This is a genomic window from Methylovorus mays, from assembly GCF_020531915.1.
GTDB classification, from domain to species: domain Bacteria; phylum Pseudomonadota; class Gammaproteobacteria; order Burkholderiales; family Methylophilaceae; genus Methylovorus; species Methylovorus mays.
In genome coordinates this window covers 632078-689748 of sequence record NZ_JAJAVG010000004.1, presented here as the reverse complement: position 1 = coordinate 689748, position 57671 = coordinate 632078, and the positions used below count along the sequence as shown (strand labels likewise).

Genomic DNA, 57671 nt, shown 5'->3' with positions numbered 1-57671 from the left:
CTGGCAAATGCGGCCGGGATGATGGCGAAATACTTGGCGATATCGTTGGCAATGCTGAAGGTGGTAAGCGAGCCGCGTGTCATCAGCATCTGCTTGCCGATCTCCACGATCTCAATCAGCTTGGTCGGGTTGGAGTCCAGATCCACCATATTGCCGGCTTCCTTGGCGGCCTGGGTGCCGGTGTTCATGGCGACCGCAACATCGGCCTGCGCCAGTGCGGGGGCATCATTGGTGCCGTCGCCAGTCATGGCCACCAGCTTGCCCGCCGATTGATGCTCGCGTATCAGCTTGAGCTTGGCTTCCGGCGTGGCTTCGGCCAGAAAGTCATCCACACCCGCTTCGGCGGCAATGGCGGCGGCCGTGAGGCGGTTATCGCCGGTGATCATCACGGTTTTGATGCCCATGTTGCGCAGCTCGGCAAAGCGTTCCTTGATGCCGCCTTTCACCACATCTTTCAGCTCAACCACCCCCATCACGCGACCGTCGTCGGCCACCACCAGCGGAGTGCTGCCGCGGCGGGCGATATCGTCCACCATCTGGTTGACCTCATGGGCAAATTTTCCGCCCTGCGATTCCACCCAGCTACGAATCGCCGAGGCAGCGCCTTTACGAATCTGTCTTGCGCCCAGGTTGACGCCGCTCATGCGGGTTTGTGCCGAGAATGGCACGAACTCGGCTTGCAGGCCCTGCAGATCGCGTTCGCGCAAGGCGAAACGGTTTTTCGCCAGCACGACGATGCTGCGGCCTTCTGGCGTTTCGTCGGCCAGCGAGGCCAGCTGCGCGCTATCGGCCAATTGTTGCTCGCTGATGCCGGGTGCAGGCAGAAACATGGATGCCTGCCGGTTGCCCAGTGTGATGGTGCCGGTCTTGTCCAGCAGCAGCACATCCACATCACCGGCGGCCTCCACTGCGCGGCCCGAGGTGGCAATGACATTGGCCTGCATCATGCGGCTCATGCCCGCCACGCCAATCGCCGAGAGCAAACCGGCAATGGTGGTGGGAATCAGGCATACCACCAGTGCGACCAGCACGGTAATGCTGGCAGGGGCGCCTGCCCCGGCTGCATGCACGCTAAAGAGGGAGAAAGGCAGCAGGGTGACGGTTGCCAGCAGAAAGACAATGGTCAGCGCTACCAGCAGTATGGTCAGCGCGATTTCATTGGGGGTTTTCTGGCGTTTGGCGCCTTCCACCATGGCGATCATGCGATCCAGAAAAGCTTCGCCGGGATTGACGCTGATGCGCACCACCAGCCAGTCCGACAACACCTGGGTGCCACCGGTGACAGCGCTGAAATCGCCGCCGGATTCGCGGATCACCGGGGCCGATTCACCCGTGATGGCCGCTTCATTCACCGAGGCAATGCCTTCCAGCACCTCGCCATCGGCCGGGATCATGTCCCCGGCTTCTACCAGCACAATGTCGCCTTTGCGCAGGCTTTGACTATCGGTGATGCTGATGGCCGCCTGGCGTGAGGCGCTGGCCAGTTTTTTGGCGGGGACATTCTGCTTGGCGCTGCGCAGAGCCGCTGCCTGGGCTTTGCTGCGGCCTTCTGCCAGGGCTTCGGAAAAGTTGGCAAACAGCACGGTAAACCACAGCCAGATGCTGATCGCCAGGATGAAGCCTGCCGGGGCTTCGCCATGGCTGCCATGCGATTCAAGCACCAGCGCCTGGATGAACATGAGCGTGGTGAGCATGCTGCCCAGGTAAACGACGAACATGACCGGGTTGCGCCATTGCACCTGCGGCGCCAGTTTTTTGAAGGAAAGTGCGATGGCAGGCAGTATCAGCTGCGTATCGAACATGGAAAGGCCTTTGGGGGAATGCATGCGGAAAGACTCCTGAGTAGGGTAGGAAGGCACCACGATTAGTGGCCAGCCACCATTTGCAGATGTTCGATGACCGGCCCCAGCGCCAGCGCGGGTACATAGGTCAGGGCACCGACCAGCACCACCGTGCCAATCAGCAGGGCAATGAACAGCGGGCCATGTGTAGGCAGGGTGCCGAGGCCGGGGGTGATGCGTTTTTTAGCTGCCAGCGCCCCGGCAATCGCCAGGATGGGGATGATGATGCCGAAGCGTCCCACCGCCATCGCCACTGCCAGCAACAGGTTGTAAAACGGGGTATTGGCAGACAGGCCGGCAAATGCGCTGCCATTGTTATTGGCTGCGGACGACAAGGCATAAAGGATCTCGGTGAAACCATGCGCGCCGGGGTTGGCAATGCCGGCGAGTCCGGCCGACAGCATCACGGTGATCGCAGTGCCTGCCAGCACCAGAATGGGCGTGACCAGCAGGATGACGGCCGACATTTTCATTTCAAAGATTTCAATCTTCTTGCCCAGGTATTCCGGTGTGCGGCCTATCATCAGCCCGGCCACAAACACCGCAATCACGGCATAGATCAGCATGGTGTAGAGCCCGGAGCCCACGCCGCCAAATACCACCTCGCCGAGCTGCATCAGCCACAGCGGTACCAGGCCGCCCAGGGGGGTCAGCGAATCATGCATGGTATTGACCGCACCACAGGAGGCGGCAGTGGTGATAGTGGCAAACAGGGCCGAGGTGGTGATGCCAAAGCGGGTTTCCTTGCCTTCCATATTGCCGCCGGATTGCAGCGCGCTGCTGGTCTGGTCTACGCCCAGGCTTGCCAGTACAGGATTGCCATCCTGTTCAGCCCACAGGCTGACGGCGGTCATGGTTACAAAGAGCAGTGCCATCGCCGTCCAGATTGCCCAGCCCTGGCGACGGTCGCCCACCATCAGGCCAAAGGCGTAGCAGAGCCCGGCTGGTATCAGGAAAATCGCCAGCATTTCCAGGAAATTGCTGAACGGTGTCGGGTTCTCAAACGGATGCGCCGAATTGGCATTGAAAAAGCCACCACCATTGGTGCCCAGCATCTTGATCGCTTCCTGCGAGGCGACCGGGCCCATGGCCAGCGTCTGGGTGTGGCTGGTGATGGTTTCCTGCGCTGGCTTGCCATCGCCATCCAGCGTGGGCTGGCCCTGGGCATCCAGCGCGGGCTGGCTGTAGGTGACGCTTTCCAGGGTATTTACCTGCTGGTAGGGGTTGAAATTCTGGATCACGCCCTGGCCCATCAGCAGCACCGCGAGCAAGACGGACAACGGCAGCAAGACATACAGCGTGCTGCGTGTCATATCCACCCAGAAGTTACCAATGGTGGCGACCGAGTGACGGGCAAAGCCGCGAATCAGCGCGATCACCACGGCAATGCCGGTGGCGGCGGAGAGGAAGTTTTGCACCGCCAGCGCCAGCATCTGGGTGAGATAACTCATGGTGCTTTCACCGGCATAGCCTTGCCAGTTGGTATTGGTGACAAAACTCACGGCGGTGTTGAAGGCCGAGTCCAGGCTGATCTCGCCCATGCCCGCCGGGTTCAGCGGCAGGCTGCCTTGCCAGCGTTGCAGCAAAAATACTGCCAGCACGCCAATCGCATTGAACAGCAGCAGGGCGAAGGTATAGGATTTCCAGCCCATCTCCTGTTGCGGGTTTACCCCGGAGACGCGATACAGCAGCCGCTCCAGCGGGCCCAGCAGTTTTCCCAGTACCGGCAGGCGGCCTTCCATGGCGCGGTGCAGATACAGGCCCATGGGTTTGGTCAGCAGCAACAGCGCTGCCAGATAGATCGCCACTTGTAGCAAGGCGTTCGTACTCATCAGAATTTCTCCGGTTTGCATAAGGCGTATAACAGATAAGCAAGCAGCAGCAGGGCAAGTACGCCGCTCAGTACATAAAGCCATTTCATGGTTTCGCTCCCAGGTAGATGCAGTACGCGGCCACCAGATAACTGGTCAGCAGGTACAGCAGAATCAGCAAGGTGTTGAGAATGTCCATCGGAGTCATCAGCCTGATCCAGTGAATGGCGTGAGCTTACTGAGGCCGATGTAAAGATGGCGTAATGAAGCGGGAGAGGGGTGTAAAAATGCTGTAAAAACGTAGCGTTCAGGCACCAGCAGGGCGCCAGTGCCTGAGCGTTTGCGGTCACCGCCCGCAGGCGGTGCTTAGAGCGGAGTGCTAGGCGGGATCAGCCGCGGCGCATGCTGAATAGCGTAAGCAGGCAACCGGCAATGGCGACCACGGCGGCGGCCAAAGGCACCGCTTGCAGGCCCAGGCCGAAATGAATCACGGCGCCACCGAGAAATGCGCCGACGGCATTGCCCAGGTTAAACGCACTCTGGTTGACGGTGGAAGCCATGAGTGGCGCCTCGCCTGCTTGCCGCATGGCATTGGTCTGCAAGCCCGGCCCGACGGCAAAGGCAATCATGCCCCAGATAAACGCCGTAGCGACGGATAGCAAGGTAAATTGCATGCTCCAGGCAAACAGCAGGCTGAGCAGCGCCATGCCCAGCAGCGAGCCGGCAATGGTCGGCAGCAGCCAGCGGTCCGCCATCTTGCCGCCGATATTGAGCCCGAGCGTGGCGGCGATACCCAGCAACACCAGCACCAGGCTGACGGCGTGCGGACTCAGGCCGGACTGGTCTTCGAGAATGGGGGTGATGTAGGTGAAAATGGTAAAGACGCCGGCAAAGCCCACTGCGGTAATCGCCATCGCCAGCAGGGTTTGTGGGTGCAGCAAGGCTTTCATTTCATCGCGGATGTTCGCGCGCGGCATGGCGGTGATGTCGGGGATAAAGCGCCACACGGCGGCCATGGCAACCAGGCCGCAGGCGGCCACGGTCCAGAACGGCAGGCGCCAGCTGGTGAGCTGGCCCAGCAGGGTGCCCAAGGGCACGCCGAGCACATTGGCCAGCGTCAGGCCGCTGAACATCAGCGCCAGTGCGCGCGAGCTTTGCCCCGGTGGCGCCAGGTAAATGGCCACCACGGCGCCTATGCCAAAAAATGAACCATGACTCAATGCGCTGAAAATCCGGGCGAAGGCCAGCAATTCATAGTTCGGGGCCAGCGCACACAGCGCATTACCCAGAGTAAATATGCCCATCAGCCCGATCAAGGTCGCCTTGCGCGGCCAGCGCATGGTGAGCGCCACCACCAGCGGCCCGCCCACGACGACGCCCATGGCATACACGGTGACCAGATTACCGGCCGCCGGAATCGATACCTGCAAATCGCGGGCGATATCCGGCAATAGCCCCATGGGCAGAAATTCGGTCATGCCTATACAAAATGCACCGGCGGCCAGCGCCAGCATCCAAAGACCCATGGGGTGGTTTCCTGAAGTTAAATCATGATTAAGAGAGCAGTCGTCTGTGGACGCTGAACTCCGCAATGGCCGGGCTTTCTCCAACCTGTTCAAGCCTTTGCCAGGCCTGAATTTCTGCCCGGGGCTTGGCTATTCCTTGGCCTGGGCCAGCATGGCACGGATTTGTGCCATGCGTTCGCGGCCATTTTCCTTGGCAGCGGCCGGGTCACTGGCTGGCATGCCGAAATGCTTGACGTCATCGTGCGGCAACTCGGCAATGAAACGGCTGGGTTCGCAGCTCTCGGTTTCGCCGGCGCGCTTGCGCTTGCGGCACCAGGAAATATTCAGCGACTTCTGCGCGCGGGTAATCCCCACATACATCAGGCGGCGCTCTTCCTCAATGCGGTCGGTGTCTATGCTCTCGCGGTGCGGCAATATGCCTTCCTCACAGCCGATCAGGAACACATGGCCGAATTCCAGGCCCTTGGCTGCATGCAGCGTCGATAGTTTGACCGCGTCCGGCTCGCCGTTTTCGCGGCCTTCCAGCATGCTCATGAGTGAAATCATCTGCGTCAGTTCCAGCAGGTTTTTCTCGTCCTCATTGCCTTTTTTGGTGAGCCAGCCGGTAAAGTCCAGCACGTTTTTCCATTTGCTTTCGGCGGCGCGTGGCTCCTCACTGTCGTAAAGAAAGGCTTCGTACTGGATGGCATTCAGCATGTCGTTCAGCATCTCGCCTGCCGGATCGCGCGTGGCACGCTCCTGCACGCGGTTGATGTACTGGCAGAAGGTCAGCAAATCTTCCAGCTGGCGGGCGCCCAGCTCGCGTTGAAAGTCGCCCTCAAATGCGGCGGCAAATAGCGAAAGGTGATGGTCGCGGGCATATTCACCCAGGCGTTCCAGCGTGGTGTTGCCTATGCCTTTTTTCGGGGTGGTGGCGGCGCGGATAAACGCCGGATCATCGTCTTCATTGGCGATCAACCGCAGATAGGCCACCAGATCCTTGATCTCGGCCTTGTCGAAGAACGACTGGCCGCCAGAGACGGTGTAAGGCACCTTGTGGTTGCGCAATTGCTGCTCGAAAATGCGCGCCTGATGATTGCCGCGATACAGAATCGCGTAATCGGAAAACTGCGTACGGTGCTCGAATTTGTGCGCCATCAGCTTCATGACCACGGACTCTGCCTCGTGGTCTTCATCGCGCGCAGCGCTAACCTGAATGAGGTCACCCGTGCCCAGCTCACTCCACAGTTTCTTGTCAAACAGCTTGGGGTTGTTGGCGATCACCTGGTTGGCCGCCCGCAGGATGCGCACGGTGGAGCGGTAGTTCTGCTCCAGCTTGATCACCTTGAGCCGCGAGAAATCTTCGGTCAGCTGTCGCAGGTTTTCCACATCGGCGCCACGCCAGCCATAAATCGCCTGGTCATCGTCACCCACGGCGGTAAAGCGGCCTTCGACGCCTGTCAGCAGCTTGACCAGCTTGTACTGGCAGGCATTGGTATCCTGGTATTCATCAATCAGCAGGTACTTGAGCTTGCGCTGCCATTTTTCCAGCGCCTCGCGGTGCTGTTCAAACAGCTCCACCGGCAGCTTGATCAGGTCATCAAAGTCCACCGCCTGGTAGGCCTTGAGGGTTTGCTGGTAAAGCTGATACACCTTGGCGGCGGCGTGCGTCAGTTCTTCGTCGGCCTGGGCCTTGGCCTGGTCCGGGTTGATGAAGGCATTCTTCCACTGTGAAATCTGCGATTGCGTGCGGCGCAGCAGCTGCTTGTCGGTGGTGGCCAGCACGTCGGCCAGTATCTTGTAGCTGTCGGAAGAGTCCAGAATGGAAAACTGCGGCTTGTAGCCGAGCAGGGCAGCTTCCTGCCGCAGCATCTGCAAGCCCAGCGAGTGGAAGGTGGCAATGGTCAGGCCCTTGGCCGACTTGCCTTCCAGCAGATGCCCCACCCGTTCCTGCATCTCACGTGCCGCTTTGTTGGTAAACGTGATGGCCGCGATTTCGCGTGGCTGATAGCCGCATTGCTCGATCAGATAGGCGATTTTCTGCGTGATGACGCGGGTCTTGCCGCTGCCCGCACCGGCGAGCACCAGCAAAGGGCCGTCCAGATATTTGACCGCTTCACGTTGCGGGGAATTGAGTTTGCTTAACATGCACCAGGTGGATTCGGTTCAGGAGGAATGAGGATGCCGTTGATGACAGGCCGCGCGTACTTCCAAAGATGCATAAGTTTAGCTTTAACCGGGTTTTGATGCCAGCCAGCATTGCTTGTGGCATAGTGTCATGTATATAAAAAAATTATTAAAGGACACTGAATCCGTAATGTTAGGCTTGGATTTCAAGACCATGGTTGTCATGGCTACCTTGCTGACATTCTGCATGTCGGCACTACTTATATTCATGCGTTTTCATGGTATTCGTGGTCCGGAGTATTGGGCCACCGGAAATCTCTTCATCAGTTTTTCCATGCTGTTTGTGGTGTTCCATTATGACGATGTTGAGCATTGGGTTTCGCTGATCCTGTCGCTGATGGTGTTCGGGCAATCCGTGCGGCTGCTGGGGATACGGCGCTACGTTGGACACAAAGTCCGCTATTATTTTCCGTTTCTGATGGTCGGCGGCCTCTTGTTGCTGAATGTGTTTACGCTGGCTATTCTCAACAATCAGCCGCTCACCGTGTTTGTCAATTCCATGGGCATCGCCTGTTTGCATATTGGCTCGGCATGGCTGCTGAACCAGTTTTCAATCAAACCTGAGCGTGCTCCGGCCGAGCGTACGGCATGCCAGGTCACGGCGTTCATTTTCTCCAGCATGGCGCTCTTGATGATCTATCGCGCCATTACCGCCCTTTTTGCCGAAGGGGCCATCCTCGATCATCCCATGAGCTGGTATCCCAATGTGCTCACCTTGCTGATCGGCAGTATGTTGCAGATGTTTGTGACCTTTGGCCTGGTCATGATGGTGAGTTACCGCAAATCCGCCGAGCTTGAGCAGTACGCGCATTACGATGTGCTCACGGGGATACTGAACCGGCGCGGACTGGAGGAGGCCGCCCGTCGCCTCTCCAGTTTTGGACGGCGTAACGATAGTGGCCTGGTCATGCTGCTGCTGGATATTGATCTCTTCAAGCATATCAATGATCGCTGGGGCCATCCGGTAGGGGACGAAGTATTGCGCCAGCTCACACAGCAAATCAAGGCTCTGACCCGGCAGGAGGACATTCTTGCTCGCTATGGTGGCGAAGAGTTTTGCCTGCTATTGCCGGCAACGACTGAAAAAGAAGGCATACAATGTGCCGAACGCATCAGGAAGGCGGTAGAGGCGCTAAGCATTCCTCAGGGAGATGCTACCCTGCGGTTCACGGTAAGTGTGGGTATTACCTGTGCCAGACTCGCGGGATACGATTTCCGCAGTCTGCTGGCATCCGCCGATGCTGCCTTGTATGCCGCCAAAAAAGCCGGGCGTAACCAGGGAGTGTCGTACTCCAGTTTGTCCGGACTCAATTTTCAGGCAGCCTGACCGGATGTCTGCTTTTGCGGCTACCCCCTTTATTCTTGCGCAGAGCCGCTTGCTGTGTGCCAGTTACCAGCAGTTGACGGGCAAAGCGCTGATGAATGCGGCGCCGGCACTGCAGATGGATGACATGCGATTGGCTGAATCACTATATCGTGCAGAGGTGGCAGTACTGTCGCACGATACGGCAGCAGATCCGGTATTCAATTATGCCAATCTGCAGGCCCAGGCCTTGTTTGGTTATGACTGGGACAGCTTTGTCCGTCTGGCCTCAAGGTTATCGGCCGAGCCCATGTTGCGGGATGAACGTGCAGCCCTGTTGCAGCGCGTTGCGCGCGATGGGTTTGTTGATGATTACGCCGGGATTCGTATTGCCCGTGATGGCCAACGTTTCATGATCAGCCGTGCCACCGTTTGGAATCTGCATGACGAGGCAGGGGTGTATCGGGGGCAGGCGGCCTGCATCCATGACTGGCAGCCACTTTAGGATGTCCATCGGCATCAAGTTTATAGGGGATGCAGCCGATATTAATGCAGCATCTGATCATCACATATTCCACCTTGTGATCTGAATGTCATTTCCCGCGGAGTCGTCGACCGTGACACACAACAGAGCAACCCTTAACGGCAGACCTATTCAACGTGCTCGATTATAAAAAACAGATTATCCGGCCCTTTATCCTGGCGTCACTGCTGCTTAGTGCAGCGCTGGCCGCCTTGCTGTTTGCCGCTATTCATCTGGTGCATATTTCGCGGCTCGCCGAGCAGACGGATGTGTTGCGTATCGAGGCGATCAAACTGCACAAGGCGATTGTGCAAGTAGAGACGGGGCAGCGGGGCTACCTGTTGACGCAAAACGGGCGTTTTCTCGAGCATTACCGTAAGGGTAAGGCGGATATCAAGCGCATCACCAATACACTGAATCAGCAAATGGCCGGACTTCCCGATATCCAGCGCCGCTTTGATGAGGTCAGCCGAATGGTCGAGATCAAGCTCCGGGTGACGGAAGCGTCTATTCAGACGGAAATCAATGAAGGAGCGTATGCACCTCACCTCAACTCGTCCAAGATCGGCATCAACATCATGGAAAGAATCGATGCCCAGCTTGAGGATGTGGATGTCCTGTTGCAGCAACGTAAAGCCGAGTTGAGTGATGCGTCCCGACGCGCGCTCAAGCAGACCATGGGCGGTGCAGCCTTGTTGTTGCTGATTGTGATTGGCCTGTTTACCGGGGCCTATTACAAGACGGTCAAGCTGTTTGAAATTGCTGCCACCTCTCAAACCACTGCGGAAGAGATGAGCCACGATGCCTATCATGATTCACTGACAGGCTTGCCCAACCGCCGCTATTTTGAAAGCTATTTCCGGCGTCAGATTTTTCTTTCCAAACGCAGTGGCCAGCCATTTTCGCTGTTTTACCTGGATCTTGATGGCTTCAAGGAAATCAACGACAAGCATGGGCATGATGGTGGAGACTTGGCTTTGAAATTTGCCACCGAGCGCTTCAAAAATGCCCTGCGCGAGTCTGATTTTATTGCGCGGTTGGGTGGCGATGAGTTTGTCGTACTGGTGCACAACTACCGCTCGGTCAGTGAAATCGGTGGCCTGGGCAATCGCATTATTCGCTACATCAACCAGCCATTCACGATTGATGGCCAGCACCAGCTGCTGGGCGTCAGCATTGGTATCAGCTGTTATCCCATGGATGGTCAAGAGGCGGATGAATTACTGGATGCGGCTGATCGCGCGATGTATCAGGCCAAGAAAAACGGCAAGAACCGGTTGGTGTTTGCGCAGGGCTGAGTACGAAACTCACCTTTTGCCTGAATTTCAGGGGTCAGGGTTCCTGGCTGTTGTCTTCTTCGGAGAGCCCGTCTTGTTGCAAACGACGGGCCTTGGCTTCTGCGGCTTCTGTGGCAGCATCTTCTAGCGCTTGCCTTGCCGCCTGCATCATCTGCTGGCGCGTGTCTGGCGTTTCCAGGCTGATACGGCCGAGAGCGCCTGAGCGGTAGTCCACCAGAAAGGCCATGGCGGTTTTTTCCATGTCAAATTCACCGCCTTTAAGCCGGTAAGCCCGGCGCTTTGCCACGGCTTCCAGCACATCCACCGCATCCATGCCGCTGACGTCAATTTTGTAGCGGGCGTTGAGCAGGGCGGGGTAGCGCTCCAGCAACAATCCAGCCAAAAACACTGCGACATCCTCATCAATCACTGCATTACGGCCGATGGCATGGCTGGCAGCCAGCATATAGCCATCCGACTCATACTGAATCTTGGGCCACATCATGCCGGGGGTGTCGGTGATGCTCATCTGGTCGTTCAGGTCAAAGCGCTGCTGGCTTTTGGTCACGGCGGGCTCGTCACCGACCTTGGCAATGCGGCGATTCAGCAGCGCATTCATCAGCGTGGATTTGCCGACGTTGGGGATGCCCATGATCATCATGCGCAAGGGCTTGAGGTTGGTACCGCGGTGCGGCGCAAGGGCTTTGCATAGTCCCGGAATCTTGCCGGCGTCACCCGGTTTTTTACAGGAGAGCGCCACGGCTTTGACGCCAGGCTGCTTGTTGAAGTAATTCAGCCAGGCCTGGGTGACGGCGGGGTCGGCCAGGTCAGCCTTGTTCAGAATCTTGAGATTGGGCCGCTGCCGGAACAGGCGCAGCTCTTCAATCATGGGGTTATGGCTGGCTTCCGGCACCCGTGCATCCAGCACCTCGATGACGATATCGATATGCTCCATGGTCTCGGCTGCTTTTTTCTTTGCCGAGGTCATATGTCCGGGAAACCACTGTATTGCCATTATTCAGAACCGCCAATGATGATGCGCACGCCAGGCAGCGTGCGGTTTTAAGGATGTGTTGTATGAAGGCTGGCTAGTATTTTTTGCCAACAATGTGCAAGTATGCCGCCAAAACCGAAATTAGACCAATGATCCAGTGCCCGAGGCTGAATGTATTGTGCCATTGATCATCAATAAGGTAATACAGCAGATAGCCGCTGATGATCAGCCAAACCCACACTGCCAGCAAAGGCAGGCCTGTCCACCAGCGCTTGCGATGCTTGAGATACGTCTTGATGTGATGCTCCAGCAACATGCCCAGGCAGAGCAGGCCAAACAGGGCAAAAAAACCATGCAAGCGCAGCGACCAGATTTCAAGCGGGTGCTTTTCCGGGCCGAACTCGCCCTGGATTTCCATAAAATAATGCCCGATCAGCCAGGTGATGCCAGAAACCGCGATCAGGAGCAGGGATGGATACAGTATTTTTTTGGTAAATCGGGAAGGACGCATCAGCTTGCACAATCAGTGGATGAGGCGGGCATGATAGCGCTCCAGCATGGGGGGATTCAATGCATTTAACCATGCCAGTTTGGTCAGGGCATCGGCTACCATCGCGGTATTGGCCACTATGCTGATCGGGTGCATGAGTGCTGGGAGGCATTCCCGGGTCTTGGGGTCGACAATCGGCAGCTTGTCCGGTGCGCTGTCACGATTGCTCGGCTGCCCGGAGGTGGCCAGCGCCTGATTATGCAGATGGCCCAGCGGTACATACATCTCATCCTGGCGGCGGTGTATCGGCGCCTCTATCGGACCATAAATTCGCATATCCCCGCCAGCATTGACCAGCGCGGAAGGAGCGCCACTCGCCTCCAATGCCGTGATCGCCAAGTCTATCGCATAGCCTTTGGCGATGCCGCCCAGATCAATCAGGGTATCGGCCTGCTTCCTGAGACTGGCAGTACCGTTTTCATTCGTTGTTATTTCAAGGGTTTGTCGGCGTGAAATGGAAGATGGTGCATGAGGGTGGCCCCATTCTTCAGGCAGATAACCTTCGCGCGCCAGCACATCGCCAATGCATACATCAAACATGCCATCGCTGAGTTGCCAGAGGGATTCTGCAAATTCCAGTACCTGGCAGGTATGGGCATCAATGGTCACTTGCTGACCAGCCGCTGCCAGACGGTAGCGACCGAGGTCGCTATGGTCGTCATGCACGCTCATCAATGCATGCACTTGCCGGATGGCTTGATAAGCCGTCTGGAAAAAGGGGGCGGGATCGCTGCCGGGGGCAAGCCAGAGGCTGACCTCTACTAGCGTGCCCAGCGCGATGGTGGCCCGTTTATGTTTTTCTAATGGCGACGTCATAGAGCGTGAGCATGCGGCGTATGCCTTCGGTAATGTGCTTGCAGGATAAGGTGGCGCCGGCAATATTCTGTATGTCGCCGTTGAGTTTGACGCTATCGCTTTTCTTTTTGCCGGTGAACTGCGCGCGCCATTTCTCATTACGGATCTGCTGACCGTAGCTTTCCAGATATTCCATCACCTCTATGCCCTGTACCTCGCCTGCCAGATTGATGGCAACCGCATAGGTAATGAACTCATGCCGCCCCAACACCTTGTCGATGACCAGGTAACCCACATGCTTGTCTCCCTCAAATACCTCAAAAAGATGATTGGGGATGGGCGTGCTGGTGGGAGAGCTGTCTTCCACTTTCTTGATCTGCTCGGGCGTCAGACTCAGGTGTTTTGTTTCAAAGCGGGAGGCGTGTGGGTAGAGCGCTTTTTGTACGGTCTCAGTCGTGAAAAATACCTCGGCATACGAAGATTGCGAGGCAACCAGGCAAACGCCAAAAAGGGCCAATGGCAGGCGATTGGAAGACATGATGGATGTCCCTGAACAGGTTAATGGGCGGGCTGACCCGCATGCGCATGCAGGTCAGCCCCTTATCCCATGAGAAAATTAAAGGGGAATGCCGAATTTGAACATGAATTCGTCGCGGCCATGATCATCATTTACATAGCCACTGGAGCATTCAAATTCGCCAGCGTTCATGCATGAGCCCGACTTGAGCTGGTGGCGCCAGGCCACGGTGGCCCACCATTTCTGCGTTCCGTAATGCAGGTTGGGGCCGATGAAATGGCCATGCTGGGTGACATCCTGATAGAAGTAACCCGCGTAGTCGTTGTGATAGCGATACTCCAGGCCACCAGACCATTTGGGGGCAAAGCGATAACTGGCACCCATCAGCAAATCGGCGTGCGAGGCTTTTTCCGGGGTCGAATTGGAGGCAACCTCATCGCGTTCTGTTTCAAAGACCAGATTACTGGCCAGAATGAGTTTGTCATCCATGAGATTTTTCTGCAGCAGCAGACGATACTCAAAGGACTTGTTGTCGTAGCCCAGTGTGGGTTCGAAGTAAAGGCCGATGCCAATCCAGTCAGTGTACGGATTGGTGATGCGCCAGATCAGTTCGGTCGATACGCTCTCGTAGCGGAATTTGCTGTAACTGCTCGAGGTGTCGATGCTCTCTGGAATGCGTGAGCCTGCGGTCTCACCAAAGCGGTCATTCTGGTTGGCATTGACGTAGTTGGTATTGACGTAACCGGCAATCTGCACATTGTCCGACAAGCCATATTCGATTTCACTGCGCATGTCGAAGTTCTCGTAACGACCACCTTCCTGACGATGGTTCCACTGCATGCGCTGCTCAAATTCATAGCTGCCCTTGGGCTGCAAATCCAGCGTATAAATCCAGCCGAAATTGCCTTCACCTGCCTGTACTGCAGGGCTCATGGCGAAGAGGGCGCCCAATGTAAATAAAACAACCCGATTGATCTTCATTAATTTTTCCTGACGATTGATGATGAGGCGGCATGTGTTGCATACCATTATTGTGTGTATTAACACTCTTTTATTTATGGTTATTATTATATTTGAGAATAGTTCTTGTTTTCAAGATTGGGAAAATGACATTTACATTCTATTTACAAAGTGGTGGACGACTGTGTCGCAAGCAAACAACGGGGACTAAAGTTGCGATGACAGAAAGTCGCGACAAGAGAATGATAAAATGCCGCCATGACGCTCATCCCCGAAATCCACCCCCATCAATCCATCGCCTTGCTCAAGGAGTTGCATATCCTGACGCGCGACGGCAAGCTCAACCAGGACACACGCCGCAAGCTGAAGCAGGTGTATCACCTCTACCAGTTCATTGAGCCTTTGCTGCAGGAAGTCATGCAGGGCAATCCCTCGCCCATGCTGGTGGATCACGGAGCAGGCAAATCCTACCTGGGGTTTATTCTTTACGACCTTTTCATGAAACAGCAGGCGGACGGGCAGGTAGTGGGCGTGGAAACGCGTGCCGAGCTGGTGGAAAAATCCCGTCAGCTGGCATCGGAGCTGGGATTTGATCGCATGCAGTTTCACCATTTGTCGGTGGAAGAAGCCATGCGGTCGACGGCCTTGCCGCCGAAAGTGGAGATTGTGACCGCCTTGCATGCCTGCAATACCGCCACGGATGATGCGATACAGTTTGGCCTGCAAAAGCAGGCGCAATTCATGGTGCTGGTGCCGTGCTGTCAGGCCGAAGTGGCCGAGGTGCTGCGCAAGCGCAAGAATGAGTCCTTTGGCAAAACGCCGCTATCGGAAATCTGGCGTCACCCGATTCATACCCGCGAATTTGGCAGTCAGATCACCAATGTGCTGCGCTGCCTGCAGCTTGAGGCGCATGGCTATCAGGTGACGGTGACCGAACTGGTCGGCTGGGAGCATTCCATGAAAAACGAGCTGATCATTGCCCGTTACAAGAACAATCCGCGGCGCAATGCGCGTGAGCGGCTGGCGCAGATACTGCAGGAGCTCAATCTGGAGGATTTGCGCTCCCGCTTCATGCCGGCTGAGGTTTAGAGCTGGTCGTTTTGCTCTTTCAGACTGCCGTAAGTGAGGGCAAATTGCCGGGTGACCTCGGCGCCGAAAAAGAAAATCTGCGCGGAGTAATAAATCCACAGTAACAGCGCGATCAGCGAGCCCGCCGCGCCAAAACTGGATGAAATGCCGCTGCGGCTCAAATACATGCCGATCAGCAATTTACCCAGGCCAAATAGCAAGGCCGTCAGCACGGCGCCTACCACCACATCCGACCACGACAGCCGCACATCCGGCAGCATCTTGTAGACGACGGCAAACATGGCGGTAATTACCGCAAACGACAGCAGGGTCGAAATGTATTTGAAAATCGCCATGTGCTTCAGCAGGAAATCCAGATAGCCCCCCAGGAAATAATTGGCGTAATGCTCGATCAGGCCAAGCCCGGCGCTTGCCAGCAATGAGCTCATCAACAAGGCGGAGAGGATGATGATCAGGCCGAACGAGGTCAGGCGCGTGATCAGCAGTTGCTTGAATGCATGTTTATTGCTGACGACGGCTTTCTCCACTTCCCAGATTTCATCCAGGCTGGCCTTCAGTTCGGCAAATACCGTGGTAGCCCCGATGAAAATCAGCAATGCCGCGACCACCGAGGCAATCATGCCCGACGTATGGTTGCTGGAGGCTGCCAGCAGCGAACTGATCACGCGTGCACCGCTTTCGCCGACTAGCATGGACAACTCGTCAATCACATGGCCCTGGGCGGCTTGCTCGCCCAGAAAATAACCGGTTACCGCAATCACCAGCACCAGAATAGGCGTCAGCGAAAAAATCGTATAAAACGCCAGGGCCGCGCCCTTGCTGGTGGCGCGGTGGGCAAACCAGGCGACGATGGCACTGGTGAAGAGCTGGCGCATGCAATTGAGATAGCGCAATGCCGAGCTAAAAGGTTTGAAAACAGAATGCAAAGAGGACTCCCATGGTGGTAACAGAGGGTGGCTACAGATTATTCATGCAGGTAGCGGTATGATAATTCGATAATGCACCAGCCAGTGAGTTCCGCTGTGTTCACTGCGCCTGGATCTGGCCAAGTGGCCATGCAGGTTCATCGTCATTTTTCAAAAAAGGGGAAGGTATGTCGCGTTTTTCATTGGCTAGTCTCATGCTTCTGGTTTCCATTGCATTGCCGCTGCAGGCCCAGGCCAAGGCTCCGGCAGGCAAATTCACCGGCGAGGATTTCAGCGGGGTATACCAATGCACAGGCGATGATGCACACGAGGGAGCTTATACCGGTACCGTCACCATGACGCTCAAGCCCGAACATAGCCGCGGCAGCTATGCCAGCTATGATTTCAAGCTGGAAGTGCCTGACTACGGTACCTACCTTGGTCACGCCGCTGCCAACGGCCGCCATGTTGCCATGCACTTTGGCCTGCAGGACCCGACCACGCATGATTACGGCACGGGGATTGCCGTCATGAAGAAGACCAAAGTGGGCAAATGGCGCTTTCACAAATTCTATTTCGAGCCCGAATTCAAGGGCGGCAACACCGGGCTTGAAGACTGCGTGATCAAGTAAGCGCTGGATATCGGGGCGCCCGTCTTAATATCACACAGAATTCACCACCACCCTGGACAATAAGCCCTTGCTTGTTGTCGTTATCTATTCGTCAGGAGAGCCTTGCTCATGCTGAAAATTTCCTCCATGTTTGTCCTGCTTAGTGGACTGCTGATGCACGGTCTGGCCTCAGCCGCGGTTGAGGTGCGTGATTTTTCACCGCAGGGCGAGGTGCGCAAGGTGAACCAGGCCACCGCGATTTTCAATGTGGACATGGTGAAAATGGGCGATGCGGAAGCGGCCGTCCCCTTCGATATTGACTGCCCAGTGTCAGGGGAAGGGCGCTGGCAGGATAGCCGTACCTGGGTTTATCGCCTTAGCGGCAAGCTGGACGCCGGTGCGCAGTGCCAGTTCACTCCGCGCCGCGATCTCAAGTCGCTGGATGGCGAGGCATACACCGGGACGGCACCGTTCCGCTTCTTCATGGCTGGCCCGTGGCTGAAGCATGTGCTGCCGGAGTCGTACAACCCGATTGAAGAAGACCAGGTGTTCATCGTCGAGACACCGTTTGCCATCAAGCCGCAAAGCGTGGAGCAGCATGCCTGGTGCGCTCCCGAGGGCGTGAGCGAGCGCATTCCCGTGCGCACATTGTCGGCGGCCCAGCTGAAGACCGCGCTACAAACCTTGCAACTGGACGTGTCGTCAAACGCGCTGGGCCTGCGTTGCCAGCGCCCCCTGGCACCGGGTAGTCGCATGCAGCTGGTGTGGGATGCCGGCATCGAAAGTATGTCGGGCGGTAAGTCCACCCAGCGCGAGTCGGTGACCTACCAGGTGCGGCCGGTGTTTCGCGCCGAGCTGAGTTGCACGCGCGAAAAGCCGAACGCGCCATGCTCCCCGTTATCGGATATCGAGCTGCGTTTCAGTGAATCGGTCAGTCTGGCACAGCTGGAGCAGATACGGCTGGTTGGCGCGGGCAAATCCCAGGCGCCCGTGGAGATCAGCCCGGCGCGTGCCAAGGCACTCAATGCCCAGCACCCCGGCGCGGCGTCTTCCTACCGGGTGGCAGAGCAGGATCAGCTTATCAGCGTGCTGTTCAAGGGCCCGTTCAAGCCAGATGCGGCCTATGAGCTGACTCTGCCCAGGAATCTGCGCGATGCCAGCGGCCGCACGCTCAGCAATGTCAGCAGCTTTCCGCTCAAGCTGCGCACGGCGCTGTTGCCGCCACTGGCCAAATTTGCTGCCAATTTTGGCGTGCTGGAGCTGAAGGAAGGCGGTGTTCTGCCGGTCACCATCCGCAATATGGAAAGCCGCATCGGCATGCGCGTGCTGCGCCAGCAGGATCCGGAAGTGGCCTTGCAGGTGATGGCGGATCTGCGGCGCTTTGAAAGCCAGACTCGTGAAGTCAACAAACCCTCGCCCCGCATGAAACAGCGCACGCTCGATGGCGATACGGTCGAAGAATTCAGGCCTTACACGGATATGTTGTATCCGCGTGAGCTGTCTTTCCTGGAAGGCCGTTACGATACTGCGCCGGAACGTGCCATGCCCAGACCGGCCAATGGCAAGGCGTTTGAAGTCGTGGGTATTCCGCTGCAAAAGCCCGGCTTTTACGTGGTGGAAATTCGCAGCCAGGTGTTGGGCAATGCACTGCTCAGCGAGGCCAAGCCCATGTATGTGCGCAGTCAGGCGCTGGTGACCGACATGGCAGTGCACCTCAAGACCGGCCGCGACAACAGTCTGGTCTGGGTGACCTCGCTCTCCAGCGGCAAGCCGGTTCCAGGCGCTGACGTTGCCTTGCTGGATTGCCAGGGCCACCGCTTCTGGCAGGGCAAAACCGATGCCCAGGGCATTGCGGGCTACCCTGAGGCCCTGCCGGAGCATCACAAGTGCCCCGGCGCCTGGGTGTACTTTGCCACTGCAAAACTGGGCGAGGATTTTTCCTTTGTGCAGTCCGACTGGGATCGTGGCATAGAGCCATGGCGCTTTAATGTGCGCACCTGGGCCCCGCAGCAAGGCCTCAAGATGCAGACCATCCTCGACCGCACCATGCTGCGTGCGGGCGAAACCGTGTCCATGAAGCATATCGCGCGGATGGAGGATTTCCGTGGCTTCCGTTACCCCCAAGAGTCCTTGCCGGACAGTGTGACGCTGGAGCTGATCGGCGGCGATTACTCGGTGGAGATACCGCTGGAATGGGATGCACGTGGCGATGCCATCACGCAATGGCAGATTCCAGAGGATGCCCCCATCGGCAGTTATGGCATCAAGATGGCCGGGCAGTGGGATTATGTCGGCCAGTTTCGGGTGTCCGAATTCCGCCTGCCCGCTTACAAGGGCAGCGTGCAATCTGAAAAAATGCGCTACGCCGGCGCCAGTGCCATCCCCGTACGGCTATCGCTCAATTACCTGAATGGCGGCGCGGCCAGCGGCCAGCAGGTGCAGGTATCTGCCATGTTGAACTCCGGGCAGTACTCCTTTGCTGCCTATCCGGACTTCAGTTTCGGTGCGCAGCTACGTGGCGAGCCGCTGCAGAAGCTGGTGCTCGACCGCCAGGCCGTCAAGCTGGACCGCCTGGGCAGCGGTCGCCTGCAAGTGCCGGTGACTGCCGTGGGCAATGCCGCCGGGCAGCCGTTGCAATTGCAGACGGAAATGACCTTTACCGACCCCAATGGCGAGATACAGACGCTGGCGGGCAGTACCGATATCTGGCCTGCCAGTCTGGCGCTGGGCCTGCAGGTGAAGGATTGGGCAGGCATGCAGGCCAGGCGCAAGGTGCAGGCAGTGGTGCTGGATACCGCAGGCAAACCCAGGGCCGGCGTCAAGGTCACCCTGCACGGCGAGCGCAAGTGGGATTTTGTGCATCGCAAGCGCATCCTCGGCGGCTTTTACAGCTACGAAACCGAGCAGGGCAGCGAAGACCTTGGCACGCTGTGCCAAGGCGTGAGTGATGCTAAAGGCCTGGTGCAATGCCAGGTGGATATCAAGGGCAGCGGGCAGATAGTCCTGACGGCACGCGCGGTGGATGATGCCGGGCGGCCCATGGTGGCCGAGAGCGGCTTCTGGGTGAGCGATGCCACCGATATCTGGTATGCGCAGGGCGATCAGGACCGCATGGAAGTGATCCCGGAAAAACGTGAATACAAGGTTGGCGAGATCGCCCGTTTGCATGTGCACACGCCATTTCATCAGGCCACGGCGCTGATTGCGGTGGAGCGCGAGGGCATCATCAAGACCATGGTGCGTCCGCTGTATCGACGCAATGCTGTGGTGGAGATTCCGATTGAAGACAGCTGGGGACCGAATGTGTATGTCTCGGTGCTGGCGGTGCGCGGTCGCCTGACCGAGGTGCCGTGGTACAGCTTCTTCCAGTGGGGCTGGCATAGCCCGGTGGATTGGTGGCAGGCGTGGCGCGATGGCATGCCGCAGCCCACGGCGCTGGTTGATCTCGGCAAGCCCGCCTTCAAGTTTGGCCTGACCCATATCGCGGTGGGGACGGATGGCGCTCGTCTCAATGTCGATGTGCAGACCGACAAGCAGGAGTATCGGCCACGCGACATGGTGACTGCCAAGATCAAGGTGCGGCTGCCCAATGGCAAACCGGCGCCCGCAGGTGCTGAAGTGGCGCTGGTGGCGGTGGACAGGGCCTTGCTGGAGTTATCCCCCAATAACAGCTGGAGCCTGCTGGACAACATGATGGACGAGCGGGCCTATCTCATCAACACGGCCAGCGCGCAGATGCAGGTGGTTGGCAAGCGTCACTATGGCAAGAAGGCCCTGCCTGCAGGTGGCGGTGGCGGCAAGTTCGCCACGCGCGAGCTGTTCAACACGCTGCTGTACTGGAACCCGCACGTCAAGCTCGATAGCCAGGGCATGGCCACGGTGCGTTTCCGCGTCAATGATGCCTTGACCGCATTCAAGGTGGTGGCGATTGCCGATGTGAACGAAGGTTATTTTGGTACCGGGCAGGCAGAAATCGTCAGTCGGCAGGCCTTGCAACTGACCTCCGGCCTGCCGCCCATGGTGCGTGAAAGTGATCGCTATCAGGCCATCATCACACTGCGCAACACCACCGCCAAACCGATGTCGCTGAAACTCAATGCGCGCACCGAGCAAAAACAGTGGACATCGCAAGCGGTGACGCTGGCTGCCGGGGCGTCCCAGGAGCTGCGCTGGCCGGTGGAGGTGCCGGATAACAGCACCTCGCAGCGTTGGACCATAGAAGCGCTGGACGATCAAGGCAAGCCGCTGGACAGGCTGGAGATTCCGCAAAAGGTATTGCCACGCGTGCCGGTGACGGTGCAGCAGGCCAGCTTCATGCAGCTTGAGCAGCCCTTGAATCTGCCGACTGCCTTACCTGCCGGGGCCATCCCCGGCAAGGGTGGGCTGCAACTCAAGCTCAGCGCCAGCCTGGGGCAGCAGACCGCAGGCATCGAGCGTTACTTCAACGCTTACCCGTTCAGCTGCCTGGAACAGCAGACCTCGATTGCCACTGGTCTCATGGACGCCACGCGTTGGCAGAATATCGCCACCAAGCTGGCGGGCTATCAGGATACCCAGGGCTATCTGGCGTATTTCCCTGGCATGCCATACGGCAGTGATGCGCTCACGGCCTATGTGCTGACCATGGCCTATGAAAATGGCGTGTCTCTGCCGCCATCGGTGGAGCAAGGCATGCGCAAGGCGCTGCTGGATTTTGTCGAGGGGCGCAGCCAGCCGCATGGCGGTAGCAACCGTTACCTGAGCGAGCGTCGGTTGTCGGCGCTGGCGGCTTTGTCGTATACCGGCAGTGTGCATGGCCGCTCGCTCGAGGCGTTTGAGTTCAAGCCCATCCAGATGCCGACCACCAGCCTGATCGACTGGTATGCCATCTTGCGTCACGTGCTGGATGCCAGCCAGCGCGATGAGCGTCTGCAGCAGGTGTCGCGCGAGTTGCGCAACCGCCTGCAAAATGTGGGCGGCCGCCTGAGCTTTGATGGCGAGGAGAATGACGCATGGTGGTGGGCCATGGTGGATGGCGAAGTGAATGCCACGCGCCTGACCGCCTTGCTGATGGATGACCCGGCCTGGAAGGCGGATATGCCTGCCATGCTGCGCGGTGCGCTGATGCGCCAGCAGAAGGGCCACTGGCATACCACGCTGGCCAATGCCTGGGGCCGTCTGGCCTTGCAGAAATTCAGCCGGCAATTTGAGTCCGAGCCGGTCAGCGGGCTGACGGAAGCCACGCTGGGCGCACAGCAAAAACGTTATGACTGGTCTCCCCAGGGCACGCCAACCGGCCCGGATGCCACGGCCGCCAGCCTGTTCCTGCCATGGGCATCTGCGCCGACCTCTAATCTGCAAGTGACGCATAGCGGCACCGGCAAGCCCTGGCTCAATCTGCTGGTGACGGCGGCTATCCCTGATAAACCGGCCAGCAATGGCTACCGCATTCAGCGTCGGGTGACGGCGATTGAGCAGAAAGTGCCGGGGCAGTGGAGTCGCGGTGACCTGATGCGTATCCGGGTGGATGTCGATAGCCAGCATGATCTCAGCTGGGTGGTGCTGACTGATCCGATACCGGCTGGCGCCAGCATCCTCGGCAACACGGCGCGGGATTCGCGCATTGCCCAGGCTGGTGAAAACCAGGCCAATGAGGATAGTCTGGCACCGAGCTACACCGAGCGCGGGCTGGCGTTTTTCCGGGCGTATTACGCGTTCGCACCGCAGGGGCACTTCTGGTACGAATACACCGTGCGGCTCAATAACCCCGGTACGTTCAGCCTGCCGCCGACGCGGGTGGAGGCCATGTATGCACCCGAGGTGTTTGGTCAGCTACCCAATGCCAAGCTGGATGTGCGTTAGGGCCGCATGACACTGGTCGTGACGATGCGAAACCTGACCTGGCAAAAGACAAAGCCGCAGCGACAGCCCCGTCGGCGGGCACTGCTTGCCACGCTCGGTTTGCTGCTTGGCCTGCTGCCGGGCATGGCGATGGCCTTGCCCGGCTATGCCGAGGTCAAGGCACAATACCGGGCTTCCGATGCCTGGCTGCTGGCGCGTGATGGGCAGGTGCTGCAGCAATTACGACTGGATCATCAGGTGCGGCGGTTGCAGTGGACGCCGTTGGAAGCCATGTCGCCCGCCTTGTTGCAAGCGCTGCTGTATTCCGAAGATCAGCGCTTTTACCAGCATGCGGGCATAGACTGGCTGGCGGTCGCCTCGGCCAGTTGGCGCAATCTGTGGGATAACCGTACCAGAGGCGCCAGTACCATTACCATGCAGCTGGCTGGTTTGTTAGAGCAGGATGCCATGCATGGTCGTCGCAGCCTGGTGCAAAAGCTCGGGCAGTCGGCCGATGCTTTGCAGCTCGACCATGCCTGGAAAAAATCCGACATCCTCGAAGCCTATCTCAACCTGGTGCCGTTTCGTGGCGAGCTGCAAGGCGTTGCCGCCATGAGCCAGGGCCTGTTTGGCAAAGGCCCGGAGGCGCTGGATGCGCGGGAAGCCGCGATGGCTGCCGTGCTGCTGCGCGCACCCAATGCTAAACCCGCCCGCGTGGCCGAGCGTGCCTGCCAGCTTTTGAAGCAGATGCAGCAGGCACGTGCCTGCGCTGATCTGGAAGGGTTTGCCAGCCTCAAACTGGTGGCGCCCTTCGAGCCTGCCATGCCCAACCTGGCGCCGCATCTGGCACGCCAGTTATTGCGGCAGCCGGGGCAGCGCCTGCGCAGCACGCTGGACATGCGCCTGCAGCAATACGCCGCCCGGCAATTGCGTGCCAACCTGCTGCAGCTGGAAAACCAGAATGTGCAGGATGGCGCGGTGCTGGTGCTGGATAATCGCACAGGGGAAGTGCTGGCCTGGGTGGGCTCCAGCGATACCCTGTCGACCGCACCCGCGGTGGATGGCGTGCTGGCGCAACGCCAGGCGGGCTCTACCCTCAAGCCGTTTTTATATGCTACGGCGCTGGACATGCGGGCGCTGACCGCCGCCTCGCTGCTGGACGATAGTCCGGTACGCATACGTACCGGCAATGGCGATTACATTCCGCAGAATTACGACAAGCAGTTCATGGGCCCGGTCAGCCTGCGCACGGCGCTCGGCAGCTCGCTGAATGTGCCCGCCGTGCGCAGCCTGCTGCATATCACGCCGGATCGTTTTTTTGCGCGCCTGCAGCAATTGCGTTTCAGCACGCTGACCGAGTCGGTGGACTATTACGGCTACAGCCTGGCGCTGGGCGCGGCTGATGTGCGCCTGCTCGACCTCACCAATGCCTATCGGGCGCTGGCCAACCAGGGCCGCTACAGTGGGGTGCGCATGCAATGGGCCAAGTCCGCCAGCAAAGGCAAGGCCGATAAGCCCATGCAAGTGTTTTCGCCCGCCGCGAGTTATGTGGTGAGTGACATCCTGGCCGACAACAATGCCCGTGCGCATACCTTTGGCATGGATTCAGCGCTGGCGACACGCTACTGGAGCGCAGTGAAAACCGGCACCAGCAAGGATATGCGCGATAACTGGTGCGTGGGCTACACGGCACGCTATACCGTCGGTGTGTGGGTGGGCAATGCCAATGGCGCGCCCATGCACGATGTCTCTGGCGTAAGCGGCGCGGCGCCCGTCTGGCGTGCAGTCATGGATTATCTGCATACGCATCCCGATGGCCGTTTGCTGGCGCCAGTCGTGCGCACGCCGCCAGCGGGGCTGCTGCAGCAACAGGTGCGCTTTAAACCCGCGATTGAACCGGCCCGGCAGGAGTGGTTTCTGAAAGGCACCGAGCTTGCCTTGGTGCAGGCGAGCAATGACGGGGATGATGTGCGTTCGAGCAAGCTGGGCCAGGATAAGCGGGGTGCCCAGGCGGATAATTCGCTGGTAAGCATTGCCTACCCCGGCCAGGGCGCGATTATCGCGCTGGACCCGGAAATTCCGCCCGCGCAGCAGCGGGTGGTGTTCAAGGCCACCCCGGCCTTGCCTGCAGGCTGGCATTGGCGGCTGGATGGCAAACGGGTCGCGCCGCTTAAGCTGGCATCGCCGCGCCAGTTGGCAAGTGAAAATTTACAGCCTGCCAATACTTCGCAGACGGCAGACCTGCGCTATGCGTGGTTCCCCATACCTGGTCGCCATGTGCTGAGTCTGCATGACGCCAGCGGCAAATTGCGCGAGTCTTCACGCTTTGAGGTGCGGGGCGCCATGCTGCGCGAGGCCATGCCTGCGCCGAATGCGAAACCCGCGCGGCCATCTTGAGCGGCCGGGTAGCGGGCGTGCATGTTAAAATCGCGCCAACCTATGAACACCGCCATGAATACCACCACCAACCCCCGTCACGTCATTACCCAGCTGGAGAAACTGCTGCCCGAGTGCATGCTGGTCGACCGTTTTCCTTTGCGTCGGCGCCTGCAGCAGGTGCGTGCGCAGCTGGATCAGCAGAAGCCTGAGCAAAAATCCCCTGACAAGCTGCTGGCCGAGCTGGCCAATCGCGTGCGCGATTCCGTCGCGCGCCTGCAGGCCCGCAAGACTGCATTGCCCCGGCCGGATTATCCCGCCGAGTTGCCGGTCTCTGGCAAAAAGGACGATATTGCCGCCGCCATACAGAAACATCAGGTGGTGATCGTTTGCGGGGAAACCGGCTCGGGTAAAACCACCCAGTTGCCCAAGATTTGCCTGGAGCTGGGCCGCGGCGTCAGCGGCCTCATCGGCCATACCCAGCCGCGGCGTATTGCAGCCCGCTCGGTGGCCTCGCGCATTGCGCAGGAGCTGAATTCGCCGCTGGGCCAGGCGGTGGGTTACAAGGTGCGCTTCAACGACAAGCTCTCCGAAAGCAGCTATATCAAGCTGATGACGGACGGCATTTTGCTGGCGGAGACGCAGGGCGACCGGTTTCTCAATGCCTATGACACCATCATCATCGACGAGGCGCACGAGCGCAGCCTGAACATCGATTTCCTGCTGGGCTATCTCAAGCAGCTATTGCCGAAGCGTCCTGACCTCAAAGTGATTGTCACCTCGGCCACCATCGATGCCGACCGCTTTTCGCGACACTTTGATGGCGCGCCGGTGATTGAAGTCTCCGGCCGCACCTATCCAGTGGAAGTCCGCTACCGCCCGCTGGGCAAGGCGGGGTTTACTGCCAAGGAAAATCCTCCCGAGCAGGAAGACGAAGACGACCTGGAACTGCTGGGGCAGGATCTTATGGGCATCAAGCGCAAGCCGCGCGTGGAATCGCGTTGGCTGGAAGAAGACGATGCCGAAGAGGCCATGGAAGAAGCGATTCTGGATGTGGCCGATGACCTGATGCGGCTGGGCGAGGGCGATATTCTGGTCTTCCTGCCTGGCGAGCGTGAGATTCGCGATACCGCCGACCATCTGCGCAAATACCAGGGCCGCTCGCCCAAGCTCAAGCATGTGGAAATCCTGCCGCTGTTTGCGCGGCTGTCGATTGAGGACCAGCAAAAGATTTTCCGCTCTGGCGGCGCCCGCCGCATCGTGCTGGCGACCAATGTGGCCGAAACCTCGCTTACCGTGCCCGGCATCAAATACGTGATCGATACCGGCCTGGCGCGGGTTAATCGTTACAGTGCCCGCGCCAAGGTCGAGCAGCTGCAGATCGAGAAAATCTCGCAGGCCGCGGCACGCCAGCGCGCAGGGCGTTGCGGGCGAGTGTCGAGCGGCATCTGCGTGCGCCTGTATGACGAAGAGGATTTCAATAATCGCTCCGAGTTTACCGACCCCGAGATTCTGCGTTCCTCGCTGGCTTCGGTGATTCTGCGCATGGCCGCTTTGCGGCTGGGCGATGTGAATGACTTTCCCTTTATCGAGGCACCGAGTTCACGCCTGATCGCCGATGGCTACTTGCTGTTGCAGGAGCTGGGTGCGGTGGATGCCGACCGGCAGATTACCGAGCTGGGCAACCAGCTGGCACGCTTGCCGCTGGACCCGCGCGTGGGCCGCATGATCCTGGCCGCCAAAAAGGAAAGCTGTTTGCAGGAGATGCTGATCATCGCCAGTGCACTGGCGATACAGGACCCACGCGAACGGCCCATGGACAAGCGCGAAGCCGCCGATCAGGCGCATGCCAAGTTTGCTGGCGAGCAGTCCGATTTCATGAGCTTCCTCAAGCTGTGGGCGTTTTACGACGAGGCGCTGAAAACCAAAAAGTCCAACAAGGAGCTGCTGGGCAAGTGCCATCAGAATTTCCTGTCTTTCCTGCGCATGAAGGAGTGGCGCGAGCTGTACTTCCAGCTGCTGGAAATCGCAGAGGACATGGAGTTCAAGCTCAACGACAAAGAAGCCTCTTATGAGCAGATACACCGGGCGCTGCTGTCCGGCTTGCTGGGTAATATCGGCTTCAAGGATGGCGAGTCGGAAAGCTATCAGGGGGCTCGTGGCATCCGCTTCAATATCGCCCCCGGTTCGGCCCTGAAAAAGCAGCGCCCCAAGTGGGTGATGGCGGCCGAGCTGATGGAAACCACCAAGCTGTATGCGCGCTGTGTGGCCAAAATCGAGCCGGACTGGATAGAGCCGCTGGCACGCAGCCTGACACAAAGCCATTACACCGATCCGCGCTGGGATCGCAAGCCGGCGCAGGTGGTGGCGTGGGAGCGCGTGAGCCTGTATGGCCTGACGGTGATTCCCAAGCGACGTGTGCATTACGGGCCGATCAACCCGCAGGAAGCGCGCGAGATTTTTGTGCGCGAAGCGCTGGCGAATATGGAATTCGACACGCGCGCGCCGTTTTTTGAAGCCAACCGCCGCCTGATTGCCGACATCGAAGAGCTGGAACACAAGGCACGCCGCCAGGATGTGCTGGTGGATGAGCACGCGCTGTTCGCGTTTTACGATGCGATTATCCCGGCGGGCATCATCAATGGCGCAGGCTTTGAAAAGTGGCGCGAAGAGGCCGAGCGCGAAAATCCGCGTCTGCTTTATCTGACCCGTGATGCGCTGATGCGCCACGGCGCGGCAGGCGTCACCGAAGCGCAGTTCCCCGAATCCATGCCGCTGGATGGCACCGAGATCGTCCTCAAGTACCGCTTTGAACCGGGGCATCCGCTGGATGGTGTGACCGCCACCGTGCCGCTGGCGCTGCTGAATCAGCTGGACCCGACTGCCAGTGAATGGCTGGTGCCCGGCATGCTGCGCGAGAAACTCACCGCGCTGATCAAGGCCCTGCCCAAGACGCTACGCCGCGTGTGCGTGCCGGTACCGGAGTTTGTGACGGGGTTTCTGGAGCAGGCGCAGATCGGTGCTTCGCCCCTGATTCCCGCGCTGATTGCCTACATCCAGCAGCGCACCGGGCTCAAGATGTCAGCCGATGAGCTGAATGTGGAGGCCTTGCCTGCGCATTTGCACATGAATTTCCGCGTGGTGGATGAGAAGGGCCGCGAGCTGGGCATGGGCCGCGACTGGACTGCATTGAAACAACAATTGGGGCAGGCCGCCCAGCTCACCTTCCGCAGCAGTTCGCCCTCCATCGAGAAGAGCGGGCTCAAGCAATGGGACTTTGGCGACCTGCCCAAGACCCTGACCTTCAGTCGTGATGGGCGCCAGCTGACCGGCTACCCGGCGATAGAAGACGAGCAGGACAGTGTGGCGGTCAAGCTGTTTGATACGTCCACTGCGGCCGAAGATGCGCACCGCGCCGGGGTGCGCCGCCTGATGCGCTTTGAGCTTAAAGAGCAGATGAAGCAGCTGGAGAAAGGCCTGCCGGGCTTTACCCAATACGCCTTGCTGCTGCGCAACCTGATGACACCGGATGAACTGCGCGACGACATGCTGACAGCGATTGCCGACCGCGCCTTTATCGGCGAGGACGACTTGCCGCGCAGCAATGCCGACTTCATGAATCTCAAGCAGCGTGCCCGCACCCGATTGCCTGCGGTGGTGGAGGGCGCCAGTCGCCTGGCTGCCGCCATAGCTGCCGAATACCAGCCACTGATGCAAAAGCTGGGCAGCCTGCCCGGCCCCATGGCACGCCTCAAAAAAGAAGTGGAAGAGCAACTGGGACGCCTGTTGTACAAGCGCTTTTTCAGCCAGACGCCGTGGGAGCGCCTGCAGCACGTGCCGCGCTATCTCAAAGGCTTGCGCCTGCGGCTGGAGAAATACCCCGGCGGCATTGAGCGCGACACGCGCAATGGGCAAGCGGTGCAACAGGTCTGGCAGCGCTGGGAAGAGCGCGTGGTGAGCTTGCGCAAGAGCGGCCAGCCGGTGCCGCCTGCCTTGCAGGAGTACCGCTGGTTGATCGAAGAGCTGCGTATTTCATTGTTTGCGCAAGAGCTGAAAACGCCGTTCCCGGTCTCCGTCAAACGCCTGGATAAAGCCTGGGCTGATCTTTCCTGATGTTCTATCTCGCGCGCCCATGCCTCCTGTCCGGCAGGCATGGGTGCCAGGCTTGTGCATGCTCCAGGTGGTCTGTGCATTCCCGTTTTTCATTCCATCACACCCTGTGTAAATGCATTTATGCAGACAAGGGCGTCATTCACTGCGGCCAATTATTCGGCAGCAAAAAGATTTTTATTGAATTTAATATGGAGCCATACTAATATGGCCTCATGTTACTTCTCAAAGAACTTCCTACCTCCAAAAGCCTGGAACGTTTTGTTCAGCGCTATCCGCAAACCGATATTTCGGCCATCTCGGATTTTGTCGCCTTGTTGCGGGCCGCGGCGGATATTTCCGATGCGCTGGACAAGCTGCTGGGCAAGCATGACCTGCTGCAAGGCCGCTGGTGGGTACTGGTATTGCTCATGCGCCAGGAGGATTTCACTTCATCGCCTTCTGATCTGGCGGAGAAGGCTGGCGTCACCAAAGGCACCATGACAGGCTTTATTGACGGCCTAGAGCGGGAAGGCCTGGTCACGCGCCTGATCAATAACGATGACAGGCGCAAATTCCTGATCCGCCTGAGCGCCGCTGGCCTGCAAAAGCTGGACGAAGTGATGCCGGACTACATAGACAAGGTGAAGCTCTTGATGGATGTCCTGAGCAAGTCGCAACGTGATGTCCTGATCTCGCATGCCAGAACGCTGGCCGAGCATGTGGATGTCATGAAATAAGCTGCTTTCATTTTTTTTGAATATTTAGTTTGAATCCATACTTTATGGTTCCATATTTTTAATTGACTGCCATGCTGCCTGACTCAACTCCGCAAAATGCGCATGCCATAGCGCATCCTGATGCTGTCGCTAACGGCCAGTCACTGCCATATCGGCGGCTGTTTGTCGTGTTGTTCGCATGCAGTCTCGTTGCACTGCCTGGTTGTATCAGCATGCGTGGCATTACCCCGCAGGCGACGACGGTACAGGCCAACCAGCTTGAACTTGGCGATACCGTGATCAGTGCCGCCAAAATCGAATGGCCGAATGCCGCCTGGTGGAAGGACTATCACGATGCCCAGCTGGATGCATTGGTGACCAAGACCATTGCCGATAATCCCGATCTCAAGGCGGCGCAAGCTCGCATAGGGCTGGCGCAGGCGTATGCGGACAGCATGCACGCCCAGACCTTGCCGACCATGAGTGGTGACACCACGATGACGCGCGAGCGTTTTACCGAGCTGCAATTCATTCCTGCGCCCTGGGCCGGGCATACCGACTGGAACAACCGCGCCACCGCATCGCTGGCCTACGATCTGGATTTGTGGGGCAAGCAGAAGGGCATGTGGGCGGCCGCGCTGGACGAAACCCATGCGTCGGCAGCCGAGATGCAACAGGTGCAGCTTGAACTCGTCAATGCCGTGGTGAGGAGCTATATCCGCCTGGGGTTTGAATACCAGCTGCGCGATATTGCCGAAGAGCATGTGCATGAAGTGGAGCACCGTGTGGCGATTGCCCGCCGGGCACTGTCGGCGGGTCTGACTACGGAGCTGGCCGTTGCCGAAACCGAAGTGCCATTGCCCATGGCCCGCATGAAGGTGCAGCAGATTGAAGCACGCATTGCCCTGATCCAGAATCAGCTGGCCGCCTTGTCGGGTCAGGGTCCCGGTGCGGGTGAACATATCCAGCGCCCCGTCTTGCACGACGACACCACCATAGGCCTGCCCGACCAGCTGCCTGCCAACCTGATCGGTCGCCGTCCGGATATCCTGGCAAGCCGCTGGCGCATTGAGGCCTCGCGGGAATACATCGCCAGCGCCAAGGCCAGTTTTTACCCCAATATCAATCTGCTGGCATTTGCTGGTTTTCAGGCGCTGGGCTTCGGCAAGCTGTTCAGCAATGCCGCTGCCATTGCCGGCGTGGGGCCGGCCATTTCGCTGCCTGTTTTTGATGGCGGCCGCCGCCGTGCCAACCTCAGCGCGCAAACCGCCAGCTACGACATGGCCGTGGAGCATTACAACGCCATCGTACTGAAAGCCCTGGAAAGCATCTCGAATCAGCTGGTGTTGCTGAATGCCAATGCGCGCGAGATCAAGAGTGCTGAGGAAGCGCTGGCCACGGCTGAAAAAGCCCATGCGCTCGCCCTCAGGCATTACAAGGCTGGCCTCACCAATTATGAGCACGTGCTGGCAACGCATGAGGTGGTGCTGACGCAACGCGAAGCCATGCTGCAACTGGAAGCCGACAAGCTGGATGCCCATGCCGGCCTGATGCTGGCGCTGGGTGGCGGGCTGAATGACGAAAAGGCCAGCCAGGTGATCTCCGATGCCAGCCGCCATCATAGCGATGCCACGAAAAAAGGCAGGGCAGGGAGCGCACCATGAACGTGTGGTCACCTGCGAGCATGAGGCGGCCGCTACTGCGCGCCCACGTGCACCTGCGCCTGTGCGCTCTGGCGTGCACACGGCACATCGGCCGGGTTGGGCATGGCATGTCGGCAATGGCGCGTGCGCTTGGCATGGGGGCTAGCCTGGGCGCACGCGAGTGGTGGAAGCTGGATGCCTCTGTCATCGCCTATGTTTTCAAGGCCCTGCTGGCAAGTGTGCTGGCGGTGTGGATATCGCTGCGCCTGGAGTTTGACCAGCCGCGCACGGCACTGCTGACGGTGGCGATCGTCATGCAGTTTCGCTCAGGCATGGTGCTGACCAAAAGCTATTACCGGCTGATCGGCACCATCTTTGGCATTATCGCGTCCTTCCTGCTGGTCGCCATGTTTGCGCAGGAGCGCGTGCTGTTCCTGCTGTGCATGACGATCTGGATAGGCCTGTGCACGGCGGGCTCGGTAATCTTTCGCAATCACCAGTCCTATGCCTTTGTGCTGGCGGGCTACACCTTGTGCATCGTCGGCCTGCCCGCCACGCTGGCGCCCGAGCTGACCTTCAATATCGGCGTCACCCGCCTGTCCGAAATCCTGGTGGGCCTGCTGTGCGCCACGGTAGTGAGTGATCTTGTGTTTCCACAACGCATGTGGAATGTCACGCTGCAGACGGTACGTCGGCGCTACACCGACTTTTGCGACCTGCTGCGCATCAGCGCGCGCGAAGGCGTGGCACATGCCACCTTGCAGGCCCACATGCTGCGGTTCATCGGCGACATTTTCAGTCTGGAATCCTTTCGGGCTTCTTCAGGTCTGGAGACGGATGAATCGCGTGGGCACCGCCATCGCCTGAGTCATCTGAACAAGGAATTCATGGAAGTCTCCACGACCTTCCATGCCTTCAGCCGGCTGTTGCAGCGGCAACGCAACAACAGCCGTGCCGAGGTGCGCGAGGCCTTGCTGCAGCTCTATCAATGCCTGGCAGACGCGGTGAGTGTGCAACACCGCAGCGCGCAGACCGAGCAGGAAACCCTGGAGATTGTGCAGAAGCTGAAAGCCTTCCGCGAAGACTTCAAACTGCGCCTGCAAGCGGCCCGCCATCGCTTGCCAGCCGCCTTGCAAACCAGGGACCTGCTGGATTTTGACACCGGGGCCGCCTATCTGCTGCGGCTAGCCGAAGAGCTGTATGTCTATAGCCGCACCTACGGCTCGATTGCCACGGGCAGTGCGCCCGACCAGGGGCATGCTGAGGAGCTGCCTGCGCAGCTGGAGATGCATTTTGATCCATTGGCCGTGGCGCTGGCCGCGCTGCGCGGCAGTATCACGCTGCTGATACTGGCCGGGCTCTGGATATTCACCGACTGGCGTTCGGGTATCGAGGCCATCACCATCGGCGTCATCACCAGCACCCTGTTTGCGAACAGTCCATCGCCCAGCAAAACCATACGCCACTTCATGGCGGGCGCTGTCATTGGCACCGTGCTCGCGTATTTCAGCAATTTCTGGTGGCTGACCCAGGCGCATGATTTCTGGACGCTGATCATCGCCATCAGCCCCGGCATTCTGCTTGCCAGCTGGCTGGGTTCCAGGCCTGCTACCGCGTTTATCGGGGCAGGGGCTTCCGTGGTTTACCTATTGCACATCGGCTTCAATACCGTGTTCAGTGCCAATCCGGTCACCTTTCTCAACGATGCTGTGGCCGATCTGCTGGCGATCCTGGTCTCGGGCACCATGTATGGCCTGATCGACCTCAGCGGCAGCGCCTGGTCCCGGCGGCGCGTATCCAACGCCCTGCGCAACCTGGTGGTGGCCGCCTGCCGCGAATCCACCCCGCTGCGGCGTGCCCGCTTTGAAGCCAGCGCGCGGGATCTGGTGCAGCGCTCCGGCAGCGTGCAACGGGTAGGCGAGGCGCAGGATCAGGTAGTGGTCGAATGGCTGTTTTCGGCGCTGGAAGTTGGTCATGCCGTGATCGCCTTGCGCGAGCAGTTACCGCATGTGCCAGTTGAGACGGCCCGCGCCCTGCAACACGCCATTGCGCAGATTGCCAGCCTTTACGAGGCGCCAGGCAAGGCCGCCATTGCACACGCAGCAGACGCCGTTGATCAGGCGCTGGCACTGGCTGCCCCCAGTGCCGCCAGCGAGATGCCACTGCATGTGCGCCACCAGTTGCTGACCACGCTGCATTTTGTACACAGTACCCTGCTGGATGAAGCCTCGGTGCTGGCATTCGGCCCCACCATGCCCGCGCGGACTAGCCCGGCAGGAGGACGCTGATCATGCCACGTGAATTTGCCTTGCTCGATGCCCTGGTGCCCACCTTGCTGCTGGCATTTATCGCAGCGGCGGTTGGCACCCTGGTGCTGGACCGTATGTTTGCCTGGCTCGGGGCTTATCGCCTGGTCTGGTACCCCGCGCTGTTTCGCTTGTCGGTATTCGGGTGTCTGTTTGCAGGTCTGGGGTTATGGATTTACCAGTGATGACGCAGGAATTTGAAGTGTGACGGTTGTAATGGAATTAGCGCGCCGAATTTGTGAAGGAAACTTGCCATGAAATTTTATCTGAAACGCCTGTTCAGGATACTGATCACGCTGGCCCTCGCTGCCGCTGCGGTCTTTCTCGCCCAAAAACTGTGGGTGCGCTACATGGATTCGCCCTGGACGCGTGATGGCCGGGTACGGGCCGACGTGGTGAATATCGCGCCGGATGTGGCCGGGCTGGTGGTGAAGGTGGCGGTGCGCGACAACCAGTTTGTGCATCGTGGCGATGTGCTGTTTCAGATTGACCCTGAGCATTTTCGCCATGCCGTGGCTGAAGCCAATGCCATCGTGAATCAACGCAAGGCGGCCTTGCAGATGAAACGGAATCAGGCCCAGCGCCGTGCCAGCCTGGATGACGAAGTGATTTCACGTGAAAACCGCGAAGACACCGACCTCGACGCCGTGGCCGCCAAAGCCGACTACGAGGCTGCGCTGGTCACCCTGGAAAAAGCCCAGCTCGACCTCACGCGTAGCACCGTGCGCTCACCGGTGGATGGCTGGGTGTCCAACCTGCTGGTACGCCCAGGCGATTATGCCCAGGTGGGCGCGGCCAAGCTGGCGATCATTGATCAGCATTCCTTCTGGGTATACGGCTACTTTGAAGAACACAAGCTGCCGCTGGTGCATGTGGGCGATGCCGCCGAGATACAGCTGCTCGGCACTGGCCGCCGCTTGCCGGGCCATGTGGAAAGCATCGCCATGGGGATCACTGACCGCGACAATCCCACCGACGTCAGGCTGCTGGCAAATGTGAACCCCAGTTTCAACTGGGTGCGGCTGTCGCAGCGGGTGCCAGTGCGCATCCATATCGATGCGATTCCAGAGGGCCTGACGTTGGTGGCCGGCATGACATGCTCGGTGGTCGTCAAACCCTCGGCCAAAGTAAAAAGCTAAAAGTGACAGGCGAAAAGCAACGTGGGTGACCAGCAAAATGCCTGGTCACCCACGGGCAGCTTATGAAAGCCTTGTTACATGAAGCCAGACAACCTTAAAGCTTAAGTCATGCGACCAGAGTTATTCGGTCTTGGGCTCGTCTGGTGTTGCCGTGTGAGGCTCGGTGCCTTCAGGAGCGGGGGCGACTTTCTCGTGCTCAGCGGGCACATAGCCACCGGGTTCTGCCTTGCCAGACGCAGCGGGGGCAGCAGGTGCACCCTCAGGGGCAGCAGCCGGTGGCGGGGTGGTGGCAGCGGGGGCTTCTGCGGTTTCCGGGGTCGCAGGCTCAGGTTTTGAGCAGGCGGTCATCAATGCAGCGGTCATTGCAATGGTAATAAGGGAGCTCGGCCATGATTTCATCATTGATTATTCTCCTTTGGTCATTTTCATTTAGGCTTGCTTGTCAGGGTTAGAACCCCATGTTCTGGCTTAAGTTCGGTCAAATTGTCATTTGCACTACCAGGCCTGGATTAATTAGTTAAATTAAATCAATCGTTTGTTTCACAGCAAACGTATGCCTGCCAGCGTATCCAGGCAGGTTTCGCGAATAATCCGCACCAGATCCACCGCATAAGGCCGCGCCATGATTTCGGTATTGCCAGTGGCGTAGAGCTCAGACCACAGGCCTTTGCGCGTGATGGGTTTGGCGATCACATACTCATGCTCCAGATAGCTCTGTATGCCCCAGCTGGGCAGCGCTGCCAGCCCGCGACGGCTCGCCACCAACTGCATGATGGCGACAGTCAGCTCGGCCGTGCGTCGATCAAACGCCACATTGGCCGGATGCAGGACTTCGCGTATCAGGTCGATGCGCTCTTCCGGCACCGGATAGGTGATCAGCGTGCTGCCGCTGAAATCCTCGGCCTGCAAAAAGGGGCGGGTGTGCAGGGGATGATCTGTCGGCAATACCGCCATGATTTCAAAGGTGAAAAGCGGTACGTGCTGCAGCATCTTCATCTTGCCCGGCAGGCCGCCAATCACAAAATCCGCCTTGCCTTCCTTGATCAGGCTCCAGGGGTCGCTATGAAACCCGGCTACCAGGTCCAGCTCCACTTCGGGCCAAGCACGCCGAAAGGCATCCATCACCGGCGTCAGCCAGTCAAAGCAGGTGTGGCATTCCAGCACAATGCGCAGCTCGCCGGACTGGTCGGATTTCAGCCGCTCCAGATCTCGCTCCGCCTGCGCCGTGGCTTCCAGCACGATATCCGCCAGCTTGAGCAGGCGCTCGCCTGCGGGCGTAAAACGCAAGCCGTGCGCGGTGCGCTGAAACAGCGTGATCTGGTAATACTGCTCCACCGAGCGTATCTGATGCGAGAGCGCCGATTGCGTCAGGTAAACGCGCTCGGCGGCCAGCGCCAGCTTGCCGCTTTCAGCAATGGCCTTGAAGGATTTGAGATGTCGGATTTCGATCATGATATGAATTTAATTCAAGTTTAATGGAAAAAAACTCGCTTTATTAATTCGATGATAGCACGCAAACTGCGGCCTTCGTTATTCAGAGGTGAGTTGTCATGATCAAAGCCCATATCCTGGGGTACCCGCGCGTCGGGGCCAACCGTGAACTGAAAGTTGCGCTGGAGGCATTCTGGAAAAGTGCGCCCGGCGAAGAAGCCCGCCATGAAGCAGTGCTGGAGCAGACCGCGCGCCAGTTGCGCGAGACGCATTGGCAAAAGCAGATAGACGCCGGTCTGGCCTTTATCAGCGTGAATGATTTTTCATGCTACGACCATGTGTTGGACCACAGCGTGTTGTTTGGCGCCACGCCGGCGCGCTTCGGCTTTGCCGGGCGGCCATTGCAGGCGCAGGACTACTTTGCCCTGGCCCGCGGCAATGCCGAGCAGCCCGCACTGGAAATGACCAAGTGGTTTGATACCAACTACCACTATCTGGTGCCGGAGCTGAGCGCGGAGACCGAGTTTTCCATCAACGCCCATGCGTTTTTGCTGCAGATAGACCAGGCGCTGACCACCGGCGCCGAGCTCAAGCCGGTATTGCTGGGCCCGGTGTCTTGGCTGTACCTGGGCAAGAGCCGCGATGCCGGGTTTGACCGCCTGAGCCTGCTGCCGGCCTTGTGCGCGCAATATGCCGCCTTGCTGAGTGAGCTCAAGCTGCGCGGCATTGCCTGGGTGCAGATCGATGAACCCGTGCTGGCGCTGGACCTTGATGCGCGCTGGCTGGCGGCGTTTGCCGATGCCTATGCCCGCATACGCGACCACAGGCCCAAGCTGTTGCTGACGACGTATTTTGAAAGCGTGGCGCGCTATGTGGGCGCGGTCACTGCTTTGCCGGTGGATGGCCTGCATATCGACCTGGTGCGGGCGCCAGAACAGCTCGCCGCCTGGCTCGCGGCCTTGCCCAGTCATTGGGTGCTGTCTGCCGGGGTCGTCGATGGCCGCAATGTCTGGCGCAATGACCTCGACAAGACCTTGCAGTTGTTGCAGCCGGTCGCGCAGCAGCTGGGAGATCGCCTGTGGATCGCACCGTCATGCTCGCTGTTGCATGTGCCGGTCTCGCTGGCGCAGGAGTCATCTATGGATGCGGAAATACGCTCCTGGCTGGCCTTTGCCGATGAAAAGCTACGTGAGTTGCAGCTATTGCAGCAGGCGCTGAATCATGGAGTGGATAGCGTGGCTGCCGAGTTTCAGGCCGCGCGCAAAGCCATAGCTTCTCGCGGCGCATCGCCGCGCGTGCATAACGAGAGCGTGCAGCAGCGCTTGCAGCATCTGCCGCAGTTATCCGCCGAGCGCAGCAGCCCCTTTGCCGAGCGGCGCCTGGCGCAGCAAAAGCGCTTGCGGCTGCCTTTGCTGCCGACCACCACCATAGGCTCTTTTCCGCAGACCGCCGATATACGCGCCAGCCGGGCGGCGTTTCGCCGTGGCGATCTGAGTGCCGAGGATTACACGCTGGCCATGCAGCAGAACATACGCCACGCCATTGAGCAGCAGCTGGCGCTGGATCTGGATGTGCTGGTGCACGGCGAAGCCGAGCGCAACGACATGGTGGAATACTTTGGCGAGCAGCTGGCAGGCTATGTGTTCAGCCAATACGGCTGGGTGCAGAGTTATGGCTCGCGTTGCGTCAAGCCGCCGATTATCTATGGCGATGTGCACCGTCCGCTGGCGATGACCGTGGCGGAGGCCCACTACGCGCAGTCGCTCACCAGCAAGCCGGTCAAGGGCATGCTCACAGGTCCGGTGACCATGCTGCAATGGTCGTTTGTGCGCGATGATCAGCCGCGCGAAACCACCGCCTTGCAACTGGCGCTGGCGATACGCGATGAAGTGGCCGATCTGCAGCAGGCAGGCATTGCCATCATCCAGATTGACGAACCTGCCTTCCGCGAAGGGCTGCCCTTGCAGCAGGCCAAGTGGGCGCAGTATCTGGCATGGGCGGTGCGGGCATTCAAGCTATCGGCCAGCGTGGCGGAAGACAGCACGCAGATACACACCCATATGTGCTATTCGGAGTTCAACGATATTCTGCCGTCGATTGCCGCCATGGATGCCGACGTGATTACCATTGAGACTTCGCGCTCGGCGATGGAACTGCTGGATGGCTTTGGCGAGTTTGATTACCCCAACGACATCGGCCCCGGCGTGTATGACATCCACTCGCCGCGTGTGCCGAGTGTGGAAGCCATGACTGCCTTGCTAAAGCGTGCGATTGAGGTGATCCCGGTAGATCGCCTGTGGGTGAATCCGGATTGCGGCCTCAAAACCCGCGGCTGGCCGGAAACCATCGCCGCCCTGCAACACATGGTCGCTGCAGCGCGTCAGCTCCGGCACGAGAAGCTGAATCACAAGGCGGCGTGATCTCGGGATTATCGCTCGTGTAAACCTTGCCAGCGGCCCACGTATCAAGGCATGCGTGGGCCGCTGGCATTTTTAATGCCCGGCTTGGGTCAGGCGCTAATCACCAGCAAGCTGCCCAGCATCATGACGATGGCGGCGATCAGCTTGCGCAGAATGTCTTTTTCCTTGAACACCTGATAGCCCACCAACACCTGCAGCACCATGCTCATCTGAAACAGCGCCAGCGTGTACGCTACCAGCATGTGCGACAGCAGCACCAGCGTGCAGTACTGCATGATGAAAATCATGGTGCCTATGCTGGCAATTGTCGGCAAATGCGACAGCGAGGTTTTCATGCCCTGTTTCACATCCGCCGGAATGAACAGCAGATTCGCCAGCATCACCAGCGGCAAGCCCAGCAGCGACCAGAACACCAGCGTGGCCAGCGGCCCGCCATCCGTCACCGCGTTTTTCAGGAACAGCGTGCCGATGGAAAACAGCAATATGGACAGAAAGCGCGCCTGCACGCCGCGTTCCTTCAGCAACAGCAGCATGCGGTTGGCCTCGCGCTGACCGTTGGCAGGCATCAGAAAGAAACTGCCCACCACGATGATGGCCACGCCTGCAAAGCCTTGCAGGGTAGGCACCTCGCCCAGAAACACAATGGCGAGCAGCATGGAGATCACCACCTTGTAGGCATTCAGCGGCCCGAATATCGACAGATCGGTTTTGGCGAGCGACATCACCATGAACATCCAGCCACCCACATCCAGCAAGGCCGCCAGCAAGACATTCACCCAGAACGCCTGCGGCAGGCTGGCAGCATGCACCACAGGCACCAACGGCAGCGCCAGTACGCTCAACACCACATAGCTGGTCGCCACCATGAAGAAGGGGTGCAGCGGATGCTGCGACAGTTTTTTCTGATAGACATTGGACAGGATGGAAAACACCAGCCTGCCAAATACGAACGCGATTTCCACTAAGAGACGACCTTTTACTTTGAGTTTATTGCCTGAATGAGCGCCTGAGTGGCGAGGCGGACGGGCTGTCCATGGTGACAGAAGCAAGGCGAGGGCCGATTTCTACTGGCAACAGACGATATTATGAGGGCTATTGCCGCATGGGTGAAGCACCTCTCCTTGCTTGTTTGTAAAGCCCGAGTTGCCATGCAGCTTCGCCCTTAAGGGCAATTCCCTGATTTAGCAATCCTGTGCATGATCGAACCCGCCTTTAGCCACGGATTCCCTGTCATGCTTTCCTCGCTGCTCTCCTCCCGTCGCCTGCTTACCCTGCAATGTCCCGCACTCCATCAGATCCTGCCCGATGGGCTGGAGCCTGTCCGTCTTGCCGGGGGAGAGGGCATCAACACCCTGTTTGACTACCAGCTCACCGTGCGTAGCCGTTTGGGGGAAGTCGGCAGTGATCTGGACGTTGGTCCGCTGATGGGTCAAGTATTGACCTGCGGCATCAGCCTCGAAGGCCACGGCCAGTTCCTGCCCGGCGCGCTGGGCGATCTCGGCATGGCGAACCAGGGAGCGGGGATGCGGTATGTCAGTGGACTCATCACCGACATGCGCCATGTGGCCGAAGACAGCCGCCATGCGCTCTATGTCATCACGCTAAGGCCCTGGCTCCACCTCGCCACCCTCACCACCGACTGCAAGGTGTTTCAGGACAAGACCGTGGTCGAGATCACCGAAGCGGTGCTGGCAGACTACCCCTATGCGCTGGAGAAGCGGCTGATCGAGCGCTATCCCGCCCGGGACTACAGCGTGCAATACAACGAATCCGACTTCGCCTTCCTCACCCGCCTGTGGCGGGAATGGGGCATCAGCTTTCATTTCCGCCATGACGACGGGCGCCATACCCTGGTACTGGCCGATCACAATGGCGCCTATACGCCATTCCAGCCCGATGACCCGGCCAGTGGCTATCACACCATTGCCTATTACCCGCCAGACCATAAGACCGATGCAGAGTACCTGCACCACTTCAGCGATGCTGAGCAACTGACCTCGGGTGCCTATGCCAGCCGCGATTACGACTACACCCGTCCCCGGGCCGAGCTTGCCGCACGTAATGCCCAGCCGCGCAACACTGCCCATGCCGAGAGCGAGGTCTACCAATGGCGTACCGACCATGGCAGTGACTACAGCCAGCCCAATGCCGGCATGGACCGCGAAGCCAACCAGACCGAGCCGCAAGGTGAGCTCTTGGCCAGGCTGCGTATGGAAGCCTTGCGTCAGCCCGGTCACCGGGTGGCGGGCGAAGGCCATATCCGTGGCGTCGTGCCTGGCCATACCTTTACCCTCAAAGCGCATCCCAGAGCAAAGGCCAATCAGGAGTACCTGATCCTCAGCACTACTTTGTTGATTGAGAATGTGGGGGAAGAGACGGTTGGAAAGACCGTCGGAAAGACAGGGGGGAATGGAAGCCAGGGCAGTGGCGCTGGGCTCAGCGCCATCAAGTCTGCCATCCTGGATAGAGTGAGTGGCGCGATGACAGGCGAACTCACCGGCACCTGGCGCATGGAGACCCACTTCAGCGGCCAGCCCAGCCGCGAAGTGCTGCGCCCCGATGTCCTGCTGCCGCATGCCCCGGGCCACAAGCCGCGCACCCATGGCCCGGAGACTGCACTCGTCACCGGCCCCACCGGCGACACCGCCGAGAGCAACCTCTACACCGACCAGTACGGCCGCATCAAGGTGCAGTTCCCCTGGGACCGCTATGGGCAGAAGAACCAGCACAGCAGTTGCTGGGTCCGGGTATCGCAAGCCTGGGCAGGCAACCAGCTGGGGGCCATGCACCTGCCACGCATAGGCGAAGAAGTGCTGATTGACTTCCTGGGCGGGGATCCGGATTTACCGGTGTGTACCGGCCGTCTCTACAACCAGCTCAACCTGCCCCCGTGGCAGCTCCCGGCCCAGCAGGCCTTGAGCGGCATCCGCTCCCGCGAGCTCATCCCCGGTGGGGGCAATGGCGCAGCGGGGCGCAGCAATCACCTCATCCTCGATGACACCGATGGCAAGATCCAGCTACAGCTCAAGAGCGACCATGACAGCTCCTCCTTAAGCCTGGGGCATATCACCCGCATCGACGGCCATGCCGGACGGCTAGATTACCGGGGCGAAGGGCTCGAACTCCGTACCGATGGGCATGGGGCGATCCGAGCCAGACAAGGGCTTATCCTCACCACCGAAGCGAGAAGAGAAGCGCAGAACCACCTCACCGACCTCAGCGAGACCACGGCACGCCTCAGCCAGGCACAAGCCCAGCATGCAGACTTGGGCCAACTGGCCAGCCAGCACCAGGCGCAGGACAACGACGATCAGCCTAGGGTGAGCGAACGGCTGCAGGGGCAGAATGACGGTATTACCGGCAATTCAAACAACAGCAGCAATACAAACACCGCCAGCAATTCAACCAACCCCGACACCGCCTTCCCCGAACTGCAGCAACCGCACCTCGTCATGGCAAGCCCCGCTGGCATCGCCAGCACCACCCCCGGCAGCACCCATCAGCACAGCGGCGAAGACCATGCCATTACCACGGGCAGCAATGTCAGTCTGAGTGCCAATCGCAGTTTGATAGGCAGCTTTAAAGAGGCGATCAAATTATTTGTCTACAACGGCGGGTTGCGCCTGATTGCCGCAGGCATGAATATCGAATTCAAAGCCCTGCAACGCAATATCCGGCTTTTCTCCAAACTCAACATCACCTACCACGCCAACCGCATCCACCTCGCCGCCGACAAAGAGATCGTCATCAACGGCGGTGGCAGCAGCACGCACTGGACCGCCGCCAGTATTGAGAGCGCCACCTTGGGCAAATGGTCTGTGTATTCCGCATCGCAAAGCATGCCGCAGGCCAAGAGTATGCCAGTTGAGATACCCGTTCCACCTCAAGCCAATTGCCCTGAGTGCTTGCTGAGAGCACTTACCTCCGGCTCGGCGTTTGCGAGAGTGTGATGAAATACGGTCAAGACGCAACCCAAATCGATTCCATCCAACAATCGCTTTTGCACGCAATCCAAACGCATCCGGGCCTGAACTGGTATCTCTGGTGCGATAGTGCTTTTGATGCTGCCGATGATCTCCAGCCGCCCGCACCATACGGTGGTTTCAATATGTATGACGCGGCTGGTCTTGAGCGCATTCGGCCCTATGCGCCATGGCTAATGCCGTTTTACAGCCCCGGCGAAAACACCCAAGCAGCCATACAACGCATAACGCCGTGGATGGATCATGCAAGCGGCCGCCCCATGCTGAGCTTTATGGCAACGGTGCATCGTGCAGCGGATGTCGCTGCGCATCTGCGGGAGTTCTCGTGGGCTACTGCCGCGAAAGATGAGCGCATGCTATTGCGGCTCGCTGATACACGGAGTGTTGTCACGCTTGCGAACGTGCTACGCCCCGAACAATGGGTGGCGATTACCAGACCGTTGGCACATTGGTTCATCATTTCACGCGAAGGATTGTTGGAGCCACTATCCGTGGGCAGCCATCCAGATGTCGAGAGCCTCGCATCCCCGATACAACTGGATGATGATCAGATAAACGCTATCGCCAGTGCCGCAGAGCCTGATGGCTATTTGCACCACATAGCCACTGAACTTCCTGAGATATTGCCTCCCGGCCAACACGCATCTTCGGTCTACAGCGAGGTGGTGCGTGCAGTCGAGCTTGCCACACGGTATGCGGTCAACCAGCATCCAGACCTGCTAAGCCTCATCAAATTAAGTTTCGCAACACGTGGCGAGGCCCTTAGTGACGAGCGCCTGATCTTTCTGCTTGCCGGGCGAGATTACCAGGCTGGTCAACTGCAGCAAACCCTGCTTCAGAAAGGGCTGCCATGAAATGTCGTCTGAGAACCGCAAGAACGCCATTCGCAGCCAAGCCATGCCCGGCCATGGTTGACGCCTTCGCCTTTCCATTATTCCCCGTTTATGCAAGTGAGTTCATGTCATGAAAAAGCCTCCTCAAAAGCGTGATTGGATCATGATCAGTTTGATGATTCTTGGCGCTGTCATCCTGATGCTCGGACCGGTCGGCCAGTTTTTATGGTTCTTCATACTGCGCCCCCTGTTCTGGGAGGCTGTTTTTGCGCTGCAACGTAACCTCTACTGGATCGTCTTGATTGCGTCCCTCTGTGTTTTCATTTTTTGCCTCTATGACATGAAAATTCGCCGCTTTTTCCCCTGGCACGGGGTGGTGATGGCCCTGTGTCTGGGCGGCGGCACATTTGCCATCATGCATATCCACATCGAAGAGCCCACCTGGGAAGTATCGTATGGCGCGGTTAACCATACCGATAAATCCATCGTCTCCATCATCATTAATGGCGAGGGCGGGATATTACATGTGACACCCCATACCGTTGGAACCCCAGGCATATGTTGCGTTATCGTCCCGCAACGCTGGCGACCGGGGCTAACGGCGACGATTAAGTGGCGTGAGGCAGGTCATTGGGCTACGGATGCCGCGGGAAAGGTAATTTACGAAGATAGCGGATTACCTTTGTTAATTGAAGCCCCATGGAAAACCCGCACCGTACCCATTCCCCAATATATCAGTGAGGGGGCGTTTTACGTCTTTTTCTATCCAAACGACGAGGTGCGGGTAGCCCTCACCAGTACCTCCGAATACCTGGAATGGGAGGAAGAAACACCAGAAGACGCAGCGTATCAGGCGAAGGAGTATGCGCAATGAGTGCACAATCTCCGAACCAATTTCCAACGTCGGGCGAACGCAAGCCGAGCTTTGACGACATGTTGCAACAGGCGGAAGCGCACGCTATTGCTAACCCCAATATCGGCCGCTTGCCCAAGCAATGTGAAAGCCAAGTTTATGTCGGCATCTTTTTCGATGGCACGGGCAACAACATGCATCTGGACTTTGAGGTGCCGCCACCAGAAAAACGCAAGCACACCAATGTTGTAAAACTGTATCAAGCATTTCGCGATGCAAAACCGGAAGGCTACTTCCCGATCTATATTCCAGGCATCGGTACTCCATTCCCTGAAATTGGCGATACGCATAATAAGGATGAATTTATCAACACGGGGGCCATGTTCGGTGACAAGGGCGAACACCGCATTTTGTGGGCGATGATACAACTGCTGAATGCCCCGCAACGCTATGTAAAGAGGGGGAATTTTCCGTTACTTCCCGATGCTGAAGCCAAAGTCTGGTGTGATAAATTGGCACCGATTAGCGTACCCTCGGCCATGCGCGTTGCCCAGTTCAAACGGTGGCAATTCGAGCTCCAGAACACCCTGTATGCCTATAAGCCGAAGATCACCACGCTGAATGTATCAGTATTTGGCTTTAGCCGTGGCGCTGCCGAGGCGCGCGTGTTTGTAAACTGGCTGATGGAGGTGTGTGAACGCACTGCCAACGGCTGGCTGTTCGGCGGCATACAGCTCAATGTGCAGTTCCTGGGGCTGTTTGACACGGTAGCCTCAGTGGGCTTGGCAAATACGATGGGGGATACCACGGCGTCCGGCCATATGAGCTGGGCGGATAACACCTTGCAGATACACCCAGCCGTGAGGCGTTGCGTGCACATGGTGGCAGCGCACGAGGTAAGAGCCTCCTTCCCGCTGGATTCCGCGCGAGTACATGGTCAGTACCCTGGCAACGTACAGGAGATCATGTACCCCGGAGCGCACTCGGATGTGGGCGGTGGCTATGCGCCGGGGGCTATCGGGGTATACCCGCGCATGGGGGATAACCTGAGTGTATTTGCCGGGCAGGACATGTACCATGCAGCGCGGATTGCCGGGGTGCCCATGGTGCTATGGGACAATTTAGACCCCGACATTCGTAAGTCTTTATTACCTTCAAATGAGCTCATCCGCGCCTACAACGGTTATCTGAATGCCTGTGGTGTAAGTGCCGGGCCAGTAGATGAAATGCATCGCCAGCACATGGGGCTGTACCACAGCTACCGTTATAAATGGCGCAATGAGTTCACCACCCGCAAGATGGCGTATCGGCATGCACGCACGGCGGCCGAGCAGCAGAGCTTGCTCAAAGTGCAAAACCGGTTTTTGCAGGCAATGGCCTTTGGTGTGACACCTCCTGACAAGACTGGCATTTCGCCCGTTGCTGCAGCCCAGCTTTTTGAGCGAAAGCACATTGAGCTTGGCCTTCAAATGACAGCTGAGGGCAAGCAGCGTATGGAAGTTGCGCGGTATATTCAGCCTGAACGGGTGACGCCTGAAATCGACTTCTTGTTTGACTGGTTTGTGCACGACTCCATGGCAGGCGCTTTGGGAGATGGGCTGGATGAGTTTAAGTACAACATTATGGGTGCAGCCAGATTCAGGCGGGTTTTCAAGGGAAATGATTGAGCTTTATTGAGATTCGGCAGGTTGAGTGTGTGGTATTTGATGATAAACACAATGCAGAAAAATGCGGCAATGGCCTGCCCGAACCCCACTATAAGTCATGCACCCCGACGGGCTCCAGTCGCATTGCTGCTGACATGCCTATTTATCCCTTAGTCCTCTATATTTTGTATTTCCCTGTTGACGATACCACTCCCTATTGTGTTACATTGCCAGCACTACGGTCCTCAAGGTTTGATTCAAACCGCGAGTTAAAAGGGAATCCGGTGCGTGTGTCTGCAGATGTTATCTCGCCGATATGCAACGCCGGGGCTGCCCCCGCAACTGTAACCAGCCATCGGGCTGACGCCATGTCAGTCTGATAGCGCAAGGCATCTGAAGCCACTGAACCTGCCGGGGTTCGGGAAGGCGCCAAGCGTAAGGCCGGGAGCCAGGAGACCTGCCGTGGATTTTTTCAACACGTTTGAGGCGGGGTGTCCTCGGCAGATGGAAGGTTTGCGCCTTCTCCCTTGCTGGTCCTGGTGGTGGATGTACAGCGGCGATGCAATGTCATTGCGCCTGCGTATGTCGGTTGCCGACTCCCGCTCCTGATAGGAGCCAAGTAGATGGATGATATCAATACCGCGCAGCCGGTTTTAAATGCTGCACTCCCCAGTTTGCAAGTCATACGCCGTGATGGTGCCGCCGTGCTGTTTGCCGCCGACAAGATTTCCATTGCGCTGACCAAGGCGTTTTTGGCGGTGGCGGGCGAGCACTCGACCATTTCCAGCCACATGCGTGCCGAGGTGCAGGCGCTGACCGACACCGTGGTGGCCGCCCTGGTGCGGCGCAAGCCAGCCGGTGGGTCTATTCATATTGAAGACATACAGGATCAGGTGGAGCTGGCGCTGATGCGTTCCGGCGAGCATGACGTGGCGCGCGCCTATGTGCTGTACCGCGAAAAGCGTGCGGCCGAGCGTGCCGCCCAGCAGGCGCCTGCGCCCACCCTGCATGTGCTGCAAGATGGCAAGCGCGTGCCGCTGGACCAGCAGTTGCTGCTGAGCATGGTGACCGAGGCCTGCGTGAATCTGGGTGATGCGGTGCAACCCGCCGTGATTGTGGAGCAGGCCATGCGCGACCTGTACGACGGCATGCCGTTTGATGAAGTGCGCCGCGCGCTGATCCTCTCCGCACGCAGCCTGATCGAGCGCGAGCCTGCTTACAACTACGTCACCGCCCGCTTGCAGCTGGACCTGGTGCGGGCCGAGGTGCTGGGCGAAGCGGTGAGCCATACCGCCATGGCGCAGCGCTATGCCGAGTATTTTCCGCAATACATCAAGACCGGCATTGCCGCCGAATTGCTGGATGAACGCCTGGCGCAGTTTGATCTCAGCCGCCTTGCCAGCGTACTGGTGGCCGACCGCGATCTGCAATTTGGCTACCTGGGCTTGCAGACGCTGTATGACCGCTACTTCTTGCATATTGAAGAGCGCCGCATCGAACTGCCGCAGGTGTTTTTCATGCGCGTAGCCATGGGCCTGGCGATCAACGAGATTGACCGCGAAAGCCGCGCCATCGAGTTTTACCATGTGCTGTCCAGCTTTGATTTCATGAGCTCCACGCCAACCTTGTTTAACAGCGGCACGCGCCATTCGCAGCTGTCGTCGTGCTACCTCACCACCGTCAGCGATGATCTGGATGGCATTTACCAGGCGATCAAGGAAAACGCGCTGCTGCAAAAATTTGCGGGTGGCCTGGGCAATGACTGGACGCCAGTGCGGGCGCTGGGCTCGCGCATCAAGGGCACCAATGGCAAAAGCCAGGGCGTGATTCCTTTCCTGAAAGTGGTCAACGATACCGCCGTGGCGGTGAACCAGGGTGGCAAGCGCAAGGGCGCGGTGTGTGGCTATCTGGAAAGCTGGCATCTGGACCTAGAAGAGTTTCTGGACCTGCGCAAGAACACCGGCGACGACCGCCGCCGCACGCACGACATGAACACCGCCAACTGGATTCCTGACCTCTTCATGCAGCGCGTGCAGGCCAATGCGGATTGGACGCTGTTTTCACCGTCTGATGTGCCGGATCTGCATGATCTGTTCGGCAAGGCTTTCGAGGCTGCCTATACCAATTACGAGCGCCGCGCCGACCATGGCGAGATCAAGCTGTTCAAGCGCGTGCCCGCCGTGCAGTTGTGGCGCAAGATGCTCTCCATGCTGTTTGAAACCGGGCATCCGTGGATCACCTTCAAAGACCCGTGCAATATCCGCTCGCCGCAGCAGCACGTGGGTGTGGTGCACAGCTCCAACCTCTGCACCGAGATCACGCTGAATACCTCCGAAACGGAAATCGCCGTGTGCAACCTGGGCTCGGTGAACCTGATGGCGCACCTGAAGCGCGAGGGCGACAGCTACGTGCTGGACCAGACCAAGCTGGCTGCGACTATCCGCGTGGCGATGCGCATGCTGGATAACGTGGTCGACATCAACTTCTACGCCGTGGGCAAGGCGCGCAATTCCAATTACCGTCACCGTCCGGTGGGCCTTGGCATCATGGGCTTTCAGGATGCACTGCATGCCATGCGCGTGCCGTATGCCTCGCCTGCGGCGGTGGAGTTTGCCGACCACGCCATGGAAGCCGTGTGCTACAACGCCTACCTCGCTTCCAGCTATCTGGCAGAAGAGCGGGGCGCGTATTCGTCCTTCCGTGGCAGCCTGTGGGATCAAGGCATATTGCCGCTGGATACGCTCAATCTGCTATCCGAAGCGCGTGGCGGCCAGGTAGAAGTCGACCGCTCAAGCACGCTGGATTGGGATAGCCTGCGCCAGCGCATACAGCGCGTGGGCATGCGCAACTCCAACTGCGTGGCGATTGCGCCGACGGCGACTATCTCCAATATCGTCGGCGTCTCCGCCAGCATAGAGCCGGAATACCAGAACCTGTATGTGAAATCCAACCTCTCGGGTGAATTCACCGTGGTGAACGAGCAACTGGTGCAAGACCTGAAAGCGCGTGGCCTGTGGGATGAAGTGATGATTGCCGACATCAAGTATTACGATGGCTCGCTGGCCGCCATCGAGCGCGTGCCGGCGGACCTCAAGCAGCTGTACGCCACGGCCTTTGAGGTAGACCCGGTGTGGCTGGTCGAGGCCGCTGCGCGCCGCCAGAAATGGATAGATCAGGCGCAATCGCTCAACCTCTACTTCGCCGCGCCCTCCGGCAAAAAGCTCAATGACGTTTACATGCTGGCCTGGCTGCGTGGCCTTAAAACCACGTATTACCTGCGCTCGCTGGGCGCCACCTCGGCCGAGAAATCGACCGGGCAGGGCGGGGAGCTCAATGCGGTGTCGTCCGGCTTGCCCGTAGCGTCGGCAAGCCCCAGCGCCGAGCCTGAGCCTAAGCAATGCCTGATCGACGACCCGGACTGCGAAGCCTGCCAATAACCCTCTGATTGTCTGCGATCCACCCACGCTGGCTGCACATGATGTGCCTTGCCCTAAAGGTGGATCGCACCTTCACCGCTGAATTTTAAGGAAACACCATGCTGAATTTTGAAGAAGATATTTTGACTGCTCCCGCTGCAGCGCCTGCCGCCACCCCAAGTGCAGCACCCGCCATGCCATCTGTCGCCGCCATCGCTAATGCCCACAGCGCCGCCAACCAGCCCAGCGCCACGGGCCGCGTGCAAGCGGTGGATAAGCGCGTGATCAACGGCCAAACCGACGTCAACCAGCTCGTGCCATTCAAATACCACTGGGCATGGGATAAATACCTGGCAGGCTGTGCCAACCACTGGATGCCGCAAGAAATCTCCATGAGCCGCGACATTGCCCAGTGGAAAGACAGCAGCGCGCTCACCGAAGACGAACGCCTGATCGTCAAACGCAACCTCGGCTTTTTCACCACCGCCGATTCGCTGGCCGCCAACAACATCGTGCTCGGCACCTATCGCCACATCACCGCGCCCGAGTGCCGCCAATACCTGCTGCGTCAGGCCTTTGAAGAAGCCATCCACACCCACGCCTACCAATACATCGTCGAAAGCCTGGGCCTGGACGAAAGCGAAATCTTCAACGCCTATCAAGAAGTCTCCAGCATCCGCGATAAAGACGACTTCCTCATCCCCTTCATCAACACGCTGACCGACCCCGAATTCAAAACCGGCACCACGCAAGCCGACCAGCAGCTGCTGCGCTCGCTCATCGTCTTCGCCTGCATTATGGAAGGCCTGTTTTTCTACGTCGGCTTTGTGCAGATACTCGCCCTGGGCCGCCAGAACAAAATGCAAGGCGCCGCCGAGCAATACCAATACATCCTGCGCGATGAATCCATGCACTGCAATTTCGGCATCGACCTCATCAACACCCTCAAGCTCGAAAACCCGCACCTGTGGACCCCCGAATTCCGCGAAGAAATCAAACGCCTGATGCAACAAGCCGTCGAGCTGGAATACCGCTACGCCGAAGACACCATGCCCCGCGGCGTGCTCGGCCTCAACGCCGCCATGTTCAAGGAATACCTCCGCTTCATCGCCAACCGCCGCATGCAGCAAATCGGCATCGACGCCCTATACCCCGGCGCCAGCAACCCCTTCCCCTGGATGAGCGAAATGATGGATTTGAAGAAAGAGAAAAACTTCTTTGAGACCAGAGTGACGGAATACCAGACGGGTGGGGCGTTGAGTTGGGATTAGGTGAGGGCAATTGACCTCATCAGGGCTATCCTTCAGCGGGAGTATTAGCTCTTCAAATGAGGTCCATGCATAGAGTACAATCGGCCAAGCAACCCGTTCCGCACTAATTATAAGAGTTCTCGAACTAAGGCCGCGATGGACCCAAAGGAAAAAAAAGAACTAAGCGAGTCAGATATCAAGGCGAAGTTCATCACCCCAGCCATTATCAAAAGTGGCTGGGATGAGATGACGCAGATTCGCCGTGAAGTCACCCTGACACCTGGGCCGGTGGTTGTAAGGGGGAATTTATCTTCCAGGAACAAGAAGAAAAAGAAATTCGCCGATTACGTCCTGCAAAAAGAGAAGGGCGTACCCGTTGCCGTCATCGAAGCAAAAGATAACAACCACACTATTAGCCATGGTCTGCAGCAAGCATTGGGTTACGCGGAGCTGCTTGATGTGCCATGTGCTTTCAGCTCGAATGGTGACGGGTTTGCCAGCCATAACAAGGCCGCACTCGTTGGTGAAGACACCGAGACCGAGTTCGCGCTGACGGCTTTCCCCTCGCCAGATGAGCTGTGGGAACGATACAAGCGCTCTAGAGGCATTACCGATCAGGAAGAAGCGCTAGTCATCGAACCTTACTACGATGACGGTAGTGGCAAAGAGCCTCGCTATTACCAGGCTGAAGCTATTAACCGTGTCATTGAAAAAGTGGCACAAGGTGAAAAGCGCCTTTTGCTGGTCATGGCGACCGGCACGGGCAAAACATACACCACCTTCCAGATCATCTATCGGCTACCCTCATGCGGCAGGTCATTAACAAAATCTGCGAGATCAACTTCAACAATACGCAAGACCGCCACACCTTTGGCAGCATCTACGAGCAAATCCTCAAAGACCTGCAAAGCGCGGGTAATGCAGGCGAGTTCTACACGCCCCGCGCAGTCACCAAATTTATTGTCGACCGTATCGACCCTCAGCTCGCTGAAAGCGTACTTGACCCCGCCTGCGGCACTGGCGGCTTCCTTGCCTGCACCATCGACCATAAGCGCGATAAATACGTGAAGAACGCGGCCGACGAAGCCCTGCTTGTCGCTAGCATTCAAGGTGTAGAAAAGAAAGCGCTGCCGCACATGTTGTGCACTACCAACATGATCCTGCATGGCATCGATACGCCCACTCAGATTGAGCACGACAACATGCTCAGCCGCCGTGCCTACAAGGACTACGGCGAGGCCGATCGCGTCAACGTCATCATCACCAACCCGCCCTTCGGCGGCATGGAAGAAGACGGAGTCGAAAACCAGTTCCCCGCAACCCTGCGTACCCGCGAAACGGCCGATCTTTTCATGGCACTTGTCGTCAAGCTTCTGAAAGTGCATGGCCGTGCCGCCGTCGTGCTGCCAGATGGCTTCCTCTTCGGCGAAGGCATGAAGACCCGCCTTAAGCAGATGCTGCTGGAGCAGTGCCATCTCCACACCATCATAAGGCTGCCGAATGGCGTCTTTAACCCCTACACCAGCATTAAGACCAACATCCTATTCTTTACCAAGAAGCCCGAGGCTGAATGGCCCGCGACCAAAGAGGTATGGTTCTACGACCACCCTTATCCCGAGGGCGTTACCAGCTACAACAAGACCCGCCCGATGCAGTTCGAAGAGTTCGCGACCGAATGCGCCTGGTGGGGCGATGAAGCCGATGGCTTCAGGGCCCGCAAGGAAACGCCGCAGGCCTGGAAAGTCAGCCTCGAAGACATCGCTGCGCGTCACTACAACCTCGATATCAAGAACCCCCACGTCGGCGAACAGATCAGCCATGACCCCGCCGAACTGCTTGCGCAATACCAGGCCCAACAGCAAGACATCCAGACCCTTCGCGACCAGCTCAAGGGAATTTTGTCCGCAGCGCTCACCGGGGCGAACTGAGCATGGCTGCTGAGCAACTCATCACCCGGCACCTCGACTTGTGGACCACTGCCATCAAGCGGCGATCCACCGCAGGCCGGGGCTCGTCCAGCAAGATAGAGCTCTATGGCATCAAGAAGCTGCGCGAGCTAATTCTGGAACTGGCTGTGCGCGGCCTGCTGGTGCCGCAAGACCCCAACGACGAATCCGCAAGCGAACTACTCAAGAAGATCGCTTCCGAGAAGGCGAAACTGGTCAAGGAAGGGAAGATCAAGAAAGAAAAACCCCAGCCTGCCATCAGCGCAGAGGAACAACCATTTGAATTACCAAAAGGATGGGCGTGGTCTCGTCTGGCTGACTTGGCACAGTCCCAAGCAGGATTCGCCTTCAAGGCGAATTTTTTCAATGAAACAGGTGATGGACTTCCACTCATCAGGATTCGGGACGTCGGGCAACCATTTTCAGGGACCTATTACAGTGGAGATTACAGAGAAGAATTCTTGGTCGAGGAAGGCGACTACCTTATCAGCATGGACGGCAACTTCCGTGTTGCCCGTTGGACAGGGAAGACCGCTCTGTTGAATCAACGGGTCAGCAGGCTGATTTTTTACGAAGCGAATGCTGCCAAACGGTTTGTCGCAGACTCATTGCAACTTCGGCTACTTGAACTCCAGGGCATCAAGGCATACACAACCGTAGACCACCTCTCTGGAGGCCAAATCGCTGAATCGGTAATTGCTGTACCTCCACTAGCGGAACAACACCGCATCGTCGCCAAAGTCGACGAACTGATGGCGCTGTGCGACCAGCTGGAGCAACAAACCGACGCCAGCCTCAGCGCCCATCAGACGCTGGTGGAAACCTTGCTGAACGCACTGACCAGCGCTGCTGACCACGCCCAGTTCGCCAGCAGCTGGCAGCGCATCGGCGAGCACTTCGACTCCCTCTTCACCACCGAAGAGAGCATAGCCCAGCTCAAGCAAACTATCCTGCAACTCGCCGTGAGGGGCAAGCTCGTCTCACAGGACCCCAAGGACGAACCCGCCAGCGAACTCCTCAAGAAGATCGCCGCCGAGAAGGCGAAGCTGGTGAAGGAAGGGAAGATCAAGAAGGAAAAGCCACTTCCGCCAGTTGGCGACGAGAAGAAGCCGTTTGAGTTGCCGAAAGGATGGGCATGGGCAAGATTCCCGGAGCTTGGCGAATTCGGTAGAGGTAAGTCGAAGCATCGGCCAAGAAACGACCCTAAGCTTTTTGATCTTGGCATCTATCCTCTAGTGCAGACTGGTGAGGTGGCTAGAGCAAACGGAGTTATCAATGAGTATCACTCGAAGTACAGCGACTTAGGCCTGTTGCAAAGCAAGATGTGGCCAGCAGGAACACTGTGCATCACGATAGCGGCAAATATTGCAGACTCTGCATTGCTGGGTTTTGATGCTTGTTTTCCGGATAGTGTTGTTGGATTTGTTCCGCTTAAACCATTAGATGACGCAAGATATTTACTGACGTTCATGAAGACAGCTCGCGCAGAACTTTTAAAGTTTGCCCCGGCAACCGCACAAAAGAATATCAATCTTGAAATTCTTGAATCAGTGCTGATACCTATTCCACCAAGAAAAGAGATCGTACGAATCTCCTGTAAAGTGTTCGAGCTGATAGCGCTCTGCGACCAGCTGAAAGCCCGCTTGAGCGCAGCGGAGAAACTCCGCCTTAAGCTGGCCGATTCGATTACCGAGGCTGCGCTGAAACCGAGCACAGGAAAAATCATTCCATTTCCGGACGCCGCCGCCCGCGAAGCGCGTCGTCATGCCATCGGTTGCCATACAGTTGCGACATTAAATAGCCATCGTAGCTTCGGCCGCACCAAGCTGATGAAAGTGATCTATCTGAGCGATACGCATATTGGAGCGGACATTGCTACAGTGCCCGAGCGAGCCGCTGCTGGTCCGTTTGATATATGGATATACCACTTTGAAGAGCTTGCCGAGGCAGAGGCCTGGTTCTCACATGAGGAGGCGCAGGGCGAGCGCGGGAAGGTGCGCTATCTACCGAAAGCAGGCCTCGCTGCGAAAGCCGCTAAGGTGCATGAACTGCTCGATGCAAGCCAAGTGGCGGAGCTTGACCGTTTGCTCAAGCTTTTCGCTGACCTCAGTACCGAAGAGACCGAAATCATCGCTACTCTTTTCGCTGCCTGGAACGACTTCCTGATTGACGGCCACACGCCTGATGATGCTGAAGTTATTCGCGAGGTGCGCGAAAACTGGACACCCGAGAAACAGCGCTTCAAGCCGGAGCAACTGCAGACCTGGCTGGACTGGATGCGGAAGAACAAACTTGTTCCTCATGGTCGCGGTCCACGCACAGTTCAACAGACGAAATTGTTCCACTGATATCGTCAGTTATTATCGCGATGACCGCATTGCAATAAAAAACGGGAGCTTGAGGCTCCCGTTTTTCATATCAAGTCCGGTAGATGTTGCTATGCCGGGGATATTCCCATCAAATCTTCGGCAGTGTGACGCCTACCTGGCCTTGATACTTTCCACCACGATCCTTGTACGAGGTCTCGCAGATTTCATCGGATTCAAAGAACAGCACCTGGGCGCAGCCTTCGCCAGCGTAAATCTTGGCGGGCAGCGGGGTGATGCTGCGCAGTTTGGAATAGCTGCCAATCATCTTATTCCCGGATTGTCAGGTTTTGGTGCTGCTTGCATATTGGCGGCTTATTCATTACTGGTTGGCTGATTAAGCAGGTCAATCACATCCCTCGCCACAAATACTCGGTTGCGAGCTGATTGTGGTTCACTGAGTATGCCTTGGTTCACCAGATCGCGTATTGCATTGTTTGCCGCGACAAATGAGACTTCAAGCAGCTCGCTGGCCCGGTTTACCGTCATCACCGGGTAGCCAATCAACAGATTCGCCAGTTTTCTGGAGGATGAGTCGCGCCTAGTGTGGGAGAGCTTTTGCTCCCATGCGTTGCGCATAGCCAGCAAGGCGTTTGCGATCTGAATCGATTCATTGCAGCTAACAACGACGGCTTGTGACAGAAATGAAACCCACTCTGTCCATTTCCCCTGGAGTTGAACATTCAGCAAGCTGTCGTAGTACAAACGCTGGTTGGATTTCAGGAATCCGGCCAGATAAACAGGGGGGTATCCTTCCGCCGCCAGCATCAAGGGCATCAGCAACCTGCCAACACGACCGTTGCCATCACGGAAAGGGTGGATGGTTTCGAACTGGGCGTGGGCCATTGCCATGCGTGCCACGATAGACAGGAAGGCATTGCCTTCCGGCTGATAATTCAAGTGTCGTTCAAGATCGGCTAAAAGCTCTGCCATGTAGGCCGGTGGGGGCGGAACAAATCTCGCGTCGTAAATGCGTAGCCCGCCGATCCAGTTTTGCGTCTGACGGAATTCTCCAGGTACATCACGATAATCCGTGCCTTGCATGAGTTCGCGATGCAGTGTCTGGATCATGCTTGTGTTCAGCGCCGCAGCACCGTGCTTTCTGACTTCGGCAAGTCCCGTATCGAGCGCCTTCACATAATTAAGCGTGATCGTCACATCTGCTGGCAGCCCTTCGGCATCGCCAGTTGACTCAAACTCCATCACATCGCCAATCTCGGATTGCGTGCCTTCTATGTTGCTGCTCTGAACTGCTTCGCGACGTGACAACGTTCTCGTGATCAGATCAGGGTTGGGCAGGTGCGCAGCGACAGACTGCGCTTTGGATAGCGCCTCGTGCGCGGCCATGGTGTCACGCTCAACGCCGCGCATGGATATTTCCTGTGGAATCGGCGGCGGAATCAGGGCCAGCGCACCTGGGTGTGCCTCCACCGGGACAAGTCTTTTTTGTCTGTCTGGTGATAGGTCTTGTCTGTTCATTGAACGATGATCCTTTAATTAGCTGTTTTTATATTAAAGCATAACATAATAAAGTTTAATAGCATGGAGCGTTATTAAAGGTTATGCGTATGTGAAAGCGCATCAATAAGGCTTGGCGGAGTTCTGTAAGTCGTTGTGGGGTTTGCGAATTCGTACCTGACCTAGGTCAGGTGAGGTTTGCTTTGTACGGTCTATAGGCACCAGTAAATCCTCTGATGATGTTATCCAGCATCTCCCGCTCAATTTCGCCAGTCTGGCCGGGGGCAATCTCGAAATTGTCACGCTTTGGGAGATGCCCACAAGGCGGGAGGCGGGGTAGTGTTTACATCCGACATTCACGACCGTTTGGCTGTTCATTTAACCAGCATGTCGGTTGTTTACAGCCAATGTGGTGGCTGTAAATAACCAGTCTTGAAAGGTGTAAAAAGTCCAGCGCTAGTCTTTGTATTTAAAAATCAATCGCTTGGTTTGTTTTTTGGTGGGGGTATGGAAATTGCTGAATCAAGCATAACCCCATTCTTTGTAGCCATGCGTCATGACACATTTTCAAGCTCCATCCGCACCCCTCCGATCCGCGCTTGCTTGCAGACAGGAAGGGGGCCGCTAATGTGGTACGGTCTTGATCTGGGGTGGGCTTATCGCGATTTGCTGGCGAGCATTTTTCGCCAGACCCGGTGCCAGCATACGGCTTATGATCTTTTGCATGATGCAATGATCCGTTTTGCGCTGGCGCGCCATCGCGACTCGGTGGATGAGCCGCATGCCTATATGCGCAAGATCGTCAGCAATATCATTTCGGATCATTTCAATGCCAGCGCCCGGCTGGTGTCATTGTCCGATGATTTTTTTGAGCGGCAGGAGGCGGGGCATGGCGATGCGGATGCCGCTATGCTGCAAAATTTTGCGGTGTCGCCGGAGTATCTGGCGGATTTGCAACAGCGCATTGCGGCGATTGAGACGATTATCAGCGGTTTGCCTGCGCGTTGTCGCGAGGTGTTCTGGTTGTTCCGCATTGAGGGTTTGCGGCAGCGTGATATTGCAACGCGGCTGGGTATCAGCCTCAATATGGTCGAGCGTCATGTGATTCG

The 57671-nt window shown here is 58.0% G+C and carries 38 protein-coding genes, 2 pseudogenes and 1 riboswitch (2 of these 41 running past the window's edge); of the genes and pseudogenes, 24 read left to right on the top strand and 16 right to left on the bottom strand.

All coding sequences use genetic code 11. The annotated features are described in order from the left end of the window. The 5 genes from kdpB to LG203_RS05430 all read right to left on the bottom strand — a co-directional run. Nucleotides 1–1826, bottom strand: partial view of a potassium-transporting ATPase subunit KdpB gene (gene kdpB / locus LG203_RS05450; protein ID WP_230344839.1) — the 5' portion only. Its footprint begins 250 nt before the window's first position; the window shows 1826 of its 2076 coding nt (coding positions 1–1826); it begins with the start codon at nt 1824–1826; its stop codon lies beyond the left edge, outside the window. Between the two features lie 38 nt (nt 1827–1864). Beyond that, complete coding sequence (kdpA, locus tag LG203_RS05445; RefSeq protein WP_230344838.1) at nt 1865–3673, bottom strand: potassium-transporting ATPase subunit KdpA; 1809 nt, start codon at nt 3671–3673, stop codon at nt 1865–1867. Beyond that, nucleotides 3673–3762 (bottom strand): K(+)-transporting ATPase subunit F, encoded by a 90-nt coding sequence (gene kdpF, locus LG203_RS05440; RefSeq protein WP_230344837.1) that lies wholly within the window; start codon nt 3760–3762, stop codon nt 3673–3675. The genes kdpA and kdpF overlap by 1 nt, the downstream gene beginning before the upstream one ends. A 279-nt stretch (nt 3763–4041) precedes the next feature. Further along, nucleotides 4042–5178 (bottom strand): MFS transporter, encoded by a 1137-nt coding sequence (locus LG203_RS05435; protein ID WP_230344836.1) that lies wholly within the window; start codon nt 5176–5178, stop codon nt 4042–4044. A gap of 129 nt (nt 5179–5307) precedes the next feature. Next, nucleotides 5308–7305 (bottom strand): UvrD-helicase domain-containing protein, encoded by a 1998-nt coding sequence (locus LG203_RS05430; protein WP_013441904.1) that lies wholly within the window; start codon nt 7303–7305, stop codon nt 5308–5310. 169 nt (nt 7306–7474) lie between these two features. Between LG203_RS05430 and LG203_RS05425 the strand changes: the two genes are divergently transcribed. The 3 genes from LG203_RS05425 (at nt 7475) to LG203_RS05415 (ending at nt 10468) form a co-directional block, all read left to right on the top strand. Further along, nucleotides 7475–8671 carry a GGDEF domain-containing protein gene (locus tag LG203_RS05425; protein WP_230344835.1) on the top strand — a complete coding sequence of 399 codons (1197 nt, stop codon included), beginning with the start codon at nt 7475–7477 and terminating at the stop codon, nt 8669–8671. Nucleotides 8672–8675: 4 nt separating this feature from the next. Beyond that, nucleotides 8676–9152, top strand: a complete 477-nt coding sequence (locus LG203_RS05420; protein ID WP_230344834.1) for an MEKHLA domain-containing protein — start codon at nt 8676–8678, stop codon at nt 9150–9152. A gap of 155 nt (nt 9153–9307) precedes the next feature. After that, the gene (locus tag LG203_RS05415; protein ID WP_230344833.1) at nt 9308–10468 is read left to right on the top strand and encodes a diguanylate cyclase domain-containing protein; all 1161 of its coding nucleotides are present in this window, start codon (nt 9308–9310) and stop codon (nt 10466–10468) included. A 34-nt stretch (nt 10469–10502) separates the two neighbouring features. Here LG203_RS05415 and ylqF read toward each other — a convergent pair whose 3' ends face one another. From ylqF to LG203_RS05390, 5 genes are all read right to left on the bottom strand, one after another. Continuing rightward, nucleotides 10503–11462, bottom strand: coding sequence for a ribosome biogenesis GTPase YlqF (ylqF, locus tag LG203_RS05410; RefSeq protein WP_230344832.1), 960 nt, complete (start codon nt 11460–11462; stop codon nt 10503–10505). Nucleotides 11463–11535: 73 nt separating this feature from the next. Further along, nucleotides 11536–11952, bottom strand: a complete 417-nt coding sequence (locus LG203_RS05405) for a hypothetical protein (protein WP_230344831.1) — start codon at nt 11950–11952, stop codon at nt 11536–11538. A gap of 12 nt (nt 11953–11964) precedes the next feature. After that, nucleotides 11965–12807: an FAD:protein FMN transferase gene (locus LG203_RS05400; RefSeq protein WP_230344830.1), complete on the bottom strand. Its 843-nt coding sequence runs from the start codon at nt 12805–12807 to the stop codon at nt 11965–11967. Beyond that, on the bottom strand, nt 12782–13324 hold the full coding sequence (locus tag LG203_RS05395; protein ID WP_230344829.1) for an FMN-binding protein: 543 nt from the start codon (nt 13322–13324) through the stop codon (nt 12782–12784). Before LG203_RS05395 ends, LG203_RS05400 begins: the two co-directional genes overlap by 26 nt. Nucleotides 13325–13402: 78 nt before the next feature. After that, nucleotides 13403–14284 carry a DUF6662 family protein gene (locus tag LG203_RS05390; RefSeq protein WP_230344828.1) on the bottom strand — a complete coding sequence of 294 codons (882 nt, stop codon included), beginning with the start codon at nt 14282–14284 and terminating at the stop codon, nt 13403–13405. 237 nt (nt 14285–14521) lie between these two features. On the opposite strand from LG203_RS05390, the gene LG203_RS05385 reads away from it, so the two are divergent. Beyond that, nucleotides 14522–15352 (top strand): class I SAM-dependent methyltransferase, encoded by an 831-nt coding sequence (locus LG203_RS05385; RefSeq protein WP_230344827.1) that lies wholly within the window; start codon nt 14522–14524, stop codon nt 15350–15352. Here LG203_RS05385 and LG203_RS05380 read toward each other — a convergent pair. Continuing rightward, nucleotides 15349–16278 carry a YihY/virulence factor BrkB family protein gene (locus tag LG203_RS05380; protein ID WP_230344826.1) on the bottom strand — a complete coding sequence of 310 codons (930 nt, stop codon included), beginning with the start codon at nt 16276–16278 and terminating at the stop codon, nt 15349–15351. The genes LG203_RS05385 and LG203_RS05380 overlap by 4 nt on opposite strands. 167 nt (nt 16279–16445) lie before the next feature. Between LG203_RS05380 and LG203_RS05375 the strand changes: the two genes are divergently transcribed. The 9 genes from LG203_RS05375 to LG203_RS05335 all read left to right on the top strand — a co-directional run bounded on the left by LG203_RS05375 (nt 16446) and on the right by LG203_RS05335 (nt 34960). After that, nucleotides 16446–16889 carry a hypothetical protein gene (locus LG203_RS05375; RefSeq protein ID WP_230344825.1) on the top strand — a complete coding sequence of 148 codons (444 nt, stop codon included), beginning with the start codon at nt 16446–16448 and terminating at the stop codon, nt 16887–16889. Nucleotides 16890–16997: 108 nt separating this feature from the next. Then, the gene (locus tag LG203_RS05370; protein WP_230344824.1) at nt 16998–22709 is read left to right on the top strand and encodes an alpha-2-macroglobulin family protein; all 5712 of its coding nucleotides are present in this window, start codon (nt 16998–17000) and stop codon (nt 22707–22709) included. Nucleotides 22710–22733: 24 nt separating this feature from the next. Beyond that, the gene (gene pbpC, locus LG203_RS05365; protein WP_230345038.1) at nt 22734–25085 is read left to right on the top strand and encodes a penicillin-binding protein 1C; all 2352 of its coding nucleotides are present in this window, start codon (nt 22734–22736) and stop codon (nt 25083–25085) included. 54 nt (nt 25086–25139) lie between these two features. Beyond that, nucleotides 25140–29177 (top strand): ATP-dependent RNA helicase HrpA, encoded by a 4038-nt coding sequence (gene hrpA, locus LG203_RS05360; protein WP_230344823.1) that lies wholly within the window; start codon nt 25140–25142, stop codon nt 29175–29177. A 212-nt stretch (nt 29178–29389) separates the two neighbouring features. Then, nucleotides 29390–29893, top strand: coding sequence for a MarR family winged helix-turn-helix transcriptional regulator (locus LG203_RS05355; RefSeq protein WP_230344822.1), 504 nt, complete (start codon nt 29390–29392; stop codon nt 29891–29893). Nucleotides 29894–29964: 71 nt separating this feature from the next. Continuing rightward, a complete protein-coding gene (locus LG203_RS05350; protein WP_230344821.1) occupies nt 29965–31536 on the top strand; it encodes an efflux transporter outer membrane subunit in 1572 nt (523 codons plus the stop codon). Nucleotides 31537–31652: 116 nt separating this feature from the next. Next, nucleotides 31653–33803 (top strand): FUSC family protein, encoded by a 2151-nt coding sequence (locus tag LG203_RS05345; protein ID WP_230344820.1) that lies wholly within the window; start codon nt 31653–31655, stop codon nt 33801–33803. A 2-nt stretch (nt 33804–33805) separates the two neighbouring features. After that, entirely contained in the window at nt 33806–34006 is a 201-nt protein-coding gene (locus LG203_RS05340; RefSeq protein ID WP_015829848.1) for a DUF1656 domain-containing protein, read from the top strand. A gap of 69 nt (nt 34007–34075) precedes the next feature. Beyond that, a complete protein-coding gene (locus LG203_RS05335; protein ID WP_230344819.1) occupies nt 34076–34960 on the top strand; it encodes an efflux RND transporter periplasmic adaptor subunit in 885 nt (294 codons plus the stop codon). Nucleotides 34961–35080: 120 nt separating this feature from the next. On the opposite strand, the gene LG203_RS05330 is transcribed toward LG203_RS05335, so the two are convergent. Both LG203_RS05330 and LG203_RS05325 read right to left on the bottom strand, forming a co-directional pair. Further along, nucleotides 35081–35362 carry a hypothetical protein gene (locus LG203_RS05330; RefSeq protein ID WP_230344818.1) on the bottom strand — a complete coding sequence of 94 codons (282 nt, stop codon included), beginning with the start codon at nt 35360–35362 and terminating at the stop codon, nt 35081–35083. A gap of 138 nt (nt 35363–35500) precedes the next feature. Beyond that, the gene (locus LG203_RS05325; RefSeq protein WP_013441927.1) at nt 35501–36412 is read right to left on the bottom strand and encodes a LysR family transcriptional regulator; all 912 of its coding nucleotides are present in this window, start codon (nt 36410–36412) and stop codon (nt 35501–35503) included. Nucleotides 36413–36510: 98 nt separating this feature from the next. Here LG203_RS05325 and metE point away from each other — a divergent pair, with 98 nt between their 5' ends. Beyond that, nucleotides 36511–38811 carry a 5-methyltetrahydropteroyltriglutamate--homocysteine S-methyltransferase gene (gene metE / locus LG203_RS05320; protein ID WP_230344817.1) on the top strand — a complete coding sequence of 767 codons (2301 nt, stop codon included), beginning with the start codon at nt 36511–36513 and terminating at the stop codon, nt 38809–38811. 89 nt (nt 38812–38900) lie between these two features. On the opposite strand, the gene LG203_RS05315 is transcribed toward metE, so the two are convergent. Then, nucleotides 38901–39773: an EamA family transporter gene (locus LG203_RS05315; RefSeq protein ID WP_230344816.1), complete on the bottom strand. Its 873-nt coding sequence runs from the start codon at nt 39771–39773 to the stop codon at nt 38901–38903. 270 nt (nt 39774–40043) lie between these two features. On the opposite strand from LG203_RS05315, the gene LG203_RS05310 reads away from it, so the two are divergent. The 9 genes and pseudogenes from LG203_RS05310 (at nt 40044) to LG203_RS05270 (ending at nt 55086) form a co-directional block, all read left to right on the top strand. Beyond that, entirely contained in the window at nt 40044–42761 is a 2718-nt protein-coding gene (locus tag LG203_RS05310) for a type VI secretion system Vgr family protein (protein ID WP_230344815.1), read from the top strand. Nucleotides 42762–42811: 50 nt separating this feature from the next. Beyond that, on the top strand, nt 42812–43648 hold the full coding sequence (locus LG203_RS05305; RefSeq protein ID WP_230344814.1) for a DUF4123 domain-containing protein: 837 nt from the start codon (nt 42812–42814) through the stop codon (nt 43646–43648). Nucleotides 43649–43757: 109 nt separating this feature from the next. Then, nucleotides 43758–44501 carry a DUF3304 domain-containing protein gene (locus LG203_RS05300; RefSeq protein ID WP_230344813.1) on the top strand — a complete coding sequence of 248 codons (744 nt, stop codon included), beginning with the start codon at nt 43758–43760 and terminating at the stop codon, nt 44499–44501. Beyond that, on the top strand, nt 44498–46147 hold the full coding sequence (locus LG203_RS05295) for a T6SS phospholipase effector Tle1-like catalytic domain-containing protein (protein WP_230344812.1): 1650 nt from the start codon (nt 44498–44500) through the stop codon (nt 46145–46147). The genes LG203_RS05300 and LG203_RS05295 overlap by 4 nt, the downstream gene beginning before the upstream one ends. Before the next feature lie 201 nt (nt 46148–46348). Beyond that, nucleotides 46349–46605, top strand: a riboswitch (cobalamin riboswitch). Nucleotides 46606–46749: 144 nt separating this feature from the next. Then, complete coding sequence (locus LG203_RS05290) at nt 46750–49563, top strand: ribonucleoside-diphosphate reductase subunit alpha (protein WP_230344811.1); 2814 nt, start codon at nt 46750–46752, stop codon at nt 49561–49563. Between the two features lie 98 nt (nt 49564–49661). Then, nucleotides 49662–50813: a ribonucleotide-diphosphate reductase subunit beta gene (locus LG203_RS05285; protein ID WP_230344810.1), complete on the top strand. Its 1152-nt coding sequence runs from the start codon at nt 49662–49664 to the stop codon at nt 50811–50813. Nucleotides 50814–50948: 135 nt separating this feature from the next. After that, nucleotides 50949–51593 (top strand): annotated as a pseudogene (locus LG203_RS05280) (DEAD/DEAH box helicase family protein); the annotation flags it as partial. Between the two features lie 5 nt (nt 51594–51598). Further along, nucleotides 51599–52720 (top strand): N-6 DNA methylase, encoded by a 1122-nt coding sequence (locus tag LG203_RS05275; RefSeq protein ID WP_230344809.1) that lies wholly within the window; start codon nt 51599–51601, stop codon nt 52718–52720. A gap of 2 nt (nt 52721–52722) precedes the next feature. Beyond that, nucleotides 52723–55086: a restriction endonuclease subunit S gene (locus tag LG203_RS05270; protein WP_230344808.1), complete on the top strand. Its 2364-nt coding sequence runs from the start codon at nt 52723–52725 to the stop codon at nt 55084–55086. A 109-nt stretch (nt 55087–55195) separates the two neighbouring features. On the opposite strand, the pseudogene dcd reads toward LG203_RS05270, so the two are convergent. Next, nucleotides 55196–55339 (bottom strand): annotated as a pseudogene (gene dcd, locus LG203_RS05265) (dCTP deaminase); the annotation flags it as partial. An 80-nt stretch (nt 55340–55419) separates the two neighbouring features. Further along, nucleotides 55420–56583, bottom strand: coding sequence for a Fic family protein (locus LG203_RS05260; protein ID WP_230344807.1), 1164 nt, complete (start codon nt 56581–56583; stop codon nt 55420–55422). A 606-nt stretch (nt 56584–57189) separates the two neighbouring features. Between LG203_RS05260 and LG203_RS05255 the strand changes: the two genes are divergently transcribed. Next, a protein-coding gene (locus LG203_RS05255) for an RNA polymerase sigma factor (protein ID WP_230344806.1) crosses the window boundary here: on the top strand, nt 57190–57671 show its 5' portion. Its footprint extends 46 nt past the window's final position; only the first 482 of its 528 coding nucleotides appear in the window; its start codon is at nt 57190–57192; the stop codon falls past the right edge of the window.

Excerpts from the sequence above, each read along its gene's own strand:
- kdpA (WP_230344838.1), bottom strand. The coding sequence starts at position 3,673 with ATGAGTACGAACGCCTTGCTACAAGTGGCGATCTATCTGGCAGCGCTG.
- kdpF (WP_230344837.1), bottom strand. The coding sequence starts at position 3,762 with ATGAAATGGCTTTATGTACTGAGCGGCGTACTTGCCCTGCTGCTGCTT.
- LG203_RS05435 (WP_230344836.1), bottom strand. The coding sequence starts at position 5,178 with ATGGGTCTTTGGATGCTGGCGCTGGCCGCCGGTGCATTTTGTATAGGC.
- LG203_RS05430 (WP_013441904.1), bottom strand. The coding sequence starts at position 7,305 with ATGTTAAGCAAACTCAATTCCCCGCAACGTGAAGCGGTCAAATATCTG.
- LG203_RS05425 (WP_230344835.1), top strand. The coding sequence starts at position 7,475 with ATGTTAGGCTTGGATTTCAAGACCATGGTTGTCATGGCTACCTTGCTG.
- LG203_RS05420 (WP_230344834.1), top strand. The coding sequence starts at position 8,676 with ATGTCTGCTTTTGCGGCTACCCCCTTTATTCTTGCGCAGAGCCGCTTG.
- ylqF (WP_230344832.1), bottom strand. The coding sequence starts at position 11,462 with ATGGCAATACAGTGGTTTCCCGGACATATGACCTCGGCAAAGAAAAAA.
- LG203_RS05405 (WP_230344831.1), bottom strand. The coding sequence starts at position 11,952 with ATGCGTCCTTCCCGATTTACCAAAAAAATACTGTATCCATCCCTGCTC.
- LG203_RS05400 (WP_230344830.1), bottom strand. The coding sequence starts at position 12,807 with ATGACGTCGCCATTAGAAAAACATAAACGGGCCACCATCGCGCTGGGC.
- LG203_RS05395 (WP_230344829.1), bottom strand. The coding sequence starts at position 13,324 with ATGTCTTCCAATCGCCTGCCATTGGCCCTTTTTGGCGTTTGCCTGGTT.
- LG203_RS05390 (WP_230344828.1), bottom strand. The coding sequence starts at position 14,284 with ATGAAGATCAATCGGGTTGTTTTATTTACATTGGGCGCCCTCTTCGCC.
- LG203_RS05385 (WP_230344827.1), top strand. The coding sequence starts at position 14,522 with ATGACGCTCATCCCCGAAATCCACCCCCATCAATCCATCGCCTTGCTC.
- LG203_RS05375 (WP_230344825.1), top strand. The coding sequence starts at position 16,446 with ATGTCGCGTTTTTCATTGGCTAGTCTCATGCTTCTGGTTTCCATTGCA.
- LG203_RS05370 (WP_230344824.1), top strand. The coding sequence starts at position 16,998 with ATGCTGAAAATTTCCTCCATGTTTGTCCTGCTTAGTGGACTGCTGATG.
- pbpC (WP_230345038.1), top strand. The coding sequence starts at position 22,734 with ATGCGAAACCTGACCTGGCAAAAGACAAAGCCGCAGCGACAGCCCCGT.
- hrpA (WP_230344823.1), top strand. The coding sequence starts at position 25,140 with ATGAATACCACCACCAACCCCCGTCACGTCATTACCCAGCTGGAGAAA.
- LG203_RS05355 (WP_230344822.1), top strand. The coding sequence starts at position 29,390 with ATGTTACTTCTCAAAGAACTTCCTACCTCCAAAAGCCTGGAACGTTTT.
- LG203_RS05350 (WP_230344821.1), top strand. The coding sequence starts at position 29,965 with ATGCTGCCTGACTCAACTCCGCAAAATGCGCATGCCATAGCGCATCCT.
- LG203_RS05345 (WP_230344820.1), top strand. The coding sequence starts at position 31,653 with ATGGCGCGTGCGCTTGGCATGGGGGCTAGCCTGGGCGCACGCGAGTGG.
- LG203_RS05340 (WP_015829848.1), top strand. The coding sequence starts at position 33,806 with ATGCCACGTGAATTTGCCTTGCTCGATGCCCTGGTGCCCACCTTGCTG.
- LG203_RS05335 (WP_230344819.1), top strand. The coding sequence starts at position 34,076 with ATGAAATTTTATCTGAAACGCCTGTTCAGGATACTGATCACGCTGGCC.
- LG203_RS05330 (WP_230344818.1), bottom strand. The coding sequence starts at position 35,362 with ATGATGAAATCATGGCCGAGCTCCCTTATTACCATTGCAATGACCGCT.
- LG203_RS05325 (WP_013441927.1), bottom strand. The coding sequence starts at position 36,412 with ATGATCGAAATCCGACATCTCAAATCCTTCAAGGCCATTGCTGAAAGC.
- metE (WP_230344817.1), top strand. The coding sequence starts at position 36,511 with ATGATCAAAGCCCATATCCTGGGGTACCCGCGCGTCGGGGCCAACCGT.
- LG203_RS05310 (WP_230344815.1), top strand. The coding sequence starts at position 40,044 with ATGCTTTCCTCGCTGCTCTCCTCCCGTCGCCTGCTTACCCTGCAATGT.
- LG203_RS05300 (WP_230344813.1), top strand. The coding sequence starts at position 43,758 with ATGAAAAAGCCTCCTCAAAAGCGTGATTGGATCATGATCAGTTTGATG.
- LG203_RS05295 (WP_230344812.1), top strand. The coding sequence starts at position 44,498 with ATGAGTGCACAATCTCCGAACCAATTTCCAACGTCGGGCGAACGCAAG.
- LG203_RS05290 (WP_230344811.1), top strand. The coding sequence starts at position 46,750 with ATGGATGATATCAATACCGCGCAGCCGGTTTTAAATGCTGCACTCCCC.
- LG203_RS05285 (WP_230344810.1), top strand. The coding sequence starts at position 49,662 with ATGCTGAATTTTGAAGAAGATATTTTGACTGCTCCCGCTGCAGCGCCT.
- LG203_RS05275 (WP_230344809.1), top strand. The coding sequence starts at position 51,599 with ATGCGGCAGGTCATTAACAAAATCTGCGAGATCAACTTCAACAATACG.
- LG203_RS05270 (WP_230344808.1), top strand. The coding sequence starts at position 52,723 with ATGGCTGCTGAGCAACTCATCACCCGGCACCTCGACTTGTGGACCACT.
- LG203_RS05260 (WP_230344807.1), bottom strand. The coding sequence starts at position 56,583 with ATGAACAGACAAGACCTATCACCAGACAGACAAAAAAGACTTGTCCCG.